At 35.9% G+C, this 57,671-nt stretch carries 35 protein-coding genes, 11 tRNA genes and 8 rRNA genes (2 of these 54 cut by a window edge); 39 read left to right on the top strand and 15 right to left on the bottom strand.

Annotated elements, in window-relative coordinates; genetic code table 11:
- The 5 genes from GQS07_RS01160 to GQS07_RS01140 all read right to left on the bottom strand — a co-directional run.
- Positions 1 to 641 carry the beginning of a GumC family protein gene (locus GQS07_RS01160; RefSeq protein WP_158209276.1) on the bottom strand. It extends 1,768 nt beyond the left edge of the window, so the window shows 641 of its 2,409 coding nt (coding positions 1-641); its start codon is at positions 639 to 641; the stop codon falls past the left edge of the window.
- Positions 642 to 645: 4 nt separating this feature from the next.
- Complete coding sequence (locus tag GQS07_RS01155; protein WP_158209275.1) at positions 646 to 1,431, bottom strand: polysaccharide biosynthesis/export family protein; 786 nt, start codon at positions 1,429 to 1,431, stop codon at positions 646 to 648.
- Positions 1,432 to 1,666: 235 nt separating this feature from the next.
- Positions 1,667 to 2,407, bottom strand: coding sequence for an LPS export ABC transporter ATP-binding protein (gene lptB, locus GQS07_RS01150; RefSeq protein WP_158209274.1), 741 nt, complete (start codon positions 2,405 to 2,407; stop codon positions 1,667 to 1,669).
- 5 nt (positions 2,408 to 2,412) lie between these two features.
- A complete protein-coding gene (gene tatC / locus GQS07_RS01145; protein ID WP_199269103.1) occupies positions 2,413 to 3,261 on the bottom strand; it encodes a twin-arginine translocase subunit TatC in 849 nt (282 codons plus the stop codon).
- 1 nt (position 3,262) lies between these two features.
- Positions 3,263 to 4,228 carry an SIS domain-containing protein gene (locus GQS07_RS01140; RefSeq protein WP_158209273.1) on the bottom strand — a complete coding sequence of 322 codons (966 nt, stop codon included), beginning with the start codon at positions 4,226 to 4,228 and terminating at the stop codon, positions 3,263 to 3,265.
- A gap of 89 nt (positions 4,229 to 4,317) precedes the next feature.
- Between GQS07_RS01140 and GQS07_RS01135 the strand changes: the two genes are divergently transcribed.
- On the top strand, positions 4,318 to 6,513 hold the full coding sequence (locus GQS07_RS01135; protein ID WP_158209272.1) for an ATP-dependent DNA helicase RecQ: 2,196 nt from the start codon (positions 4,318 to 4,320) through the stop codon (positions 6,511 to 6,513).
- A gap of 144 nt (positions 6,514 to 6,657) precedes the next feature.
- Here GQS07_RS01135 and GQS07_RS01130 read toward each other — a convergent pair whose 3' ends face one another.
- Positions 6,658 to 6,897, bottom strand: a complete 240-nt coding sequence (locus GQS07_RS01130; protein ID WP_158209271.1) for a hypothetical protein — start codon at positions 6,895 to 6,897, stop codon at positions 6,658 to 6,660.
- Between the two features lie 557 nt (positions 6,898 to 7,454).
- On the opposite strand from GQS07_RS01130, the gene idi reads away from it, so the two are divergent.
- The 11 genes from idi to GQS07_RS01075 all read left to right on the top strand — a co-directional run bounded on the left by idi (position 7,455) and on the right by GQS07_RS01075 (position 13,034).
- Positions 7,455 to 7,982 (top strand): isopentenyl-diphosphate Delta-isomerase, encoded by a 528-nt coding sequence (gene idi, locus GQS07_RS01125; RefSeq protein ID WP_090410522.1) that lies wholly within the window; start codon positions 7,455 to 7,457, stop codon positions 7,980 to 7,982.
- Between the two features lie 3 nt (positions 7,983 to 7,985).
- The gene (locus GQS07_RS01120) at positions 7,986 to 8,399 is read left to right on the top strand and encodes a 6-pyruvoyl trahydropterin synthase family protein (RefSeq protein ID WP_158209270.1); all 414 of its coding nucleotides are present in this window, start codon (positions 7,986 to 7,988) and stop codon (positions 8,397 to 8,399) included.
- A gap of 112 nt (positions 8,400 to 8,511) precedes the next feature.
- Positions 8,512 to 9,480: a type I phosphomannose isomerase catalytic subunit gene (locus tag GQS07_RS01115; protein WP_158209269.1), complete on the top strand. Its 969-nt coding sequence runs from the start codon at positions 8,512 to 8,514 to the stop codon at positions 9,478 to 9,480.
- Between the two features lie 62 nt (positions 9,481 to 9,542).
- On the top strand, positions 9,543 to 9,806 hold the full coding sequence (locus GQS07_RS01110) for a hypothetical protein (protein ID WP_158209268.1): 264 nt from the start codon (positions 9,543 to 9,545) through the stop codon (positions 9,804 to 9,806).
- Positions 9,807 to 9,887: 81 nt separating this feature from the next.
- A tRNA-Thr gene (locus tag GQS07_RS01105) sits at positions 9,888 to 9,961 on the top strand.
- Positions 9,962 to 10,002: 41 nt separating this feature from the next.
- Positions 10,003 to 10,076: transfer RNA gene (locus tag GQS07_RS01100), tRNA-Thr, on the top strand.
- A 41-nt stretch (positions 10,077 to 10,117) separates the two neighbouring features.
- A tRNA-Thr gene (locus GQS07_RS01095) sits at positions 10,118 to 10,191 on the top strand.
- A 50-nt stretch (positions 10,192 to 10,241) separates the two neighbouring features.
- Positions 10,242 to 10,315, top strand: a tRNA-Thr gene (locus GQS07_RS01090).
- Positions 10,316 to 10,359: 44 nt separating this feature from the next.
- Positions 10,360 to 10,433: transfer RNA gene (locus tag GQS07_RS01085), tRNA-Thr, on the top strand.
- A gap of 162 nt (positions 10,434 to 10,595) precedes the next feature.
- Positions 10,596 to 12,074: a cardiolipin synthase gene (gene cls / locus GQS07_RS01080; RefSeq protein ID WP_158209267.1), complete on the top strand. Its 1,479-nt coding sequence runs from the start codon at positions 10,596 to 10,598 to the stop codon at positions 12,072 to 12,074.
- 18 nt (positions 12,075 to 12,092) lie between these two features.
- A complete protein-coding gene (locus GQS07_RS01075) occupies positions 12,093 to 13,034 on the top strand; it encodes an alpha/beta hydrolase (RefSeq protein ID WP_158209266.1) in 942 nt (313 codons plus the stop codon).
- Positions 13,035 to 13,119: 85 nt separating this feature from the next.
- Here GQS07_RS01075 and GQS07_RS01070 read toward each other — a convergent pair whose 3' ends face one another.
- Positions 13,120 to 15,513, bottom strand: coding sequence for a TonB-dependent receptor domain-containing protein (locus GQS07_RS01070; RefSeq protein ID WP_158209265.1), 2,394 nt, complete (start codon positions 15,511 to 15,513; stop codon positions 13,120 to 13,122).
- A gap of 171 nt (positions 15,514 to 15,684) precedes the next feature.
- On the opposite strand from GQS07_RS01070, the gene GQS07_RS01065 reads away from it, so the two are divergent.
- From GQS07_RS01065 to GQS07_RS01045, 5 genes are all read left to right on the top strand, one after another.
- Positions 15,685 to 16,251, top strand: a complete 567-nt coding sequence (locus GQS07_RS01065) for a TIGR00730 family Rossman fold protein (RefSeq protein WP_158209264.1) — start codon at positions 15,685 to 15,687, stop codon at positions 16,249 to 16,251.
- Positions 16,252 to 16,263: 12 nt separating this feature from the next.
- Entirely contained in the window at positions 16,264 to 16,842 is a 579-nt protein-coding gene (locus GQS07_RS01060) for a Crp/Fnr family transcriptional regulator (protein ID WP_158209263.1), read from the top strand.
- A gap of 66 nt (positions 16,843 to 16,908) precedes the next feature.
- Positions 16,909 to 17,331 carry a MoaF-related domain-containing protein gene (locus tag GQS07_RS01055; protein WP_233269294.1) on the top strand — a complete coding sequence of 141 codons (423 nt, stop codon included), beginning with the start codon at positions 16,909 to 16,911 and terminating at the stop codon, positions 17,329 to 17,331.
- A 94-nt stretch (positions 17,332 to 17,425) separates the two neighbouring features.
- Positions 17,426 to 18,175, top strand: coding sequence for an NYN domain-containing protein (locus GQS07_RS01050; RefSeq protein WP_158209261.1), 750 nt, complete (start codon positions 17,426 to 17,428; stop codon positions 18,173 to 18,175).
- A gap of 369 nt (positions 18,176 to 18,544) precedes the next feature.
- Positions 18,545 to 20,581 (top strand): dipeptidyl-peptidase 3 family protein, encoded by a 2,037-nt coding sequence (locus GQS07_RS01045; RefSeq protein ID WP_158209260.1) that lies wholly within the window; start codon positions 18,545 to 18,547, stop codon positions 20,579 to 20,581.
- Positions 20,582 to 20,703: 122 nt separating this feature from the next.
- Here GQS07_RS01045 and GQS07_RS13840 read toward each other — a convergent pair whose 3' ends face one another.
- Both GQS07_RS13840 and GQS07_RS01035 read right to left on the bottom strand, forming a co-directional pair.
- The gene (locus tag GQS07_RS13840) at positions 20,704 to 20,811 is read right to left on the bottom strand and encodes a hypothetical protein (protein WP_410505315.1); all 108 of its coding nucleotides are present in this window, start codon (positions 20,809 to 20,811) and stop codon (positions 20,704 to 20,706) included.
- A gap of 510 nt (positions 20,812 to 21,321) precedes the next feature.
- On the bottom strand, positions 21,322 to 22,122 hold the full coding sequence (locus GQS07_RS01035; RefSeq protein WP_158209259.1) for an AraC family transcriptional regulator: 801 nt from the start codon (positions 22,120 to 22,122) through the stop codon (positions 21,322 to 21,324).
- Between the two features lie 87 nt (positions 22,123 to 22,209).
- Here GQS07_RS01035 and GQS07_RS01030 point away from each other — a divergent pair, with 87 nt between their 5' ends.
- Positions 22,210 to 23,418, top strand: coding sequence for a CynX/NimT family MFS transporter (locus GQS07_RS01030; protein ID WP_158209258.1), 1,209 nt, complete (start codon positions 22,210 to 22,212; stop codon positions 23,416 to 23,418).
- 3 nt (positions 23,419 to 23,421) lie between these two features.
- Here the strand turns inward: GQS07_RS01030 and GQS07_RS01025 are convergent, their stop codons facing one another.
- A complete protein-coding gene (locus GQS07_RS01025) occupies positions 23,422 to 23,637 on the bottom strand; it encodes a DUF2905 domain-containing protein (RefSeq protein WP_090410340.1) in 216 nt (71 codons plus the stop codon).
- 147 nt (positions 23,638 to 23,784) lie between these two features.
- Between GQS07_RS01025 and GQS07_RS01020 the strand changes: the two genes are divergently transcribed.
- The 3 genes from GQS07_RS01020 to GQS07_RS01010 all read left to right on the top strand — a co-directional run bounded on the left by GQS07_RS01020 (position 23,785) and on the right by GQS07_RS01010 (position 29,094).
- The gene (locus GQS07_RS01020; RefSeq protein ID WP_158209257.1) at positions 23,785 to 24,489 is read left to right on the top strand and encodes a DsbA family oxidoreductase; all 705 of its coding nucleotides are present in this window, start codon (positions 23,785 to 23,787) and stop codon (positions 24,487 to 24,489) included.
- A gap of 339 nt (positions 24,490 to 24,828) precedes the next feature.
- Positions 24,829 to 26,052 carry an exonuclease SbcCD subunit D gene (locus tag GQS07_RS01015; protein ID WP_158209256.1) on the top strand — a complete coding sequence of 408 codons (1,224 nt, stop codon included), beginning with the start codon at positions 24,829 to 24,831 and terminating at the stop codon, positions 26,050 to 26,052.
- Positions 26,053 to 29,094: an AAA family ATPase gene (locus tag GQS07_RS01010; protein WP_158209255.1), complete on the top strand. Its 3,042-nt coding sequence runs from the start codon at positions 26,053 to 26,055 to the stop codon at positions 29,092 to 29,094. It begins immediately after the preceding gene.
- 159 nt (positions 29,095 to 29,253) lie between these two features.
- Here the strand turns inward: GQS07_RS01010 and GQS07_RS01005 are convergent, their stop codons facing one another.
- The 4 genes from GQS07_RS01005 to GQS07_RS00990 form a co-directional block, all read right to left on the bottom strand.
- On the bottom strand, positions 29,254 to 34,101 hold the full coding sequence (locus tag GQS07_RS01005; protein WP_158209254.1) for a DNA repair ATPase: 4,848 nt from the start codon (positions 34,099 to 34,101) through the stop codon (positions 29,254 to 29,256).
- Positions 34,102 to 34,204: 103 nt separating this feature from the next.
- On the bottom strand, positions 34,205 to 36,283 hold the full coding sequence (locus tag GQS07_RS01000) for a flotillin family protein (protein WP_158209253.1): 2,079 nt from the start codon (positions 36,281 to 36,283) through the stop codon (positions 34,205 to 34,207).
- A gap of 27 nt (positions 36,284 to 36,310) precedes the next feature.
- Complete coding sequence (locus tag GQS07_RS00995; protein ID WP_158209252.1) at positions 36,311 to 37,030, bottom strand: OB-fold-containig protein; 720 nt, start codon at positions 37,028 to 37,030, stop codon at positions 36,311 to 36,313.
- Between the two features lie 231 nt (positions 37,031 to 37,261).
- Positions 37,262 to 38,929 carry a formate--tetrahydrofolate ligase gene (locus GQS07_RS00990; protein ID WP_158209251.1) on the bottom strand — a complete coding sequence of 556 codons (1,668 nt, stop codon included), beginning with the start codon at positions 38,927 to 38,929 and terminating at the stop codon, positions 37,262 to 37,264.
- Between the two features lie 231 nt (positions 38,930 to 39,160).
- On the opposite strand from GQS07_RS00990, the gene GQS07_RS00985 reads away from it, so the two are divergent.
- On the top strand, positions 39,161 to 39,742 hold the full coding sequence (locus tag GQS07_RS00985; protein WP_158209250.1) for a PhnA domain-containing protein: 582 nt from the start codon (positions 39,161 to 39,163) through the stop codon (positions 39,740 to 39,742).
- A 42-nt stretch (positions 39,743 to 39,784) separates the two neighbouring features.
- On the opposite strand, the gene GQS07_RS00980 is transcribed toward GQS07_RS00985, so the two are convergent.
- Positions 39,785 to 40,195, bottom strand: coding sequence for an NUDIX hydrolase (locus GQS07_RS00980; protein ID WP_158209249.1), 411 nt, complete (start codon positions 40,193 to 40,195; stop codon positions 39,785 to 39,787).
- Between the two features lie 359 nt (positions 40,196 to 40,554).
- Here GQS07_RS00980 and GQS07_RS00975 point away from each other — a divergent pair, with 359 nt between their 5' ends.
- The 17 genes from GQS07_RS00975 to GQS07_RS00895 all read left to right on the top strand — a co-directional run.
- Positions 40,555 to 41,142: a cell wall assembly protein gene (locus GQS07_RS00975; protein WP_233269293.1), complete on the top strand. Its 588-nt coding sequence runs from the start codon at positions 40,555 to 40,557 to the stop codon at positions 41,140 to 41,142.
- A gap of 147 nt (positions 41,143 to 41,289) precedes the next feature.
- On the top strand, positions 41,290 to 41,640 hold the full coding sequence (locus tag GQS07_RS00970) for a CD225/dispanin family protein (RefSeq protein WP_158209248.1): 351 nt from the start codon (positions 41,290 to 41,292) through the stop codon (positions 41,638 to 41,640).
- Between the two features lie 3 nt (positions 41,641 to 41,643).
- Positions 41,644 to 42,030, top strand: coding sequence for a DUF2752 domain-containing protein (locus tag GQS07_RS00965; RefSeq protein ID WP_158209247.1), 387 nt, complete (start codon positions 41,644 to 41,646; stop codon positions 42,028 to 42,030).
- A 1,208-nt stretch (positions 42,031 to 43,238) separates the two neighbouring features.
- Positions 43,239 to 44,756: ribosomal RNA gene (locus GQS07_RS00960) — 16S ribosomal RNA — on the top strand.
- Between the two features lie 70 nt (positions 44,757 to 44,826).
- Positions 44,827 to 44,900: transfer RNA gene (locus GQS07_RS00955), tRNA-Ile, on the top strand.
- An 88-nt stretch (positions 44,901 to 44,988) separates the two neighbouring features.
- Positions 44,989 to 45,062: transfer RNA gene (locus GQS07_RS00950), tRNA-Ala, on the top strand.
- 145 nt (positions 45,063 to 45,207) lie between these two features.
- A 23S ribosomal RNA gene (locus GQS07_RS00945) occupies positions 45,208 to 48,096 on the top strand.
- 143 nt (positions 48,097 to 48,239) lie between these two features.
- Positions 48,240 to 48,349: ribosomal RNA gene (rrf, locus tag GQS07_RS00940) — 5S ribosomal RNA — on the top strand.
- 260 nt (positions 48,350 to 48,609) lie between these two features.
- A 16S ribosomal RNA gene (locus GQS07_RS00935) occupies positions 48,610 to 50,127 on the top strand.
- A gap of 70 nt (positions 50,128 to 50,197) precedes the next feature.
- Positions 50,198 to 50,271: transfer RNA gene (locus GQS07_RS00930), tRNA-Ile, on the top strand.
- 88 nt (positions 50,272 to 50,359) lie between these two features.
- Positions 50,360 to 50,433 (top strand) — tRNA-Ala (locus GQS07_RS00925).
- Between the two features lie 115 nt (positions 50,434 to 50,548).
- Positions 50,549 to 53,437, top strand: a 23S ribosomal RNA gene (locus GQS07_RS00920).
- A 143-nt stretch (positions 53,438 to 53,580) separates the two neighbouring features.
- A 5S ribosomal RNA gene (rrf, locus tag GQS07_RS00915) occupies positions 53,581 to 53,690 on the top strand.
- A gap of 260 nt (positions 53,691 to 53,950) precedes the next feature.
- A 16S ribosomal RNA gene (locus tag GQS07_RS00910) occupies positions 53,951 to 55,468 on the top strand.
- A gap of 70 nt (positions 55,469 to 55,538) precedes the next feature.
- Positions 55,539 to 55,612, top strand: a tRNA-Ile gene (locus GQS07_RS00905).
- 88 nt (positions 55,613 to 55,700) lie between these two features.
- Positions 55,701 to 55,774, top strand: a tRNA-Ala gene (locus GQS07_RS00900).
- A gap of 115 nt (positions 55,775 to 55,889) precedes the next feature.
- Positions 55,890 to 57,671 (top strand): 23S ribosomal RNA (locus GQS07_RS00895); it runs 1,107 nt beyond the window's last position.
- Together the 16S, 23S and 5S rRNA genes with 6 tRNA genes alongside form the textbook arrangement of a ribosomal RNA operon.

The raw sequence follows: 57,671 nt of genomic DNA, 5'->3' as shown, positions 1-57,671 counted from the left end.
ATATCCTTAACATCTTCTTCAGCCTTATCTTCTTCTGTTGATAGTTTTAATGTTGGTGTTTGTTTAGGAGCATTTTTAGTAACAATCAATTTACCTAAAATAGTATGTACAACTTCTCCATATTTATAATTACCAATTTCATTTTTTTCCTTATCAAGTAATGTGAAAGAATCGTTCGTAATGTTTTTTACATAGAAAGTGTAGGTAATATTATCGAAGTCAAATACTCGTTCTACAAAATCAAAATGAATAGGACTATTGTCATACATTTCACTTGTAACAACTGTTCCTTCATTTAGATAAGCAATGTTCAAAGCTAATCGTCTAACAGTTTTCTCTGCAAGACTACGTGATTGCAATACTTGAACTTCATTTTCAACATTACTTTTTCCTCCTGAAAACATCCCTAAGTCCGCAAAAGCAGCCATTTCTGAAGCTATTCCACCACCTCTTTTATCATCTTTTACAATGATAGTAGTATTTATTTTATAGATCTTTTCGCTATAACGTAAATAAACGAAAGCAATACAAAGTGTAATAAAAATACTAACAACAAACCATTTCCAGTGAATTAAGAATTTATCTATCTCTTCCCTGATATTGATGTTAGCATTTTCTTGATTGTCAAATTTGTTTTCCATACTGTTATTTAATTGATAAAGCGATAATAGTTACTAATAAAGATAAAGCTGATAAACCTAAGCTTAAGTTAGGACCAACAACAGATGAGTTTATTCTTGTCTTATTAGGTTCTACGTAAACAATATCATTTTGATTAAGATAGTAGTAAGGAGAACTCATGAAGTCAGCTTTTGTCATATCTACACGAATAGGAATTCTTTTTCCATCTATTTCTCTAATTACAAGAACATTATTTCTTTTTCCATAAACAGTCATATCTCCAGAAAGAGCGATTGCTTCGGTAAGAGTTAATCTTTCACTTGTAATATTATGAACTCCAGGTTTATTAACTTCTCCTTGAACTGTTACTTTATAGTTCATAATTCTCAAGTTAATAATAGGATTATTTATGTACTGACTTATTTCTTTAGTTAGTAACTCAATAGCTTCAGCTTTTGTTTTACCTGCTATTTTTAATGTCCCTAAAACAGGAAATTCAATATTACCATTACTATCTATCAAATAAAGCTGTTGTTGCATTTGACCTGAGCCTGCTGGATTATTAGGGTTTGTAGTCATTGTATTAACTAAGTTAAATGGCGCAGCAGCCTGAATGTCCTCAGCAGAAACAATGATCATTAATAAATCATCAGCTCTAAATTTAGTTTCGAAATGAGTAGCGCTTGTTTCTTTCAATAAAACATCTTCAACATTTTGGTAGTAAACAAGTTTTTCTCTTGAAGCACATGATGTTAATAACAAGATAGCTCCTAATAAGAAAGATAATCTCAATGCAATTTTATTTTTCATATTTTTTTTTGCAAATATAAAGTTTCTAAATAGTCAAAAAAAAGTGTTTTAGCAGATTATCTGCCAAAACTTACTTTTTCTTAGTGAAAGTAAATTGATTGTATCGTTTTTTTTAATTTAAAACGCTACTTATAATCTTTTTATGGTCTTATGTTTGTGTAATAATTAAGTAAAATTGAATACTTATATGTAATCGTTGTCAATTTTAGATAGGTTAAAAGAATGTAAAAAAAAATTAAAAATGTAGTTTCTTTTTACGAAGTTCGAAATTTTGTCCTAAATAAACTTTTCTTACCATTTCATCTTCTGCTAATTCTTCCGGCATTCCTGCTTTAAGAATTCCTCCTTCAAACATTAAGTATGTTTTATCTGTAATAGCTAATGTTTCCTGAACATTGTGATCAGTAATTAAAATACCGATATTCTTGTTTTTAAGTTTAGCTACAATTCTTTGAATGTCTTCAACTGCAACAGGGTCAACTCCAGCAAAAGGTTCGTCAAGCAAAATAAACTTAGGGTCAGTTGCTAACGCCCTTGCTATTTCAGTTCTACGTCTTTCCCCTCCAGAAAGTAAATCTCCTCTGTTAGTTCTAATATGTTCTAAACTAAATTCTTCAATAAGAGACTCCATTTTAGCAATTTGCTCTTGTTTCGATAATTTTGTAAGTTGTAAAACACTTAAGATATTGTCTTCAATACTTAACTTTCTAAAAACAGATGCTTCTTGTGCTAAGTACCCAATACCGTGTTGTGCTCTTTTATACATTGGGAAATCTGTGATTTTGGTATCATCTAAATAGATATTTCCACTATTTGGTTTTACCAATCCTACAATCATATAGAAAGAAGTGGTTTTTCCAGCTCCATTTGGACCTAATAACCCAACGATTTCTCCTTGATTTACTTCAACAGAAATTCCTTTTACTACTTTTCTTTTCTTGTAGATTTTAATTAAATTATCAGCTCTTAATTTCATGTTGATTATTCTGTTTTAGTCAAGTTAGTGTTTTTATTGGTATCTAATTTTTTATCTCTTTGAACAAACTTAGAGATATAGATACTAACTTCATATAAGATCAATAGTGGTATAGAAACTATAATTTGACTTATTACGTCTGGAGGTGTAATGATAGCAGCTACAATTAAGATTAAAACAATAGCATACTTTCTATATTCTCTCAAAAATTGAGGAGAAACTAAATCCATCACAGACAAGAAGTAGATAATAATAGGTAATTCAAAAACTAACCCACAAGCAATAGAGGTTGTTTTTACAAGACCTATATATGAATTTATATCAATTTGATTTTTAACTATATTACTGACTTCTAAGTTAGCTAAGAAGTTGATAGATAGAGGTGTAATTACATAGTATCCGAATACAACTCCTAAAAAGAATAATAGAGAAGAAATAACAATAAAGACTTTAGCGTATTTTTTTTCTTTTTGATATAATGCAGGGCTAATGAATTTCCATATCTCCCATAGAATAAATGGAACTGCAAGTATGAATCCTGCTGAAATACAAGTCCAAATTAAAACAGAAAACTGCCCATCCATTGTTCTATTCTGTATTTCGAAAGGTAAATCTTGACTACAAAAACTTTGATCTAAATTAAATTTTTGAGCAATTTTACAAAAGAATTGGTACGTAACAAAATCCTTGCTTTTTGGAGCAAAGATTACTTTATTAAATATAAAATCGCTAAAAATAAATGCAATCACACCACCTCCAAGAATGAATCCAGTTGATCTTACAAGTAACCATCTTAGTTCTTCTAAATGATTAAGGAAAGACATTTCCTTATTAGTGTTATTCGATTTAGCCATATTATACTATTCCTTCTTTTAAGATATCGTGTAAGTGGATTACTCCTACGTATTTTTCATTTTCTGTAACAAGCAATTGAGTTATAGAGTTGTCTTCTAACATTGATAACGCTTTAGACACATGTTCATTGCTTTCAATTGATTTTGGATTAAAAGACATAATTTCTTTTGCTGTAAATCCAGATAAATTATCATTTTTCTGTAACATTCTTCGCAAGTCACCATCTGTAATAATTCCGATTAGTTTATCATTTTCAACTACAGCAGTTACTCCTAATCGTTTCTCTGATATTTCAACAATCACATCTTTTATAGATGAGTTTGGAGAAACCATTGGTCTGTTCTCGCTTTTCAGAATATTTTTCACCAAAAGTAGTAATTTTTTACCCAATGCACCACCCGGATGATACATTGCGAAATTTTCTGCATTAAAGTTTCTCAATTCAATTAAACAAGCAGCTAATGCATCTCCTAAAACTAATTGAGCAGTGGTGCTGTTCATCGGAGCTAAATTATTCATTTCAGCTTCTCTTTCTACTTTAGATAATAATATAAAATCTGCTGATTTTGCTAAGAAAGATTTTTCATTTGCCGTTATAGCAATTAATTTATTACCGTGTCTTTTTAAAAGAGGAGCTAAGACTTTTATCTCAGGGCTATTTCCACTATTAGAGATGCAGATAATACAATCTCCAGGTTGAATTAAACCTAAATCTCCGTGGACAGCTTCTGCGGCGTGCATATAAATTGCTGGAGTACCTGTTGAATTCAATGTTGCAACTATTTTTGCTCCAATAAGTGCACTTTTGCCTATTCCTGTCACAATTGTTCTCCCTTTGCAATTAAAAATTGTTTCAACTGCTTTTTCGAAATCTTCGGTTAAGTAATTGATTAAGTTTTTAACACTTTCACTTTCAGATAGTAAAGTATTTTTTGCTGTGTTTAGTATGTTTATTGCTGTGTTCAAAATTAGCGAATGTTAAATATTAGGTTTGAAATAAAGAAATTGCTTACCTTTAGGTACTGCAAATTTATGTAAAATACCATACAAAAATAATGAAATCAACTGAAATTGACTTGCACAAGGAGTTAAAGAGATTTTTTGGCTTTTCACAGTTCAAAGGTCTTCAGGAAGATGTGGTCAAAAGTATTATCTCAGGACAAAATACTTTTGTGATTATGCCTACAGGAGGAGGGAAATCTCTTTGCTATCAATTACCAGCTTTAGTATTAGAAGGTACAGCTATTGTTGTTTCTCCATTAATTGCGTTAATGAAGAATCAAGTTGATGCAATCCGTAGTTTGTCTTCCGAACATGGAGTTGCTCACGTTTTGAATTCATCTTTAACAAAGACTGAAATTAATCAGGTAAAAGAGGATATTAAAAATGGGGTTACCAAGTTGCTATATGTAGCACCAGAGTCTCTGACTAAAGAGGAGTATGTGAGCTTTTTACAAGGTGAGAAATTATCATTCGTCGCTATTGACGAAGCACATTGTATTTCTGAATGGGGTCACGATTTTAGACCTGAATATAGAAACCTTCGTAATATAATTAGACATTTAGGAGATATTCCTATCATTGGGTTAACAGCAACTGCTACCCCAAAAGTTCAAGAGGATATTTTAAAGAATTTAGAAATACCCGATGCAAACGTTTTTAAAGCCTCATTTAATAGACCTAATTTGTACTATGAAATAAGGCCGAAAACAAAAAATATTGAAACAGATATTATTCGTTTTATAAAGCAGCATAGTGGTAAATCTGGGGTTATTTACTGTTTAAGTAGAAAGAAAGTTGAGGAGATTGCTAATGTACTTCAAGTAAATGGAGTTAGTGCAGTACCTTACCACGCTGGTTTAGATGCAAAGACTCGTGCAAAACATCAAGATATGTTTTTGATGGAGGATGTAGATGTAGTTGTAGCTACTATTGCATTTGGTATGGGAATTGACAAGCCAGATGTACGGTATGTAATTCACCACGATATTCCGAAATCATTAGAAAGTTATTACCAAGAAACGGGTAGGGCAGGACGTGATGGAGGTGAAGGACATTGTTTAGCTTATTATGCTTATAAGGATATTGAGAAACTTGAAAAGTTTATGGCTGGTAAGCCTATAGCAGAGCAAGAGATCGGTTATGCTTTGTTGCAAGAGGTTGTAGCTTATGCTGAAACTTCAATGTCAAGAAGAAAATTCTTACTGCACTATTTTGGAGAAGAGTTTGACGAAGTGAATGGTGACGGTGCTGATATGGATGATAATACTCGTAATCCTAAGAAGAAAGTAGAAGCAAAAGATGAAGTAGTAAAATTGCTTCAAGTTATTAAGGATACTAAGCAAGTTTATAAAACTAAGGAAGTGATTTTTAATTTATTAGGTAAGGTTAATGCGTTGCTTAAAGTAAATAAAACTGATACACAAGAGTTTTTCGGTATTGGTAAAGAGCACGATGAGAAATATTGGATGGCTTTAGTTAGACAAGTCTTAGTTGCTGATTTTTTACGAAAAGACATCGAAGCTTATGGTGTATTAAAGCTGACAGAATTGGGATTGAATTTTATTCAAAATCCGGAATCATTTATGATGACAGAGGATCACGAATATTCAAGAGAAATTACTGATGGTGATCTAAATATATCTAAATCTAATTCGGTTGCTGACGCTGTTCTTATTGGTATTCTTAAAGATTTAAGAAAGAAAGTGGCTAAGAAAGCAGGTGTTCCTCCTTTTGTTGTTTTTCAAGATCCATCATTGGAAGAGATGGGATTAAAATATCCTATTACACTTGAAGAAATGGCTAATATCATAGGGGTTAGTGAAGGAAAAGCAAAGAAATATGGAAACGACTTTGTTGATGTTATTAAAAAATATGTAGAAGAGAATGATATTATTAGACCAGATGATTTAGTTGTTAAATCAACAGGTGCAAATTCTGCATTAAAGTTATACATTATTCAAAGTGTAGATAGAAAATTATCTCTTGATGATATTGCAAGTGCTAAAGGATTAGATATGGATGCTTTATTGAAAGAGATGGAGCAGATTGTTTATTCAGGGACTAAATTAAATATCAGTTATTGGATAGATGATGTGTTAGATGAAGATCAACAAGAAGAGATTTATGATTATTTCATGGAATCTGAAACTGACAATATAAAGGCAGCAATGGCTGAGTTTGATGGTGATTATGATACTGAAGAGTTGCGATTAATGCGTATTCAGTTTATGACGAAAGAAGCAAACTAAATCAAAATTGCACAAATAAATAAAATAGGGTGGTCTGTAAGGCCACCCTATTTTATTTATATTTTACTTGTACCCTCGTATAGATAAAGGGTTTAAATTTCCTATCCTCTATTAATTTTTTTAGACAGCTTCTTTTTTTTGTTTTTAATCTTGGTATAATTCTCCTCTGTGAGGTTTTAGTATATCACGAAGTTGTCTCATTTGCTCATCATTAACTACCATGTAAGCAATAGAATGAAATTCTGACAGCTGGCTGTAATCTATTATTGAAATAGAAAGTTTTTCAATAGCAACATATTCTTTCAAATGGATAACGTGATGTTCAGCTGTTTTTTCTCCTGCAGGACCTTTAAAATCCCAAATTAGTTTAATTTTTCGTTCCATTATTATTATCGTATTTGGCTCAAAAGTAAGTAAAAATAAATAACATTAAGTTAATTATTATTTACTGAGAGCGCTAAGTAAAAGTGATTTGTTTTAAAGAAAAGTGAGGTTTACAAGAAATTATGAGTATACTTTTTATAGGAGTTCTGTATGGATCAGTACGTTTTAAAGAAGCTTCTAAGGACAATGGTGGGACAATGGTCCGACTATGCTTCGACAAAATAGCTTCAATCCCTTTAAACTCGGAGAATTGTTGTATTTGTTTAAATCAATTATTGTATTAAAATATGCTTGAATGCCTTGTAGAATAAGCGATATAGGCTGTTTTTTATAAAAAAAACACTTCGTGTTACAAGGTGTTTTTTTTCGCATATTCTCTTTTTTTGAGTTCATATTGCTTTAAAAGTAGCTTTTTTATAGCTTTTTTTACTTAAAAAAAGAGAAGTAAGTAGTTATGTTATTGTTTTTCTATTAGAAATAGTTTTAGATGAATAATTAAAGAAATTAGTTATACCATATCTTTTTTGTATTTTTGAAATTGTTATAATTTTTACGGTATGAAAGAAGAATTTGTGATATTAGTTAATGAAAAAGACGAACAGATAGGTTCAATGGAAAAAATTGAAGCGCATCAAAAAGCTTTATTGCATCGTGCTTTTTCTGTTTTTATTTTAAATGATAAAAATGAAGTTATGTTACAGCAACGTGCTTCAGAGAAATATCACTCTCCTTTGTTATGGACAAATACCTGTTGTAGTCACCAACGTGTAGGTGAAACTAATATAGAGGCAGGTAGAAGACGTTTGATGGAAGAAATGGGATTTGAAGTACCATTGAAAGATGTTTTTAATTTTATTTATAAAGCGCCTTTTGACAATGGACTTACAGAACATGAATTCGATCACGTAATGATAGGGTATTATAATGAAGAGCCTAATATTAATTTAGAAGAAGTAGAAGCTTGGAAATGGATGTCTGTTGAAGGGATTAAATTAGATATGGAGAAACATCCAGAAATTTATACTGAATGGTTTAAAATAATCTTTTCTAAGTTTTACCATTATATAGAGGCTCAAAAAAAGTAATATATGAAATTAAGAGTTAGTCGTAAAGCCCATTTTAATTCAGCACATCGCTTGTTTAGAAAAGAATGGTCTGATGAAAAAAATCAAAGGATTTTTGGGAAATGTAATAACCCCAATTATCATGGTCATAACTATGAACTGATAGTTCATGTTACTGGCGAATTGGACTTAGAGACTGGTTTTGTAATGGATTTGAAAGAGCTTTCAGATTTGATTAAGAGAGAGATAGAAGAAGCCTTTGATCATAAAAACCTGAATTTAGATGTTCCTGAGTTTGCAAATTTAATTCCATCTGCTGAAAATATAGCTGTGGTAATATGGCAAAAATTAAGACCTTTTATTCCACAGGATAAAGAGTTAGAAGTAGAATTATATGAGACTGCAAGAAATTTTGTTTCTTATAAAGGAGAAAACTAAAATTTAAGTCTTATTACTAAAAGTTGTAACTTGCGCCTTCGTTTTTTTGGAAAAGCGGATAGGAAAAGTTTAATAGACTAAAGTCTATATATTAATTGATTTGATTTAGCGTATGAATTTTATACAGTATCCAATACTATTTAATCCAATACTAAAGGATCGAATATGGGGAGGAACGAAGCTAGAATCAGTACTTGGAAAAGATATTCATTCTAGTGAAGTAGGAGAGAGTTGGGAGATTTCTGGAGTGCCTAACGACATTAGTGTTGTAGCTAATGGAGCATATAAGAGTATGGAGTTGGATAAACTTATTAGAGCTTATCCACAAGAAGTATTGGGTAATTCAATCATAGAACGTTTTGGATTACATTTTCCATTATTATTTAAGTTTTTAGATGCTAAGGAAGATCTGTCAATTCAGTTGCATCCAAATGATTTATTAGCAAAAACACGTCACGATTCTTGTGGTAAAACAGAAATGTGGTATGTTATGCAAGCAGATCCAGGAGCAAGAGTTGTAGTTGACTTTAAAGAAGGGGTTACTCAAGAAAGTTATTTAGAACACTTAAATAAGAATACATTACCTTCTATTCTTAAAGAAATTCCTGTTAAGAAGGGAGACGTTTTCTTTATAGACGCAGGTACTATCCATGCAATTGGAAAAGGAGTCTTACTTGCTGAAATTCAGCAAACATCTGATATTACTTACCGTGTTTATGATTGGGGAAGAGTTGATGCTAAAGGCAATTCAAGAGAACTGCACGTGGATTTAGCTTTAGATGCTATAGATTATAATAAGAAAGAAGTAGAATTACAATATTCACAAGAAAAGAATACTATCAATAAAATAGTGGAGTGCCCGTTTTTCTCCGTTAACTATATTCCTTTAAAAGGAGAGTTTTTTAAACAAAAAGATTCTCAAAGGTTTTATATTTATGTAGTTACAGAAGGGGAGTGTGCAATGACTATTGGTTCTGAGAAGTATCAATTTCAAAAAGGGAATACAATTTTAGTACCAGCGATAATTGAAAATATTCAATTGTCAGGGAATGCTACACTTTTAGAAATATTTGTTTCTTAAAAAAGTAGTATAGGATATTTTAAAATTGTAGATTTGTTTCAAATTTAAAATAAGATAGAATTATGGCAAGTGTAAAAAACTTAAAAAAAGATATTCACTATGTATTAGGTGATATTATTCAAGCTATTTATATTCACGAAATGACTACTAATGGAGTTACTGAATCTACTAATGCATTATTAGAAGAAGCATTAAATTCATTCGATGAATTGATCGATGAAGTAAACGCTAAGAATGTTGAAAATAAAAAAGCACATTTTAAAGGAGTTTATACAAAACTTGAAACTGTTGCTGGTCAATTAGTTGAGAAAATAAACGCTCTTTAGTAGAAAAAAAAGATAAAAAAAAACGCTGAAGGTCTTGTAAAATACAAAAAGCGTGCTATCTTTGCACTCGCAAAATGAGTCGCCGGTGTAGCTCAGTTGGCTAGAGCAGCTGATTTGTAATCAGCAGGTCGTGGGTTCGAGTCCCTCCATCGGCTCATATTTTTTTGAAGAGTTTATATTGTAATATTGTTGAGTCGCCGGTGTAGCTCAGCTGGCTAGAGCAGCTGATTTGTAATCAGCAGGTCGTGGGTTCGAGTCCCTCCACTGGCTCAAGTTCTTTTAAAGAATTAATATTACAATATAATTGAGTTGCCGGTGTAGCTCAGCTGGCTAGAGCAGCTGATTTGTAATCAGCAGGTCGTGGGTTCGAGTCCCTCCACTGGCTCAAATTCTTCAAAAAAATTACATTAAACTAAAATACAATATAGTTGAGTCGCCGGTGTAGCTCAGCTGGCTAGAGCAGCTGATTTGTAATCAGCAGGTCGTGGGTTCGAGTCCCTCCACTGGCTCAAATTCTCTTAGAGAATCTATATTGTATAAAATACGGTTAATCGCCGGTGTAGCTCAGCTGGCTAGAGCAGCTGATTTGTAATCAGCAGGTCGTGGGTTCGAGTCCCTCCACTGGCTCAAAAGCCTCCCTTATTAGGGAGGCTTTTTTGTTTTACACTCTTTTTATCTTAGTATTCATTATTCATTGGATTTATTTTTTTAAATTTATTAATTCTCTAAAAGTCTGTCTTTATTTGACAGATGTGATAGTGTAGAGTTTCGTGAATAAATACATTTGATATGTTTTTTAGAATACAAGCAGATTGGTTTATATATTTTGAAATTATATATTTTTTAATTGCTATCGGTGTAGCTATTCGAATTGTATATGATACAGATTCTATTTCTAAAACCTTAGCTTATTTACTCCTTATTTTTTTTGTGCCTATTTTGGGAATGTTGTTTTATTTTTCTTTTGGTATTAATTACCGCAAGAGAAAAATGTATTCTAAAAAGTTAAAGGTAAATGATGACTATAGTGAACGTTTGTCAAAGCGCCTACGAGAAGTCCATTTAGATTTAGGTGAAAATGGCAATCCAATTGTAAATAAAAATCGCTCATTCATCAATATGTTATCTAATCCTGCATTAGGAGATGGACCTTTGTTGGTTGGCAATAAGGCTGAAATATTAGAGAATGGAGAGGAGTTTTTTCCGAGGTTGCTACAAGATTTAAAGCAAGCAAGAAAAAGTATTCATATCGAATATTATATTTTTGAAAATAGTGACATTGGGAGAGAAATAGAAGAGGTATTAATAGCAAAGGCAAAAGAAGGAATTGAGGTTAGATTCATATATGATGATTTTGGTTGTCGAGATATAAGAAAAAATATAGCTCGTAATTTAAGAGCAAATGGAGTAGAAGCTTATGCTTTTAATGAAATTATACTATTGGCTTTTGCAAATCGACTTAATTATAGAAATCACCGCAAAATTGTCGTTATAGACGGACTTATTGGTTATACGGGAGGAATAAATATATCTGATAGATATGACAACCGTAAAAAGGAGTTAAATGAGTTTTTCTGGCGTGACACACATCTTCGTATAGAAGGGCCTGGTGCATATGGACTACAATATGTATTTTTAGCGGATTGGAATTTTTGTAGCAAGCAGTCAATTGCTTTTGATGAAAAGTATTTTCCTAAAGTAGCAAGGGATGTTGCAGGAAATGTGCCTGTACAGGTGATTTCTTCTGGACCGGACTCAGATGTGCCTTCTATCCTTTATAGTGTCTTAAAAGCAATACAAACAGCCCAGAGTGAGGTGTTGATAACAACTCCATATTATATTCCAGACGAATCATTACAGTTGGCTATAAAAATGGCCGTATTAAGTGGTAAAAAGGTAAAGATTATCTTACCTGGTATTACAGACTCACATATTGTAAAACTAGCATCAGAATCTTATTTCCAAGAACTCTTAGAGTACGGTGTTGAGATTTATCTGTATAAAAAAGGGTTTATTCACGCTAAGACTTTTGTGACAGATTCAGGGGTAAGCTCAATTGGTACGTGTAATTTAGATCACAGAAGTTTTGATTTGAATTTTGAAGTTAATGTAATTACTTATGATGAAGCTTTTGCTAATAAGATGAGACAAATGTTCTATAATGATTGTAAGGATTCAATTAAATTAGAATTGAGCTTTTGGAATAAACGATCTAATTGGCATCGACTGAAAAATAGTTTCATTCGATTATTTTCGCCATTATTATAATCACTTTGCTTTTAGACTATGAACCTACATTTTACGTATCAAGATTATATAACACATCAACATACTTTTGCAAACGATTATGAGGGTAGGGTAGTTACTACGCTTATCGAATCGAAAAGAAACCAAAAAGAGGCATATAAATCTGTTTTATATATACACGGTTTTTGTGATTATTTCTTTCAAAAGCATATCATGGAATACTTTAATTCTGTAGGAATTAATTTCTATGCTCTTGATTTAAGAAAATGTGGTAGGTCTCTTCTTACACATCAACACCCAAATTATTGCCAAAGCTTAGACGAGTATTTTCCTGATATAGAGTTTGGTTTAGATTTTATTCTAAACGACAATAAAGAGACTCAAATTTATCTTTTAGGACATAGTACAGGGGGACTTTTAGCAACTTATTACGCTAAATTTGGAAAGAAGAGGGAGAGGATAGGAGGATTGATTTTAAACTCTCCATTTTTAGATTTCAATATTCCTTTTTACGTGAAACCGTTTGTAAGCTTTTTTGCTAAAAATAGAAAGAACAGTAATCCTTTTGGATGTATAGATGGATTACCAGAAATATATGGCGAGTCCTTACATAAAGATTATAAAGGCAATTGGGATTATGACAAACGATTAAAACCAATTAAGCCTTTTCCAGTATTTTATGCTTGGATACTTGCTGTGAAACAAGCACAAGATAGGTTGGTGAAATCTTCTGATTTAGGTGAATTGCCAATTTTACTATTGTATAGTTCAAAATCGGGTAATCCTAAAAAGTGGAATGAAACAGTATTTGAATCAGATATTGTATTAAATGTAAATGATATTAAACGGGTAGGAAATAGATTGAGTAATGTAGTTGTAGATGCTTGTGTTGATAATGGTATACACGATTTATTTTTATCCAAAGATGAAGTTATAAAAAAGGTGCAAAGTAAAGTAAGAGAGTTTCTTTTAAAATATTAAATGACAAAATAAAAAAAGCTGCTATCCTTAAAATAGCAGCTTTTTCAGTAATAATCAAAAAAAGAATTGTCTGACGGGTTGTGGATTAGAATAATCCTCCACCTCCGCCACTACTTTGTTTCGTGTTAGAATCTCTGTACTTTCTTTGTAAAGCACGGTTCTTAGCACCTCCAAACATATAGTTTACACCAATGTATAATGATCTGCTTTCCCATCTAAATTCTCCTGTTGCAGGATAAGGATAGATTGAGTTATAACCATATTTCATTGTATTGAAAATATCGTTTACACGAGCACTGATGCTCATTTTATTGTTTAATAAAGAATATCTAACTCCAGCGTCTATCTTATACATTTCTTTAGAATCTGAAGTAATACCATCTACACCACCTCTATAGAATCCGAATAAGTTGAAACGTAAGTTCTTAGTCGCTTTAAAGTTACTGTTTAAACGTGCATTGAACGCATTAGCAGTAATCGAACGCATAATCATTTCTGTTTCTATTCCTTGTGCTGTTGTTTTGATTTCTGAAACTACACCAGTTTGTTTAATACTTGAGAAATCAATAGCAGGTTGCATATCCCACCATGGCGTAACTTTTATATTAGCAGAAACCTCAAACCCATAAGCATCATTTGATTTGTAGTTGTCATACGTCATTAATAACGCATTTGGGTTATCATTCAACGGATCTTTGTAGATCACGTGGTTGATTTCTTTATTAATGTTTCTGTAATAAACTCCAGCAGTAATACTACTTTGTTTAGCAAACATTCTTGTGTAGTTTAACTCAATAGAGTTTGTAAACTGAGGTTTAAGTTCTGGATTACCGACCATTGACATTAATGGAGTAGAGAACTGTCTGATTGGATTTGTTTGAGAAACACTTGGTCTATCTACACGACGGCTATAGCTCAAGTTAAACATATCATTGTCAGTCATATTATATCCTAAGTAAACAGAAGGGTATAAAGTAACGTAATCATCTTTGAAGATTGTTTTACCTGCTGTTTTAGAATCTACTTTATAGCTTTCTAATCTTGTTCCAACTTGGTAATTAAACTTGCCATAGTTTTGTCCAAAAGTAACGTAAGCTGAATAGATATCTTGGTTGTAATCATTGTTAACAATATCTTTTCCAACAAGAGTTGTATTAAAATTATTCTCTGCTCTTGAAATTCTCGCTTCAGCACCTATTTCAAGTTTCGTATGATCGTTTAAAGGATTTACATAGTCAACGTTTACAGTTGTCATTGTACTCTTGTCAACTGAAAAGTCTTGGTAAAGATTATTAGCTATACCTGTTTTAGTGTTGTAGTCCCCATCATTTGTGCGTTTGTTATCGTTTAAGTTAACTTCAACGTCTAATGTGTGTCCTTTTTTCTCAAATAAATGTTTGTAAGCTAAGTTATATGAACTATATCTGCTTGATCCGTCATAATAAGTTTTTTGGAAGATATCTTCAAAATCACCTTTAGGATAAACAGTAGATGTATATAAGTCTAAATCATTTGACCCATTACTTTGGTTTGTATAAAAAGACAAAGTATTGTTGTCATCAATATAATAGTCAACACCTACTTTATATAAGTAAGAGTTGTTTTTAGAACGCATTCTAATTTCTGTTGGAGAAGAAATGTCGTGACGGACCATATCTCCTTCATTTTTATATTTCCCACTGCTGAAACTACCATTACCAAAGAAGTTTAACTTTCCTTGTCTATAGTTTAAGTTTAATGAGTTTGTTGTCTTAGGCGTTTTTGCAATAGTCAAACCTGTATCAACAGAACCATTGAACCCATCAGCTGTATTTTTGTGTAATACAATATTAATAATACCAGACATTCCTTCTGGATTATACTTAGCACTTGGGTTAGTAATTAACTCAATACTTTTAATTGAAGTAGAAGGAATTTGTTTTAATAATTGATCTGCTGAGATATTTGTTGGACGTCCATCAATAAGAATACGCACATTTTCATTACCTCTTAATGAGATTTTACCATCTTGGTCAACATTAACAGAAGGGATGTTATTCATAATTTCTGATGCAGTAGCCCCAACTGTTGTTAAGTCTTTTCCAACATTAATTACTTTTCTGTCGATCTTTTGTTCAATAGTAGATTGCTCAGCTACAATATTAACACCATCTAAAGTTGTCGCTTCAGGTTGTAGGTTAATATATCCAAAGTTCTGAATAGCTTCAGTTAATTCGAATTCTTTAGTAAATGTTTTGTAACCAATAAATTGTACTTCGATTGTATATTTTTTCATCGGAGCAGATAGCTCAAATTTTCCGTCTTCTGCGGTCATCTGACCTGTTACAATAGCCTCACCATCTTTCAAAGAAATTGTAGCATAAGGAACTGCTTCATTAAGCGTTTTATCGAAAACGATACCTGTTATTTTTCCTTTTTGTTGTGCAAACGTAGAGCACACCATGGTTAAAAAAAGGAAAATGCTTAGTTTAAATTTCATAATTGTTATTGAGTTAAGTTTATTTGTTTTAATTTGGGTTGCTATCATAGTAGTAACAGTATTTGACTATTTGTTACACACTTTTTTTATAAAAAAGAATAAATCAATACGAAAAATATTGTAAGTTATTGGTAATCAATTATTAAAACCTTATTTGTAATCAAAATAAATATGAGATATACAGTTTTTTGTGGTTCGAGTTCAGGATCAAAAACATTGTTTAAAACAGAAGCTTATCGACTGGGGCAAACAATGGCTAATCACAAAATAGGCTTGGTCTACGGAGGAGCAAGAGTCGGTTTAATGGGCGCAGTAGCAGATGGCGCACTTGAGCACGGGGGAGAGGTAATAGGTGTTTTACCTACTTTCTTAAAAAGTGTTGAGTTGGAACATACTCGTTTAACCGATTTAATCATTGTAGAAACGATGCACGAACGCAAAGCTAAAATGGACGAATTGTCTGATGGTATTATTGCAATGCCAGGTGGATATGGTACATTGGAAGAGTTTTTTGAGATGTTGACTTGGGCACAATTAGGTTTGCATAAAAAGCCAGTTGCCTTGTTAAATATAGATGACTTCTATACTCCGTTGTTACAAATGGCAGATTCAATGGTAGCAAATGGTTTTTTAAAACAGGAAAATAGAGATATGATTGTAGTTGCAAATAATATTGATGATCTTCTTGTGTTGATGAAAACTTATGTAGCTCCTACAACAGTTAAGTGGATTAAGTAATAAAGGAAATAAATGACAAAAGCTTGTTTGATATCTAATTTTGAGAAGAAAGGTGTTGCGCTTTCAAATGTAGAGCGAGAAATAATTATGAATACTTTTCAAACAAAATTACTTAAGAAGAAAGAGTATTTGTTAGAAGCTGGTACTATTTGTGACTTTGAAGCTTTTGTTGTACAAGGATGTTTTCGTGTTTTCTGTGTTGATGAAACAGGAGAAGAACATATCGTTCACTTCTCTATAGAAGATTGGTGGTTGGCAGATTTAGAGAGTTATAATTTTAACAAGCCTTCTAAGCTTTATATCCAGGCTTTAGAAGACAGCGAAATATTGATTATTCATAAAAAGGAGAAAGAGGAACTTTATACTAAGGTTGCGCCACTTGAACGAATTTATAGAATTATGACACAACAAGAATGTGTTGCTTTACAAAGGCGTATCGTTAATGAGTTGTCTATGACAGGGGCTCAAAAGTATGACGACTTTTGTGAACGTTATCCTTTGTTGGTACAGAGGTTGACTAATATTCAAATTGCGTCTTATTTAGGTATTACACAAGAGTTCTTGAGTAAAATCAGAAAAAAACGCATTTAGTATTTATTGAAGTAGTTCAATTTTTTTGATATTTCAAGGTTGTACTTTTGGTGAAAATATTTGAATATGAAACGAATAGCACTAATTATGATTACTGTTGGTTTATTTACAATGGTAAGCTGTAAACAGAATGAAAGTACAAGAGAAGAAGTTAAAAGCGAAGCAACAATTTCTTTGGATTTAATTGGTAAAAAGGGCGAAATTTCTTTTCCAGAAATGAGTGCCATAACTGATTATACAAGTGAGAAAACATTGCATTGGAGTACAAAGGCAAAAGATGGTACTGTTAATCAAGGAGATGAACAAGTAAGTTATAAAAGGTTGTCAGAGGAGTTACACTTTTTGAATTGGATTGAGAAAACTGGCTTTACAGTGAGTCAAATAATCAATACTAAAACGGGAGAAGTCAAAGCTTTTTGGTCTTGGACAAATGAATCAGGAAAACGTGAAAGTTCTTTTGTAGACGGTACATTTACGTATGTTAAGTAATAAAAAGGCATATTTAAAAATATATTAGCATATAAAAATCCCATTTTGAATGGGATTTTTGTATTTTAGGGACTTTGTAATTAGAAACTAACGAATGGAAAAAATAAATAATAATATAGCGATCCTGGTAGATGGCGATAATGCGCAACCAAAACTACTGGAAGAAATATTAGAAGAGGTGTCTAAGTATGGTAAAGTAACGATAAGACGAATTTATGGAGATTGGACTACTCCACAAATGGGGAGTTGGAAAGACCTACTGAATGACCTGTCATTTTCGCCTATTCAAAAATTCAACTACACAACAGGGAAGAACTCTACAGATAGTTCTCTGATTATTGATGCAATGGATATTTTACACAACAAATCGGTTGATGGGTTTTGTATTGTTTCAAGTGATAGTGATTACACAGGTTTAGCTAAGCGAATTAGAGAAGGTGGTATATTTGTTATGGGAGTAGGTGAAAAGAAAACACCGAATGCCTTTGTACAGTCTTGTGAGATATTTACTTATTGTGAAACCCTAATGCCTAAGGAAACTGAAAAGGAAAAGGGAAGTAATGGCAATGCTAAAAAAGCGAATAATAACGATGATGATGACAATAAATCGTTAACTAAGAAAGAATTTAGATTGATAGATAAAGCTTTTAATATGTCAGTTGACGAAGAAGTAGAGGCTTATATCTCAACAGTTGGAGGTAATATCCGTAAACTTAATCCAAGTTTTGATGCTCGTGATTATGGTTTTAGAAACCTGACAGAATTGTTTAAGCATTTAAAAACCTATGAGGTTATTAATAATAATGTAAAGGGATTAAATCATCCTTTAGTAAAGAAAAAGTAGCCTTCGGGTTACTTTTTTTGTTTTCTATACTTTGTCCTGATGTTCTAATGTAATCTACAAGCATTATGAAAGATGAAGTAAGCTCATCTCTTATTACTATCTCTTTTTTTTGTAGCACATTTATCTACAGCTACTTTTATAACTACTATTGCTATGTTTTGATTCCTAAAAATTAAGCTTTTTTAAAAATAAAACACAAGACTATAAGCAAGTGAAATTTAGTAATCTGAAAGAAGAAAGGTGTTTTTTCGATGATTATTTAAACAAATAAGCTCAAAATTTTGTAGTTCATAATTTCTAACGGAAAAAGGTATAGGGGTTCCGTATAGAATTTTATATATTTGTTGCAACACGAATAAACGAAACATTATGAGATTAAACACTATTGCTTGTATTGCACTTGCTTCAGCAATGTTCCTTTCTTGTGGGAAAGATAAAGAGAATAAAACAAATAACGAGAACGCAACAGAAGTGGAGAACTTTGAATACAGTGTAGACAAGTTTGGAGATATCGAGGTTTTAAGATATCAAATTCCAGGATGGGATGACTTGACTTTAAAAGAAAAAACATTAGTATATTATTTGAGCCAAGCTGGTTATGTAGGTCGCGATATTATGTGGGACCAAAACTATAAGCATAACTTAAAGATCCGTAAGGCTCTTGAAAATATCTATGTAAACTACCAAGGAGATAAAACAACTGAAGATTGGAAAAATTTTGTGGTTTATGTAAAAAGAGTATGGTTCTCTAACGGTATTCACCACCATTACTCAAATGATAAAATTAAACCTGCATTTGCAAAAGCATACTTTGATACTTTATTGAAAGAAACAAATACAACATTAGATAATAATGTTGCAGAGATTCTTTTTAATGATGTTGATAATAAGAAAGTAAACTTAGACGCATCTAAGGATTTAGTAGTTGGTTCTGCTATAAACTTCTATGGAGAAGGTGTTACAGCTAAAGAAGCAGAGGATTTCTATGCTAATATGACAAGCCCTGATGCTAATCGTCCTTTGTCTATCGGTTTAAACTCTAAATTGGTAAAAGAGAACGGTAAGTTAGTTGAGAAAGTTTGGAAAAGTGGAGGCTTGTATGGTCCAGCTATTGACCAAATTATCTATTGGTTAGAAAAAGCACAGACTGTTGCTGAAAACCAAAAGCAAGCTGACGCTATTGGCTTGTTGATTAAATTCTACGAAACAGGAGATTTAAAATCTTGGGATGATTATAATGTTGCGTGGGTACAAGCAACTGAAGGAAATATTGATTATAATAACGGATTTATTGAAGTGTACAATGACCCATTAGGACATAAAGGTTCTTATGAGAGTGTTGTTCAAATCAAAGACTTTGATATGTCTAAGAAAATGGAAGTTTTATCTCACGAGGCACAGTGGTTCGAGGATAACTCTCCGTTAATTGACGCACATAAAAAGAAAAGTGTAGTAGGGGTAACTTACAAAACTGTTATCGTTGCTTCTGAATCTGGTGATGCATCTCCAAGTACACCTATCGGAGTAAACTTACCAAACGCAGATTGGATTAGAGCAGAACACGGTTCTAAATCAATTTCATTAGGTAATATTATTGACTCTTACAATCACGCAAGTGGTTCTGATCGTTTGAAAGAGTTTGTTCACGATGAAGAGGAATTCCAATTGGAGGAAAAATATGGTGAATTAGCTGATAAATTACATACAGCTTTACACGAAGTTATCGGACACGCGTCTGGGCAAATTAACCCTGGTGTTGGACAACCACAAGTAACTTTAAAAAGCTATGCTTCTACATTAGAAGAAGGACGTGCTGACTTAGTTGGATTATTCTACTTATACAACCCTAAATTACAAGAATTAGGATTAGTAGATGATTGGAAAGCAGTAGGAAAAGCAGCTTATGATGGATACATCAGAAATGGATTAATGTTACAATTAGTGCGTTTAGAGCCAGGTGCTGATATTGAGGAAGCTCATATGAGAAACCGCCAATGGGTTAGTGCTTGGGTATTCGAAAAAGGTAAAAAAGACAACGTAATTGAGAAAGTTGTTCGCGATGGTAAAACATATTTCAATATTACTGATTATGAAAAACTACACGAATTATTTGGTCAGTTATTAAGAGAAACTCAACGTATCAAATCTGAAGGAGACTTTAAGGCTGCAAAAGCTTTAGTTGAAAACTACGGAGTGAAAGTTGATCAAGCTATTCACAAAGAAGTATTAGCAAGAAACGCTAAATTTAATTCTGCTCCATACAGAGGATTCGTAAATCCTTATATTGTTCCTGTGAAAAATGATAAAGGAGAGATTACTGATTTCGAAATTAAACAACCAGAGTCTTTTGAAGCTCAAATGTTGTACTACGCTAAAGAGTATAGTTTCTTACCAGTAGAAAACTAATCAATTTAGTATAAAAGATAAAGCCAACCGAGAGGTTGGCTTTTTTTATGCAGTAAAGTTAAATAGCTATTTATTAATTTGGGATCAACAATAAAAGGTAGAGTGTAAGCAAGAATTATGATTTATCTAAAGTACTTTACTTTCGCATTCAGGGATTCGGCAGAAGTGTTCGTACCTCTATCATTAAAGTAATTAATAATATATAAGCAATGTGTTTTTAAAGTCTTTATAATGGTATTAGAGAAGTATTATGAACATTATTACTCTCTATGAGTTAGTTTAATAATAGCTACTTGTTTTGGTATTTTTAAATTATATATTCTACGTAAATTATCAGCAACTAAATCATTTGCCTTTTTAAAATTTGGATATAAGTTAAATTGGATGTTTTTTTGATATTGAGTTTAATTGTATTGACTTTTGTATAGTAGATGAATAGACCTTGGTTAGTAATTGTTTTTTGGTATTTCCATTAACTAAAAAGAGAGGTTTTAAAGTATTGTTATTAAGTGCTTCTTTTATACTTGTTTCGGACAAGTACCACACAAATACCAGACACCTTCGGTAAAAAGGCTTTTTTTACGAGCCTCTGTGGTACTTGACTGGTAAATGTCTCGAACATGGTGTGTCTAAAACTACGCTTTGATATGTTCATTATCACAAACATAATATAGTACATTATATTTTAAATCTTCGTTTATTTTGTGTTTTGTTGATTTAAAGAAAAGGGATGTTTACGCTTAGTATCCTAACTTTTGTGCCTGACCCTTAATTTGATTTAAGAAATCACTCGGCCTTCTACCTATTAATTTTGTAAATACATTGCTGTAAGATTGCGCACTGCTATAGCCTACTTTAAAAGCGATTTCATTGATGGTTAATACGCCTTCACTAAGTAACTCAATGGACTTAATAATCTTGACCATTTGTATATACTTTGCAATGCTAATACCTGTTTCTTTTTTAAACTGTCGTTCTAACGTACGAATGCTCAAGTGAAACATTGTCGCTACTTCTTCAATGTTTATTTTATGTTGATAGTTTTGATGTATATAAGCAGCAATATCTATTAAGTTCTTACTCTTGGGTACAGGAGTTTGCAAGGGTACAGCATTGTCAATAAACGAAGGTAACTCGTGTAATATCGCCTTTAGAAAGAGGGACTCACTCTTGTTTTCTTCTTTTAGCATTGACCATTTTTCTGTGTAAAGTATCATTTCCTTAAGTACAGGCGGAATAGCAAATAAATACAATTCATCATAGAAAGGCGGGAGATTATCAATGTCAAAATACAACGTGCGCAGAGATACGTGTTCTGATGAGGTAGTTGTTTTGTGAATAGCGTTTGAAGGTATCCAAGCCACGTGATTTTGTGGTAGTAAGAAGTGGTTCTCTTCAATATGTAGATATTGATATCCTTCTTCTACAAATACTAATTGTGCTTTTTTGTGAGAGTGAAATTCATCTGTGTGTTTCCACTGTTTTGCGTGCCACACAAAAACGTCTTTTCCAACTTCATCTACTAATTTATGCCCATCCATACTTGTCGTTTTAGTTATGATATATGGCGAATATAATTAAAAATAACCACTTAATTTTGTGTCATATTTAAAAACTCACAGAATAAAATGAATACAAAAGTAGAAACAAGTCAGGGTGATGTCTCAAAAATGAAGAAGATACTGATGTTTTTAGGTGTAATATTTATAGCATCTAATCTACGTGCCCCACTAACCTCTGTTGGTCCAGTAGTAGCAGAGATAAGTAAAGCTTTATCCTTGTCAAATACTGCGGCAGGATTAATTACTACAATTCCCCTAATGGCATTTGCCTTGTTATCAGGCGTTGTTCCAAAAGTATCTCGTAAATACGGAATGGAATTAGTATTACTTGGTTCCATTATATTGTTGACAATCGGTTTAATCATTAGACCTTTAGGAAGTATTGTCTCTCTATTTCTTGGAGCAGCATTAGTAGGTACAGCAATTACAGTTGGAAACGTATTAATGCCTGCATTTATTAAAAATAACTTTAGCAATAAAGTAGGAACAATGATGGGGGTGTACTCTGTAGCTATGAATTTAACAGCGGCATTAGCGGCGGGGTTCAGCATTAGCTTAGGGCGTATCACAAACTTTGGATGGAAAGGATCAATTGGTATTTGGTTGGTTTTATCTTTAGTGACTATTGTAGTGTGGATACCACAATTAAAGAAGAAGCAAGAAGAAACAGTTAAGGGAGATTTTCCTATTGAAGAGAATACGGTAAACTTGTATAAATCTGGATTAGCTTGGGCTGTAACGGTATTTATGGGAGTACAATCGTTATTGTTCTATTGTTTGGCTGCTTGGTTGCCTAAAGTAGCTCAAACGTGGGGAATGTCAATAGAAGACTCTGGGTGGATATTGTCTTACGTTCAGTTTGCTCAATTGCCAATGACATTTGCTGGTGCTATTATAGCAAGTAAAATGAATAATCAAAAATTGCTTTCACTGATAGTAGGGTTGTTGTTTATTGTTGGAATAGGGGGAATCCTTATATTCAAAACAGACTACATCGTATTGTGGTGTGTACTTATTGGAGCTGGAAGTGGATTAGCATTTAGTTTATCAATGCTTTTCTTTGTCTTGCGTACTCGTAGTACAGTACAATCGGCTGAATTATCTGGAATGGCACAGGCTTTTGGTTATTTAATAGCAGCTTGTGGTCCTCCGTTATTTGGTGCTTTTTACGACTTCTCAGGAAGTTGGACATCGTCTTTTATTTTCCTTTTAGTTATGTCAGTTACCCTTTTGATCTCTGGTATTATTGCAGGAAAAGATACTTGGGTTAAGTAATCGCTAAGAAAAGAAACGATTGTAAAGCCAAATTAGTCCACTAATTACAATAGACAAAATTATCATACTGCTGATAGGCATAAAGAAAGAGAAGCCAGGGCGTTCAACGTGAATATCTCCTGGTAGTCTGCCAAACCAATTAAAGTTGAATGGTGTAAATTGTACAATTAGTCCGATAATAACTATGACAATTCCGATAAATATAATTGACTTTCCCATAAGGGTAAAAATACAAAAAATAGACTTATCGTTTTGAAAGAACATTTATTTAAGGTTTGTTAAAGCAGGAATGGATGTGTAATTTAAAGTGTATCTTTGAGAAGCTGCACTTTTGCAGAACATAGTATCACATTAAATTGAAACAATATGAAAGTAGAAATATGGTCAGACGTTATGTGCCCCTTCTGTTTTGTTGGAAAAAAACACTTTGAAAGTGCATTAGAACAATTGCCTTTTAAAGATAAGATTCAAGTGGAATGGAAGAGTTACCAATTAGATCCAACATTGCCAGAAGAAGGTGCTAATATGTCTACTAAAGAGTATTTGGTAAACAGAAAAGGTATGCCAATGGAGCAAATTGAAGGAATGTTAGCTCATTTACAACAAGCGGGTTCTGCTGTTGGAATTGATTTCAGACAAGATATTGCTATTCCTGTAAATACTTTTAGAGCGCACCGTTTAAGTCACTTTGCTCAAAAAGCAGGTAAAGGGAACGAGATGGAAGAAGCGTTGTTCTTAGCTCATTTTACAGAAGGTAAAAATGTTGGTGATATTGAAGTATTAGCGACGTTAGCGGAAACAGTTGGATTGAATAAAGCTGAGGTTAAAGCATTTTTGGAAACAGAAGAGCAAACAGCTGAGGTACAAAAAGATATTCAAGAAGCACAAGCTATCGGTGTGTCTGGTGTTCCATTTTTTGTGTTAGACAGAAAATACGGAGTATCTGGAGCGCAACCAGTAGAGGCGTTTGTTGAAGCATTAACGCAAGCTTACCAAGAAAGTAAACCACAATTTGAAATGAAAGGAAATCAAGACGCAGGTGCTTGTGGACCGGAAGGATGTGAGATTTAAGTCGCACAATCAATATATACATCAAGGGCAATGAGATAAGCTAATTATCGCATTGCCCTTTTTTTGTGGACTAAAATAAGAAGGTATAAGCAAGGTAGATGATGCTAATATTACAATGTGCATAAAATTGTTTTTTTCTGTTTTTAGCATACTGTTTTACAATTTATGTATCTCGTTTACGAATGGGGTAGTCGTTGTAGATTCTACGTTTTTATCACCCATAGTCAATTTGTCATTTGTTGCTTTTAAGGTGTTTATTAACGCTATATTTAGTAAAATTCATTAGGAGTCGAATTATTTGTCCTTATCTTTGAATATTCAGAAAATACAGACCATACGATGGCATTGAAGATACTACATACAGCCGATTGGCACCTTGGAAAACGATTAGATAATTATAGTAGACTTGACGAACAAAAGGAGGTTTTAGAAGAAATTTGTAAAATCGCCGATAAAGAGAAAGTGGATTTAGTTCTACTGGCTGGTGATTTGTTTGACACGTTTAACCCACCGATTGAAGCAGTTGATTTGTTTTATAAAACATTGAAGCGATTGGCTAAGAATGGAGAGCGTCCTGTAATTGCTATTGCAGGAAACCACGATAGTCCTGAACGTATTGATGCGCCAGATCCATTGGCAAGGGAGTGTGGAATTATCTTTGTTGGGTTTCCTAATGCTGAGGTTAAACCATTTGCGATAGAAGATCATTTTAAGGTTTCTAAGTCGGCACCTGGATTTATTGAAATAAGACTGAAAGACTTCAAACAACCTATTCGTATTATACATACGCCTTATGCTAATGAAGTAAGGCTGAGAAAGGCTTTGAATGTAGAGGATAAAACGGAGGCATTGAATAGTGTTTTACAAGAGACGTGGCAAGCATTGGCTGATAAGTATTGTAAGACGAAAGGGGTGAATTTATTGATTTCTCATTTGTATATGATGAATAGAAATGGGGAGATGTTAGAGGAACCAGATGGAGAAAAACCATTGAAAATAGGTAATGCAGATTTGATTTATAGTGATATCATTCCAGAGCAAATACAATATACTGCTTTAGGTCACCTTCATAGAGCACATCAAATAGGACCGGATGATCGCCCTGTGGTGTATTCTGGTAGTCCATTGGGCTATAGTTTTAGCGAAGCAGGACAGCGTAAATGCGTTATGATAATTGAGGCAGAGGCAAATAAGCCGGTTACTTACAGACAAATGCCTTTGCAAAAGGGAAGACCTCTTTCGCGAGTGAAGTTTGCAAATATTGAAGAGGCTATCTTTTGGCTATTGTCTAATCCTGAGCCATTGGTTGAGTTAACCTTGGTGAGTGATACTTTCCTAAATGCTGATGATATTAAGAGGTTAAACCAAGCACACGATGGTATTATATCTATCATCCCAATTGTGAATATGGATAAGGAAGCTGGAGATAAGGAAGTGAATCAAGTGAATTTGGAACAAGATATTAAAGGGTTGTTTTCTGATTATTTTAAACAGCGATATAGTGGGCAATTGCCTAATGAAGAGATAATTGATTTGTTTAATGAAATTTTAAATGAAGAATAGATGATACCAATTAAATTAACACTTGAAGGTTTATATTCTTACCAAGAAAAACAAGTAATCGATTTTACACAGTTAATTGAGGCTGGATTGTTTGGAATTTTCGGAAAGGTAGGTTCTGGAAAATCATCTATTTTAGAGGCAATCTCTTTTGGATTATATGGAGAAAGCGAACGATTAAATTCAAGAGATAATCGCGCGTATAATATGATGAACTTAAAGTCTGATCACGCTGTGATAGATTTTGAGTTTTATAATTTTGCAGATGAAAAGTATAGAATTAGACGAGAGTTTAAGCGTAATTCTAAGCGATTTGAAGATGTGAAACGTGGTGATGCTGTATTGTATCAGTGGGAGGGAGATGAATGGATGCCACTATCTCATTTGAATATGGATGAAATAGTAGGATTGAGTTACGATAACTTTAAGCGTACTGTTATTATTCCGCAAGGACAGTTCAGAGAGTTTATTGACTTGAAAGGGGCTGATCGTACGCGTATGATGCAACAGATTTTTGGGTTAGATCGTTTTGATTTGACTTCAAAAGTTAAGGGTATTTACGGAAAAACAAAGGAAAGTTTTGATCAGCTTAAAGGTAGATTGCAAGGTTTTGCTACGGTTACGCAAGAAACAATTGAGGAACAACAAAAGATATTAGTTGATGAACAAGATAAGTTAGAAAAGGCAGCTAATTCTTTTAAAATAGAGAATGAAAGTTACCAACAGTTAAAAGCTGTAAAAGAAGACTTTGAAAGTTTAGTAGTAAAGAAAGAGGAATTGGCAACTTTAAACGAACAATTGCCCGGTTTTCAACAAAAGAAGAAAGAGCTTGAGCGTTTTGAATTAGTTGAAAAAACCTTTGCTACGGTGTTAGCTGATGCTGAGAATACAGGTATTAAGCTAACTTTTAAGGAAGAAAAGAATGAAAAGCTGACTACTTCTGTTGTTCAAACGCAAGATATGTTTACAAAGGTTTCTAAGGAATTAGAAATGGTGCAAATGGATTTTGCTACGTTAGAGCAACAAAAAGCGGAATGTTATGAACTTGGACTAATCAAGGGAATAAAAGAAGCTTCTCTAAAGAATACAGAAAATCAAGAACACTTTGAAAAGGGAATCAAGTTTGTCAATGAGGTTAATCAGCATTTTAGCGAAGCTCAGGTTAACTTACAGCAAAAAGAGAATGAGTTAAATCAAATGAAAGCTAATCGAATTGATAGTAATTTGATTATGGATATTGAAGGGTGGTTTAAGGATTTTGAATTATTAAAAAAGAGTTCGGAGGAAGCAAATCAGAGTATAGGTAAATCTACAGCTGACTTACAGCAGGTACAACAGGATATTCAAAAACTAAAATTAAAGAATATTGATAATTGGCAAGCTGAGATTAGTGGTTATAGAAATACGTTTAATAAAAAGCAGGAGCAAGCAGAGCAAGAGTTAGCGCATTTAAGAGTGTCGCAGCAGTTAACGCAGTATGCAAGTGATTTGCACAATGGACAAGCTTGTCCGTTATGTGGATCATTAGAGCATCCGCACGTTTTGCAAGGCAATGATGTGTCGTTAGCTATTGCAAATGCTGAACGTACTTTAAGCGATATTAAAGATAAACAAACAAGGTTGAATGCATACGAAAGTAAAGCAGTGGCATTGTTTGATAAGTATAATTTCTTTTTAACTCAGTTAGAGGAGTTAAAAGCAAAAGAGCAAGCGAACCAACAGGCAGTACAAGTACACCACAGTAAGTTTACTTGGAATATAATTGAAGTTGGTCATAAGGAACAGTTTGTTCAATTAAAAGAGAGCGCTAATGCAATTCAACAACAAGTTGAGGTGTGCGAGAATCAGTATGCTTTTCTTCAGAAAGAGGTTGAAAAGTTAAGACATAAAGCAGACCAAGCTAAAACAAGGTTAGCTGAATTGGAGGTTGAAAAAGCTAAATATGAAAGTGAGATTCACTCAAAGAGCTCTCAAATTGTTCGTTTAAACTTACAAGCTTATTTAGGGTTAGAAGAAAGTTTAATTGCTCAAGAACAACAACAACGTCAATTGAGAATTGACAATACGGAAAAGAAACATAGTTCATTGACAAAAGAGTTTCAAGAGTTATCTCCAAAATTAGCAGCTCTTCAATCAGAACAAAAGGGATTAGTAGAGGAAATTGCTGAGCTAAAAGTAAGCAAAGAAAAGCTTGAGAAAGAATTAGAGGTATTAGTTCATGCAAATGGATTAAATACATTAGATGAGGTAAAAGCTATTTTAGAAACTCAGTTGGATGTTAAGAGTGGTCGTGAGGCTATTCAAGCTTTTGAGGTAAAACTGGAAGTAGTTAAAAACAATGTTGTTGCTTTAGAACAGAAGTTGGAGAAAGTTTCTTTTGATAAAGAGAAATTTGAGAAACAACAAGAGGTTATTGAAAAGCTTGAATTGGAGGTTAAGGTATTGACTGAATCAACGGCTAAGCTAAAGGGTGAGGTTGAACGATTGACTAAGGAGTTAGCCGAGAAGAAAGATTTATTAATAGAACACGATAAAGTAGAAAAACGCTTAAAGAATATCAGTGTACTTGACAATATGTTTAAAGGTGCTGGTTTTGTAAATTACGTTTCAGGTATTTATTTGAAAAACTTATGTGATATGGCTAATCACCGTTTTCATCGTCTGACAAATAATCAGCTGAGTTTGCAATTAAATGAGAGCAATGATTTTGAGATTGTTGATTATTTGAACAACGGGAAAGCAAGGAGTGTGAAAACATTATCAGGAGGACAAAGTTTTCAGGTGTCGCTTTCTTTGGCTTTAGCCTTGGCAGAAAGTGTACAAAGTTTATCGAAATCTAATAAAAACTTCTTCTTTATTGATGAAGGGTTTGGTACACAAGATATAGACTCGGTAAACATCGTGTTTGAAACATTGAGTAATTTACATAAGGAGAACCGTATAGTTGGAATTATTTCTCACGTTGAAGAATTGCAAGAGAGAATACCGATGTCACTTACTGTAGTGAAAGATGAAGAAAAGGGAAGTGTGATAGAAGTAAATTAGAAAGAATAAAATTTTAAAAAGTCTGTATCTATTAGATGCAGACTTTTTTTTTAAGATAGTGCCATACATTAAATGCTAATAAAAAAGCGGTCTATTTTATGAATAGACCGCTTTGCATTTATACTCTTTTAAAAGAATTAAACCCTGTTGTATGTGTTGCTAATTGCGTTTTAAAGCTTGTGCAATACCCTCTAAATTGTGATTAAAATCCATAAGCTGATTTAATATTTGTCCAACTTGATTGTCTTTGCCTGCGACACCTAATTTATTCTGTTTTGTAAAAATTTCCTTGATTGTTTCCCAACGTTCTTTTTCTTCTAAATTTAGTTTGCCTGTGATTTCCTTTAATTTTAAAAGGTTGGCTTCTGTATCTGAAGTTAAGGTTTGTGATTCATTCTCATAATGCGTTAAGATTAACTCATCTATTTCGACTTCATTCATTAAGGGAACAATTTTACTTATCATCTTATTCATATCTCTGTAAGAACCTTGTAATTTAAAGGCTGGCTCTACGCGATAAGCATTGTCCATACTCGCACTCAAGATATAATTCTGATTTACTTTAAGAACGATATCTCTTACCATCATCGCTTTTTTAATCACAGCTATAAATTCCTCTAATTCTTGAGCACTAAAATTACCTTCTAAATCTAATGCTTCTTCAGAGCGAGTTTCAATGTGTTGAATTAGTTTATAGAAATCATCTAATGATTTGCTGCTTAGACGCTGTAAATAACTGTTTTCAGCAATAGCATTCTCAAGTAAGCTTAGTTTAAATAAACTCTCAGTATTTCCAATTACATCTCCTAAGTTATAGGTGTCTGCACGATTGGCTAACATATCAGGAATTTGAAATTTCTCTCCCGTTTCTGTATATGGGTTGCCTGCCATAATGATACAAAAACGCTTTCCTCTTAAATCATATGTTTTACTTTCTCCTTCAAAAATACCATCCATCTTACGCTGTCCATCGGCTAATGAAATGAACTTTTGTAAGAATTCAGAACTACAATGTTGTATGTCATCTAAGTAAAGCATAACGTTGTCAACCATTTCAAATGACAAGTTTATCTTCTTTAATTCTTCTCTTGCTCCAGATGTTTTAGCTTCTGTTGGATCTATTGAGGTAATGGAATGTCCAATTGTAGGACCATTTATTTTTACAAAATGTAATCCTAATGCATTGGCTAAATATTCCATTAGTGTTGTTTTTCCATATCCAGGGGGGGATACTAATAATAGCATTCCCATTCTCGCTGTACGCTTGTTATCTCCGTAAACACCAATTTGTTTCGCTAAGTTGTTTCCTATTAAAGGAAAGTAAACTTCGTTAATTAATTTATTCCTAACAAAAGAGGTTAATACACGTGGTTTTAACTCATTTATTTTTAACGACTTTTTGTACTCACTTAAGATATTGTCTTTTGTACTATTAAAGTCGTTATAAGCAGGAACGGATACTTCTTCAAAAGTGAATAGTTTATCCATAAACTGATGATAATCTAAAGTGTAATTATCTTGTACAATTAGTGGATGGTTTCCTTTTAAATTAGAAATAACCACTTCGTCTTTGGCTTCTAATAGTGTGTAATTATAGGTGCTTTCAAATAACAATAGACACGTTGCTTCTTGTATGTATTTGATAGAATCAGCTGTTTGTGATTGCGTGTCAATAAAGGAATGTAACCAGTTTTGTATTAATAGAAAACGATCTGTCATTGATAGTTTAGCGTCTTTACTATCATCTTCGAAAATCAACAAAGCATTTTGTTGTTGTAAGTACGTTGTAAACTGTTTTTTTAATAGGGTTGCTTGATTACTTTTTGTAAAATACAGTCCTGTTGAAAGCTCTTTAAAAATATAAGTTGCAATTTGTAACTCATTTTTATTTAAGCGCATTGATGACTTCCATTGTTTGTACAGGTCTTGTATTTGTTCTAAAACATACGTATAGTTTTCACTTTTAGGGAATACTTTAATCACTGCAGTGGCACTATCGATGTTTTTAAGAATGCTTGTTTTTGTATTCTCTGGTAAGCTGTACCAAAAAAGCTGTGCATTTACACGAATTGCTGGGGCATAGGTTAGTATGCCTAATTCCTTATTTAAAGAAAGTAGGTTGTTACAAATTTCTAAGGCGTCAAAATCGTGTACGCCTTTTAGATAACCTTCGGCGTAATTTTGTTCTGTTCTGTGTTTTATTGTCTCTGAAAGAACTAATGTGTTATCTTTTTGGTATTGTTTGTAAACTTGGTATGCTAAGTATTCAGCGCGGTAAACTGCACTGTTTTCAGATACTAAGTCTTGATTCCAAATTTCTTTATAGGTGTATATTTTATCATTTTGAATAGGATAGTAAAAACTTGTACCTGTTAGATGATAAAATAAAATATCATTTCTTCTGACAATGGTAAGGTCTAAAGGTTGCTTGTTGACTAAAAATTTATTGGTTCCCAGTGCAATAATATTCTCCCCATCGGCAAACAAATCTTGTTTATCTCTTAAAGTACGCAGTGCGTCTTCTTGACTTGTTTTGATGCTATTCTCAAGGTTTTCAGCTTTTGATACGTCGCCTAATTCTTTTAAATCGTGAACTAATTGGCGAACTTTATCAATCATTAAGTCCGTAGAGAAAAAAGCGTGTATATCTTCTTTGGTTTTAAAAGAGGCAGATTTGTTTTCAATATTCTTTAAAATACGAAGACCAATCTGTTCAAGTGAACTTGTACGTCTATTGATTTGTTCAACAAGTTGTGTTTTACGCGTATCAAAAGCTTTGATAACTTCTTCTCGCTTGTCCGCAATTTTTAGAATGAATTCTTCAAAGTCAGCAAACTTACTTTCTAATTCTTCAACTTGTACACTGACTTTAGAATAGTATTCATCACATTTTTCAGGTGTATTTGACAACTCTAAAAAGTTGATAATACTTTGGTCTAATAAAGTTAGTTGTGCGTGAAACTCAGCAATAGATTCATTTGTACGCAAAGAGTCTATCTTGCGTTTAAGCTGTGAACGTACTTCGTTTAAAGAAGCGAAAATAACAGATATCTTCTCAATAATCTTTGTTGCTTGGGTTGTATCCTCAATCTTTAAGCTATTTAAGATGTCTATTAGTAACTCTAATTCTGCTGATATTTTCTTACAATTATCATCAATAGTATTGGCATCAATTACTTTGACTACTTCGTTTACCTTTGCTTTTTGGGCAATAACTTTATCTTCATACGGTACTAAAGCGTGCTCTTGTAGTAAAAAGGCTATTGTTTTTTCTGATAGTGAACTATTGGTTTTAGAAAGAGCCTCTAAATAAGCCTCTAATGTTGGAATATGGGTGTACTTTGTTTGTTTAGCATTGATAACTTCACCTACCAGTTTTCTGTTGTCAGCAAGTAATTGTACTAAACTTTCTAAGGTATTACCTTTAGCATTCTTAACATTAAAGAGTTGTTTATCTACTTTAGTTTTTAATTCTTCTAATTGACTTGAAGCTCTTTTTCGCTGTTCTTGTACTTTCTCAAACTCGTCAATTGCTGTATTAGCAATATTTCTAATTTGTGAAAGAGGAGTAGATAGTTGTTGTGTTTCTGAGTCATTAATCCAAAAATAAGCATCTATAATATCATTAGCTTTTTTAGCTATGTCATTATATAGGCCTTCATACGAATCTTCTTTGTCAATCAGGTGTATGATTTCTTGGCACTCAGCCATTGCTTTTACAATGTCTTTATTTCCAATTTTATAAAGGTGATTGTCTTTTTGTTCTTTATTTTCCAGTAGGGTAGTGGCATAAGGCGTCTCCCATACTTGAACTACGTGGTGTTTTACGGCTTCGTTTTCTGAACGGAAATAGGTAAGTTTACCATCGTTGAAAAGTGTAAAACCATTACATATTATAGGTGTCTCTATATGTTGTTTAATGATATTGTAAGACATAAGAACATATATATTGTTCTCCGCTTGGTAGAATATATATAAAAAGTCTTCTCCATTATGTGAAGGTATTGTTCTTACGAATTCAAGATTAGGGACATTGTTTTCAAAAATCTTGTAGTCACCATTTTGAAGATAATAACCATTTGAAAAGATTACACCTTGGTTATCGGGTAATAATATTCCTGTTTCATTTAAAGCAGGAACATTGATTACTTGTTTTGTTCTATTGTTAAATATAAACGCTCTGAAATCTTCTTGGTAAGGTTTTATACGTATAAGTATAAAGTTGTTTAAGTCTGCAAAATAGTAGTCAGCATCATCAAGTTGCTGGTCTATATTTTTCACAGGCTCGCTATAGATTCCTTTTCCATCTTGTGTATTGTCTTCTATTTTGAAAGTAATATCTCCACCTACAGCTTCAATAAATACTTTATCTAAAATAGAGACGTGAGGATGTATTCCTAAACGTCTATTGTCTATGGTAGTTTTTTGCCAATTAAATTCATATTGACTGGCTTTTTTTACTTCGTGAACACTTCTATCGTCTTGATAATAGAGTTTATTGTCTTTAATTAACCACTTAAAAGCTTTTAGGTCGTCAACTTTTGAACTCGTTTGAAATACCATATATAGGTAGTTCTCCGTTTTTTTGAAACGACTAAAGATAGAATCCCTGTAATATTTGTATAAGTTATTGTAGTCGTTGATAAAGTTATCATCGGCTATAAAATCAAGACTTTCAGGTTGAAATTGATTGTTTTCAAAACGATAAATACTGAAAACATCACTCAGTTGTATTTCCTTCTTTAGTCCAAAATGTACGTTATAACCGAAAATACAAATGTTGTCAAAGGCTATAATTCCTCTGGCAATACAATTGTTTTCTGTTGTAATACGTTGGTTGGCGATAAGTTTTAAGTCAACAGAACTAAAGATTTCTTTACGACTATCATTTAAAGTATTAAGTTTTTGGATTAACTCACTTTTCTGGTCTTGAAGTCTTCGCTGTATAATTTCGTATGTATTAGAATCAAGCGATTCGACGATATGTTGGTTTTCTAATTCAGCCATAGTGTAAAAGGACTATGTATATAGTATATACGTAGGTAAATGAAAGGGGTAGAGGATAATATAGTATATCACTCCTTGTAAGCAAGGAGTGATATACAGTAAATTAAGAAAGTTTATTGTTTCCTATACCTAATGTTTGTACTGCACCAGCAATACTGTTTAATAAACCACTATTTTCATCTGTTGCATTTTGTTGCATCTTTAGAACTAAAGTAGCAATGCTTAGGTTTTTTAAATCCTCAGAAGTAATATTAAACTGTTTAGCGTAGTATTTGATGTTTTCATATAGTTCTCCTTGATTTACAGAAGTACCATCTCCTAAAAGAGCACGCTTAATGTCTTGCGCATTTGAACTCTTACCAATTAGGTTATCAAATCCTTTAGCACGACTTACTTGGTTTACTATGTTTTCGAAGAACATTGTTTCTCCTCCTACAATATCAATGTTTGCAGATTGAAGGGCAGAGGATAAAACTTCTGCTTGTGACATAGCAATGTCTTTTTGAATATGTAAATGTGCAAGTTCTACTTCTTTTTCTTTCTGTAGTTTTAACTTGAATTCTTCGTGTTCTTTACCTACGCCATCCATTTGCTTCATAGCGTCTGCTTTCTCTTTCAGACCTTCTGCATCTGCATAAGCTTTTTCTTTAATAACTTCTGCTTCGGCTAAACCTTCTTTGCGCTTAGCTTCTGCTTTAGCTTCAATTCCAGCTGCTTCTGCCGTTGCCATACGTTGTACTTTAGCTGCTTCTACAATACTTTGTTGTTCTACAGCCTCTGCTTTTGCTTTGATTACTTCTGCTTCAGCAAGTCCAAGTGTAGCATCTTCTCTTGCTTGGGCTTCTGCTAATATTTTACGTGCTTCTGCTTGTTTGATAGAAGCTTCTTTTTGTGCTTCTGCTTCAATCAACATTTGTTGAGATATTTGCTCTTGCGCAAATTTCTTAGCTTCTGCTTCCTTGATTGTTTTGATTAAGTTTTCTTCTGCAATTTTACTCGCTTGTGTAATTCCAACCTGTTTTTGTCTTTCTACTTCGCGTAATGCTTCAACATCTTTGATATTTTGTTGCTCTTCAACAACTCCTTTTTCTAAAGAAACACGTTCGCGAATAACATCTTGAATAGATTTTCTTTCTTCTTCAACAGCTTTCTCTTTGTTGATTTGTGCTAAAGAAACAATTCTCTCTCTTTCAGTTTGCTCTAATGCTCTGTCTTTTTCTACACGCTCTGTTTCAATTGCATCAGTTCTTTCTTTGTTTTTAGCTGCAATAATTACTTGACGTAATTTGTTTTCTTCAAGTACAGCTAAACTTTCTTCTGTAGCAATGCGTACACTTTCAGATTTTAAGCGTTCTTCTTCACGTACTTTTTGTATTTCTGCTTCTTCACGGGCACGTACGTTATCAACTTCTCTATGTTGTTTTTCTTCTTTTTCTGCTAATTGTCTTTCTAATTCAAGAATAGCTTCTCTTGCTTCAACATCTTGTTTTTTAATAACTTTCTGTTCATCTCTACGGATAAGGTTAGCGTTGATGTTTTGTTGTGCTGTTAATTCAGTGATTTTTTTAATACCTTCTGAGTCTAAGATATTTTGTGGATCTAAGAAGGAGATATTTGTTTGTTCTAAATAATCAATCGCACAGTCATCTAAGATATAGCCATTAAGATCAGTACCAATAATATTGATAATTTCATCTCTGAACTCTCGTCTCGCTTCATATAATTCGATGAATTCAAATTTCTTACCTACTGTTTTTAATGCTTCTGAGAATTTTGCTTCAAAGATGTTTCTTAATGTTTCAACATCACTTGCTCTTTCACAACCTAATGTTTGTGCTACATTAACTACGTCATCAATTGATTTGTTTACTCGGATAAAGAATGCAACTTTAATATCAGCGCGAATATTATCTTTACATATTAATCCTTCTTGTTGCATACGGTCTATCTGTAGTTTTTTTACAGAAATATCCATAATTTCCATTTTATGGAATACTGGTACTACATAAATACCTTTATTAAATGCAATCTTTGTTCCACCAACTCCTGTTCTTACAATCGCTTTTCCTTGAGGAATTTTCTTGTAAAAAGAAGCAAGTATTGCAAAAAATAGTAAGATAAGTAGGAATAGCGCTCCAATTATTAAGGCTATTAAAGTTCCTAATCCGAATTCAAAATCCATAGTTCAATTTTTATTTAATGGTTATAGTTATGTGTTTATTTTCTTTGCGATATAAACATTCTTGTCTGTTGATTTATTAATGATTAAAACCTTGTCTCCAAAAGAGAGAGGTTGGCCATCTTTACTTGTAACGAGTAGTTTAACGGGGGCGTTTTCTATTAGAATTTCAACATTCCCCTTTTTTACTGCGGATATGCTGGAAATCATTTTACCTTCCTTTCCTATAAAATCAATAGCTTCTTCACCGTGATACCCCGTGTTGTAAAGAAATCGTGCAATAGGGGTAGTAGCATAGTGTGTAACGAATATTGCGATAAAAGAAAGTGGTATTAGTATTACAACGGATTTCATTCCTAAGTTAGAAACAGTTGGTATTGTTGTAGCAAGAAGAGTCCCTGCCCACGTAAAGAATTTAAGTAATGTAAGTACTATCATAAATGGTACTTTACCGACATTTATATAATGAAGAAACTTTATGAATACACTTGGATCGCTATGAACGGTTGTATCAATATTGTTGTCGGTTATCGTATCAACGTTATTATTGGTAAGATCAAAATCTGTGTCTACATCTGCATCAACACCAATGTCAGCATTAATATCTACATCTAAATCAAGGTCAATATCGGTATTGTCTATTCCACCACCTAAAAAAGAGATAATCCAATAAATAATCGAGATTATCATTAACACTGTCATAATAGCGTTAGGTAAAGGATTGAATAAATGATAGATTAATTCGTTCATTTGAAATAATTAAATAATATTTAAACACTTTTAAGATAAATTATCATCAAAAGTATCATTTCAAATATAATAAAATAATTTTTATAAATAATAATGTGAATGATTAAAAAAAATTTTGTTAATAAAAATATTTTGTTGTTATTTGTAATAATCTGTTAAAGCTTAATGCAATTAAAAAAAAGGTATTGATCATAGTGTCAATACCTTTTTTTATTTTAAAGTGATAGCCAATTAGCTTAATCCTTCTATAAGACCATTAACTAAGTCAATTTTAGTTGCTTGTGGAACTTTAGGTAGTCCTGGCATACGCATGATATCTCCAGCAATAGCAACAATAAATTCAGCTCCTCTATTTATAACTATATCGTTTATAAGAATCTCAAAATCTTTTGCTACTCCAAAAGCTTTAGCATCGGCAGAGAAAGAAAATTGTGTTTTAGCAATACATACTGGATATTTATCCATTTCTGTTGATTTTAAAAGTGCTAATTTTCTTTTAGCAACTGCTGAAAATTCTACGTGAGTTGCTCCATATATCTTTTTAGCTACTTGTTCTACTTTGTAGGCAATAGTGTCTTCGTCTTTATATGGGAGTGTTAGCTCTTTACTCGGTGCAGTTTCGATTGCATTTACAACAGTTTGTGCTAATTCTTTTGCTCCTTCTCCTCCTTCAACAAATGCATTGTTTAAGGCAAAACCAATAGCATTGTCTTTACAATATTGTTGTACAATAGCAATTTCTTCTGCATCGTCTGAAGCGTATTTATTAAAGGCTACAACTATATTTTGTCCGAATGAACGGATGTTCTCAATGTGTTTAGCTAAGTTTTCTAATCCTTTAGTAATTCCAACTGTATTTTTAGTTTTAATCTCTTCAATAGGAATTCCTCCGTGCATTTTTAAGCCTTGTGCTGTAGCTACTATAATTGTTAGCTTTGGTTGTAGCCCTGATTTTCTACATTTAATATCAAAAAATTTCTCTGCTCCTAAGTCTGCACCAAAGCCAGCTTCTGTTATTACGTAGTCTCCAAAACTCATAGCCATTTTAGTTGCAATTACAGAGTTACATCCGTGCGCAATATTAGCAAATGGTCCTCCGTGAATAAAAGCTGCAGTGTTTTCTGTTGTTTGAACTAAGTTAGGGTTTAAAGCGTCTTTTAATAGGACTGTTATTGCTCCAGCTACACCAAGGTCTTTGACAGTAAACATACTGCCATCATAGCGATATCCTAATAAGATGTTTTCAATTCTTCTGCGTAAATCATCTATATCACTTGCTAAACATAGTATAGCCATAATTTCTGACGCAGGGGTAATGTCAAAACCTGTTTCTTGAGGAACTCCATTCGCGCTGCCTCTAAGTCCTGATACTAAATAGCGTAAGCTACGATCGTTTACATCTAATACTCGTTTCCAAAGTATTTCTTTTATACCATTTTCAGAGGCTCTGTTTTGATAAATATAATTGTCGAATAATGCACTGATGGTATTGTGTGCTGATGTGATAGCGTGAAAATCTCCTGTAAAGTGAAGATTGATGTTTTCCATTGGCAATACTTGAGCATAACCACCTCCAGCTGCTCCACCTTTCATTCCAAAGCATGGGCCTAATGATGGTTCGCGTAATGCTACTATGGCATTCTTACCAATTTTATTTAATCCTAATGCTAAACCAATTGAAACAGTCGTTTTACCTATTCCTGCTTTGGTAGGGGTAATTGAAGTAACAAGGATTAAATTAGATTGTTTAATTTTCTCGGCATTAATTTCTTCAAGTGAAACTTTTGCCATGTGCTTTCCGTATGGAATTAATGCTTCTTGATCTACACCAATTTTATTGGCAATGTCTTGTACTTTTTCAAGCTTACACTCGCGTGCAATTTCAATATCTGTTTTCATTTTAATAATTGTGTGTTGTTAAGTAGTAAAGATAAAGCATTTGTTTGTATAGTGTCGTTGCCAATGTTTTTTCTGATGTAATTATAAGGTTTGAAGTATTGTAATATATAAAGATGTGATATTAGTAGCTTCTAAATGAAAATACTTTATATAATGAGTCGTTTTATTATTTTTTGTATATAAATATTTAAGTTTATATTTACACCTTTAATATTTATTAGATTATAAAGTATGAAGACTGAAGCGCAACTGAAAGAAAGAAGTGGTAACAAGTGTGAATTATGTGAGGCTACTGGGCATTTAAATGTTTATGAAGTACCACCTGCTGCTGCAAATGATGCAGATAGAGAGATTTATATTTGTGATACTTGTTTGGCTCAAATTGATAAAAAGCAAGAATTAGATTCTAATCATTGGCAGTGTTTAACAACTTCAATGTGGAGTGAATTTCCTGCAGTACAAGTTGTTGCTTGGCGTATGCTTAACCGTTTTAGAAATGAAAGCTGGGCTGCGGATAGTTTAGATATGATGTATTTAGATGATGAGTTACTTGAATTTGCTAAATTAAGTGGAGATCACATAGGTGATGGTTCTGTAGAATTGCATAAAGACTGTAACGGAAATATTTTAGTAGGAGGGGATACCGTAACATTAATTAAAGACCTTGATGTAAAAGGATCTACTATTAATGCTAAAATTGGTACGGCTGTAAGAAATATTAGATTAGTTCACGATAATGTAGAACAAATTGAAGGAAAGGTAGATGGACAAACAATTGTAATCCTAACTAAGTTTGTTAAGAAACAAGCATAGTTGAACGAGTATAAAAATAGGCTTTACGTTAATTCGTAAGGCCTATTTCATTTTTAACCAAATTGGAAGACTAAATTCTTTTAAAAGGTGAGCAAGCTTAATGCTTTTATAATTTTCTTTTGTTACCCATTTTATCTCTTCAATTTCTGCACTTGCTTGAATCGATGAGTTATTTATTCTGACATGAAAAATTGTAGCGTTAACAATTGTATTAGCTTCATTGACAGCTATTGTTTGATGCGTACCTAATAATGTAATTTGATCGTTTGTAATGTTTAATTGTAATTCTTCTTGAATTTCCCTTTTTAAGGTTTCAATTGGTGTCTCTCCTAATTCGATTTTTCCTCCTGCCATCATATAGAAGGTTGATCCTTTTTTTCTAACTGTTAGCATTTCATTTTTGTCATTTGTTAAAAGGGCTGAAGCTAAATATATAGTATGTGATGTGGACATATTATGAAGTGTTGTATTTCTTTATTTAAGTAGGCAAATATAATTATTTGAATGTAAATAGTTAAAAACACTTAGATTTATAAGTAAGGATGTGAATAGTGAGTGTCTTTTATTTTTAATATAATTGTTATTTAAATAAGAATTTTTGAAAGTTTTGTTTTAAAATATTACTTTTATGCTCTGAAAAAGAAATACTATTTGTTATATAAAAAACAATAATAATGTTTAAAATATTATTTTTTGTAAAAAAAAATATTTTATCTTTATTGAATATAAGTAATAAGGTTATTTAAGGTAGACTTTATTACTTTAATTTATTTTTTAATTAAAAAAACTGTAAGCCTGGTAAAAAGGCAAAAATGAACAACACAATGGTAAAACAAGAATTTACTGCGTTATTTAAGGGGTATAAAATACCTAATGAATTAAAAAGCTTAATGGAATTTCAGTTATTAGACACTATTCCATCATATTATTCGAATGCACTTTATTTAATTGATGAAGATCCAGGCATTATAGAATCTTTTTCAGAGGATGTGGAATTTGTAAATTCTTTTATTCCTTTTGCAGAAGCTAATAGTACAGGAAGTATTTTTGCTTTTTGGGTAAAAAATGAAAACTTAGAAGAGTGTCCAATTGTTATTTTTGGAGATGAAGGAGGCGTTTTTATTGCGGCTAAGAATTTGAAAGAGCTTTTGCAAGTTGCAGCTTATGATGTAGAGCCAGTAATTTATGACGAGGAGTTTTATTTTTCTGATAAAGAGGAATTGATAGAGGAAGGAGAATATAGCAATGCAGAGTTTAATAAAGAGTATTTAGATTGGTTGAGAAACGACGCTAAGTTAAAACCTATTTTAACTATTGAAGATGTGGATGCAATCGTTAATGATGCTCAGAGTTTATTACAAGGAGATTTAGATGATTTCCTTAAGAAATACGCCAATTAATTATTTTAATGATAAACATACAAAAGAGAACTATTATAGTTCTCTTTTTTTGTGTTTAATTATCTGACGTTAAGGTACTTGCTTTAATAATTATTTGTTGTTTTATTTTTTGTAAAAATACTCTATATTGCGTTAAAATATTAAAGTATGGATTTAAATAGTTTTGAAACAACAGAAGTTATTTTAGAAAAGCCAAATAATTATATGGCTTTGTCAATAGTTTCTACCATTTTGAGTGTGTGTTCAATTTGGTGTTTAGGATTGATTTTAGGTATTATTGCAATTGTAATGTCAAGTCAATCTACAAGTAAATTTAATAATGGTGATTATAATGGTGCTGTTAAATCCGCGAAGACAGCTAAAATATTGTCAATTATTGCTTTAGTTTTAACCGCTGCAGGTATTACTGCTTATTATTTCTTTTTTCAAGAAGTTGGTGGTATAGAAGGTTTTCAAGAATTGATGCAACAAGCGATAGAGGAAGCCGAAAATCAATAAGATATGAGAAAATGGTGTGTTAGAATTTTGTTTTTCTTAATACCGATCTTATTAGTTTTTTACTATTATAATTTTTTTGGAAGTGAAGGAAGTACTGGTGTTGTTTGTATATTTAATAAACAAACAGGTTGGTTGTGTCCAGGATGTGGCGGACAACGTGCTCTACATTCTTTATTACACGGAAACTTTAGTGAAGCATTTCTGTTAAATCCTCTTATTTATATTTTACTTCCTTTGTTGGCATTTCTTTATTTTGCTTTGATAGAGGTATATTTATTAGGTAATAAAAAGTTTTTAGAGAAATATGCTATTCCTAATTGGTTTGCATATGTATTAATTATTCTTTTGGTGTTTTTTTTCGTTTTACGAAATGCAGATAAGATATTTTAAAAAAGAGTTCTCTTTGTTCTAAGAGAACTCTTTTTTTATAATTAGTAATAAGGGAACAAGTATTTTTAATGCAATAGGTGTTTATCTAATGAAGATTGATGCTGCAGGGGAGAAGGTGAGGTTTAAATTAGCTAAGAAATAAATGAAATAATATAGAATAAAAAGCCACTTAACGCTTGCGTTAAGTGGCTTTTTTGTTTGGCGTTAGTACAGGACCTCTTGCTTGGTTTTGTGATGGTAAGTAGTACAAATAGCTAATAGTATGGTGATTATTAGTAGTGAAAAAGGTTTTTACGAAGTTCTAATAAGAGCTCTTTTACAAGATTTATACTCTGAATAGCTTGTAAATACTGGGTTTCAGGCTGTTTTATAATAGTTTAGCGTGGTGCTTAGTCGTAGATAGCTCGTAGATAAGCCGTAGATGGTTCGCGAAAAAGGCCTTTAGGCGAGGTATCTACGACTCATCTCTGGTGTATCTCCGAACAATCTTCATTTAAGATAATGTAATTATTTTGAAAATCAGTATGTTATATTAAATATAGAAAAAAGTGGGACAGCGTTTATAGTGCATATGATGTCATTTGATAGCAAATGATATCAAAATAACCGCTTTATAATACCTGTAGAAGTAATATAGGTAACTTTGTACTATATATAAGGAGAGTAATAAGAATGCATATATATAATGAGGAATAACTTTAATAAAGAAGTCCAGACCTATTTGAACCAATAAAAACAAAAAGTAAAAAAACTTTCAGAGGTAAGAAGCAACATAACAACAGGTTATAAAAAACCTTTCAAAAAAGGAGTTGTAAAGTTTGGAAATAGCGAAAAAGATGCTACTTTTGCATCCGCATTACAGCAGACGATCATACACAGATAGTGAAGGAGTAAAGATAAAAAAGTAACGTTATTTCGCTTTGAAAAAAATAAGAAATTAAATTTGGATAAGTAAAAAATAAGGTTGTATCTTTGCAGTCCGTTTCAGTAAATACGGTGGTTTAGCGACAAAAACAAATTGAAATTTATTTTAAAAAAGTTTTGCTAAATCAAAAAAGTTATTTACTTTTGCACTCGCTTTGAAACACAAGTGAGGTTATAATTAAGAAGACACGTTCATAGACATATTGGATTGACAGCAAAAATTAAGAGAGTAAGGCAAATGTTTACATTTGAATTAACTTGCTAATTAACGAAATTAAAAATATACGATGAAGAGTTTGATCCTGGCTCAGGATGAACGCTAGCGGCAGGCCTAACACATGCAAGTCGAGGGGTATATTGAGCTTGCTTAATAGAGACCGGCGCACGGGTGAGTAACGCGTATGTAACCTACCTTCTACAGGGGAATAGCCCGAAGAAATTCGGATTAATGCTCCATGGTTTAATTGGATGGCATCATTTGATTAATAAAGATTTATCGGTAGAAGATGGGCATGCGTATCATTAGCTAGTTGGTGTGGTAACGGCATACCAAGGCAACGATGATTAGGGGTCCTGAGAGGGAGATCCCCCACACTGGTACTGAGACACGGACCAGACTCCTACGGGAGGCAGCAGTGAGGAATATTGGTCAATGGAGGCAACTCTGAACCAGCCATGCCGCGTGCAGGATGACGGTCCTATGGATTGTAAACTGCTTTTGTACAGGAAGAAACCTCGCTACGTGTAGTGATTTGACGGTACTGTAAGAATAAGGATCGGCTAACTCCGTGCCAGCAGCCGCGGTAATACGGAGGATCCGAGCGTTATCCGGAATTATTGGGTTTAAAGGGTTCGTAGGCGGTTGGATAAGTCAGTGGTGAAATTTCTTAGCTTAACTAAGACCCGGCCATTGATACTGTTTGACTTGAATAGTATGGAAGTAACTAGAATATGTAGTGTAGCGGTGAAATGCTTAGATATTACATGGAATACCAATTGCGAAGGCAGGTTACTACGTACTTATTGACGCTGATGAACGAAAGCGTGGGGAGCGAACAGGATTAGATACCCTGGTAGTCCACGCCGTAAACGATGGATACTAGCTGTTCGGTTTTCGGACTGAGTGGCTAAGCGAAAGTGATAAGTATCCCACCTGGGGAGTACGTTCGCAAGAATGAAACTCAAAGGAATTGACGGGGGCCCGCACAAGCGGTGGAGCATGTGGTTTAATTCGATGATACGCGAGGAACCTTACCAGGGCTTAAATGTAGATTGACAGGTTTGGAAACAGACTTTTCTTCGGACAATTTACAAGGTGCTGCATGGTTGTCGTCAGCTCGTGCCGTGAGGTGTCAGGTTAAGTCCTATAACGAGCGCAACCCCTATTGTTAGTTACCAGCGAGTAATGTCGGGAACTCTAGCAAGACTGCCGGTGCAAACCGTGAGGAAGGTGGGGATGACGTCAAATCATCACGGCCCTTACGTCCTGGGCTACACACGTGCTACAATGGTCAGTACAGAAAGCAGCTACCTGGCGACAGGATGCGAATCTCAAAAGCTGATCACAGTTCGGATTGGAGTCTGCAACTCGACTCCATGAAGCTGGAATCGCTAGTAATCGGATATCAGCCATGATCCGGTGAATACGTTCCCGGGCCTTGTACACACCGCCCGTCAAGCCATGGAAGCTGGGGGTACCTGAAGTCGGTGACCGCAAGGAGCTGCCTAGGGTAAAACTGGTAACTAGGGCTAAGTCGTAACAAGGTAGCCGTACCGGAAGGTGCGGCTGGAACACCTCCTTTCTAGAGAAAAAATTAGTAATTAATACTTTACTCTCGCTGTTAGTTCAAAATACAACACTTAAGTATACAGAGTCTCGTAGCTCAGCTGGTTAGAGTACTACACTGATAATGTAGGGGTCGGCAGTTCGAGTCTGCCCGGGACTACTAATACATTAAGGGTTTAAAAGGAAATTATAGAGGTTGCGTTATCCACAACCCAATGGAAGCAGATAACACAAATATCTATATCTATGGGGGATTAGCTCAGCTGGCTAGAGCGCCTGCCTTGCACGCAGGAGGTCATCGGTTCGACTCCGATATTCTCCACAACGGCATAAGTCAAAGCTGATATACTTATCAGTTATGATTGCCACAACGATCATTGACATATTGAGATACTTAACTAATACAGTTAGAAAAGAATCAAAAATAATAAAATTTATAGAAAGTACGATTCGAAAGAATTGTAAGCACATAAGCAAAATAAGGGCGTATGGGGAATGCCTAGGCTCTCAGAGGCGAAGAAGGACGTGATAAGCTGCGAAAAGCTACGGGGATCGGCACACACGACTTGATCCGTAGATATCCGAATGGGGCAACCCAGTATGTTGAAGACATATTATCCTAATAGGAGGCGAACCTGCTGAACTGAAACATCTAAGTAGGCAGAGGAGAAGAAAACAAAAGTGATTCCGCAAGTAGTGGCGAGCGAACGCGGAATAGCCCAAACCAATGTTGTTACGGCAATATTGGGGTTGTAGGACCACGATATTTCTTGCGGATTTAATTAGAATTACCTGGAAAGGTAAACCAAAGAGGGTGATAGTCCCGTACAAGTAAGAGAAGATAAGAATAGTGGTATCCTGAGTAGGTCGGGGCACGTGAAACCTTGATTGAATCCGGCGGGACCATCCGCCAAGGCTAAATACTCCTGAGAGACCGATAGTGAACCAGTACCGTGAGGGAAAGGTGAAAAGAACCGTGAATAACGGAGTGAAATAGATCCTGAAACCATACGCCTACAAGCGGTCGGAGCCCATTCGTTGGGTGACGGCGTGCCTTTTGCATAATGAGCCTACGAGTTACCGTTGCTGGCAAGGATAAGGACTTCAGGTCTGGATCCGTAGCGAAAGCGAGTCTTAATAGGGCGCTTTAGTCAGTAGTGGTAGACGCGAAACCGTGTGATCTACCCATGGGCAGGTTGAAGTTTAGGTAACACTAAATGGAGGACCGAACCGTTTAACGCTGAAAAGTTTTCGGATGACCTGTGGGTAGGGGTGAAAGGCCAATCAAACTCGGAAATAGCTCGTACTCCCCGAAATGCATTTAGGTGCAGCGATAATCGATAGTTACTTAGAGGTAGAGCTACTGATTGGATGCGGGGGCTTCACCGCCTACCAATTCCTGACAAACTCCGAATGCTAAGTAATGATAATTATCAGTGAGGGCATGGGTGCTAAGGTCCATGTCCGAGAGGGAAAGAACCCAGACCATCAGCTAAGGTCCCCAAATGTATGCTAAGTTGAAAAAACGCGGTTTGATTGCCCAGACAGCTAGGATGTTGGCTTGGAAGCAGCCATTCATTTAAAGAGTGCGTAACAGCTCACTAGTCGAGCGATCGAGCATGGATAATAATCGGGCATAAGTATACTACCGAAGCTATGGATTTACGCTTAATGCGTGAGTGGTAGGGGAGCATTCTAACGGGGTTGAAGGTGATTTGTGAGAATTGCTGGACCTTTTAGAAAAGAAAATGTAGGCATAAGTAACGATAATGCGGGCGAGAAACCCGCACGCCGTAAGACTAAGGTTTCCTCAGCTATGCTAATCAGCTGAGGGTTAGTCGGGACCTAAGGCACACCCGAAGGGGGACGTCGATGGCCAACGGGTTAATATTCCCGTACTACTTATAACAGTGATGGAGTGACACAGTGATGAAAGCACCGCGAACTGACGGAATAGTTCGTTGAAGCACGTACCTATAGGTCTGATAGTAAAATGCGTCGGACTTGGAGAAATGCGATAGTACTCGGAGTCTACGGACGAAGAGATAGTGTGCCTAAGGGCTGTCAAGAAAAGCTTCTAAACTTAGGTTATAAGTACCCGTACCGTAAACCGACACAGGTAGTCGAGGAGAGTATCCTAAGGCGCTCGAGAGATTCATGGCTAAGGAACTAGGCAAAATAGACCTGTAACTTCGGGAGAAAGGTCGCCAGCGCAAGCTGGCCGCAGTGAAAAGGTCCAGGCGACTGTTTATCAAAAACACAGGGCTCTGCAAAATCGTAAGATGAAGTATAGGGCCTGACACCTGCCCGGTGCTGGAAGGTTAAGAGGAGATGTTATCGGTGAGTAATTGTTGAGAAGCATTGAATTGAAGCCCCAGTAAACGGCGGCCGTAACTATAACGGTCCTAAGGTAGCGAAATTCCTTGTCGGGTAAGTTCCGACCTGCACGAATGGTGTAACGATCTGGACACTGTCTCAGCCATGAGCTCGGTGAAATTGTAGTATCGGTGAAGATGCCGATTACCCGCAGTGGGACGAAAAGACCCTGTGCACCTTTACTATAGCTTAGTATTGTTCTTGGATAAGTGATGTGTAGGATAGGTGGGAGACTTTGAAGTGGCGTCGCTAGGCGTTGTGGAGTCATTGTTGAAATACCACCCTTTGCTTATTTGAGATCTAACTTCCGTAAGGAAGGACATTGCTTGGTGGGTAGTTTGACTGGGGTGGTCGCCTCCAAAAGAGTAACGGAGGCTTCTAAAGGTTCCCTCAGCACGCTTGGTAACCGTGCGTAGAGTGCAATGGTATAAGGGAGCTTGACTGAGAGACAAACAAGTCGATCAGGTACGAAAGTAGAGCATAGTGATCCGGTGGTTCCGCATGGAAGGGCCATCGCTCAAAGGATAAAAGGTACGCCGGGGATAACAGGCTGATCTCCCCCAAGAGCTCATATCGACGGGGGGGTTTGGCACCTCGATGTCGGCTCGTCACATCCTGGGGCTGGAGAAGGTCCCAAGGGTTGGGCTGTTCGCCCATTAAAGTGGCACGCGAGCTGGGTTCAGAACGTCGTGAGACAGTTCGGTCTCTATCTACTGTGGGCGTTAGAAATTTGAGTGGATCTGATTCTAGTACGAGAGGACCGATTTGGACCAACCTCTAGTGCATCTGTTGTCTCGCCAGGGGCATCGCAGAGTAGCTACGTTGGGAAGGGATAAGCGCTGAAAGCATATAAGTGCGAAACCCACCACAAGATGAGATTTCTTTAAAGGGTCGTGGAAGATGACCACGTTGATAGGCTATAGATGTAAAGACAGTAATGTCAAAGTCGAGTAGTACTAATAACCCGTAAGCTTATGTGTATCTCTCCCTGATTAAATTCAGGGAGAGGGCAACTTTCTAAGCAATAAATTGGATAATAGATTCAAATCAAAAAGTACTGTATAGTATAAAGTTAAGTAACTTAATATAAAAATATTAGTTATCCGTAGGGTAACAACCGATTTAAGGTGGTTATTGCAGCGGGGCTCACCTCTTCCCATTTCGAACAGAGAAGTTAAGCCCGCTAGCGCAGATGGTACTGCTAACCAGTGGGAGAGTATGACACCGCCTTTCTTTTGAAATCCTTGCTGATTTCCAGCAAGGATTTTTTTATCTACTTACATATCGTAAAAATTATAACTTTATAAAAAAAGAGTAAATTTAATTTGCTTTATAAAAATAAAGGTTATACTTTTGCACTCGCTTTGAAACACAAGTGGGATTATAAATAAGAAGACACGTTCATAGACATATTGGATTGACAGCAAAAATTAAGAGAGTAAGGCAAATGTTTACATTTGAATTAACTTGCTAATTAACGAAATTAAAAATATACGATGAAGAGTTTGATCCTGGCTCAGGATGAACGCTAGCGGCAGGCCTAACACATGCAAGTCGAGGGGTATATTGAGCTTGCTTAATAGAGACCGGCGCACGGGTGAGTAACGCGTATGCAACCTACCTTCTACAGGGGAATAGCCCGAAGAAATTCGGATTAATGCTCCATGGTTTAATTGGATGGCATCATTTGATTAATAAAGATTTATCGGTAGAAGATGGGCATGCGTATCATTAGCTAGTTGGTGTGGTAACGGCATACCAAGGCAACGATGATTAGGGGTCCTGAGAGGGAGATCCCCCACACTGGTACTGAGACACGGACCAGACTCCTACGGGAGGCAGCAGTGAGGAATATTGGTCAATGGAGGCAACTCTGAACCAGCCATGCCGCGTGCAGGATGACGGTCCTATGGATTGTAAACTGCTTTTGTACAGGAAGAAACCTCGCTACGTGTAGTGATTTGACGGTACTGTAAGAATAAGGATCGGCTAACTCCGTGCCAGCAGCCGCGGTAATACGGAGGATCCGAGCGTTATCCGGAATTATTGGGTTTAAAGGGTTCGTAGGCGGTTGGATAAGTCAGTGGTGAAATTTCTTAGCTTAACTAAGACCCGGCCATTGATACTGTTTGACTTGAATAGTATGGAAGTAACTAGAATATGTAGTGTAGCGGTGAAATGCTTAGATATTACATGGAATACCAATTGCGAAGGCAGGTTACTACGTACTTATTGACGCTGATGAACGAAAGCGTGGGGAGCGAACAGGATTAGATACCCTGGTAGTCCACGCCGTAAACGATGGATACTAGCTGTTCGGTTTTCGGACTGAGTGGCTAAGCGAAAGTGATAAGTATCCCACCTGGGGAGTACGTTCGCAAGAATGAAACTCAAAGGAATTGACGGGGGCCCGCACAAGCGGTGGAGCATGTGGTTTAATTCGATGATACGCGAGGAACCTTACCAGGGCTTAAATGTAGATTGACAGGTTTGGAAACAGACTTTTCTTCGGACAATTTACAAGGTGCTGCATGGTTGTCGTCAGCTCGTGCCGTGAGGTGTCAGGTTAAGTCCTATAACGAGCGCAACCCCTATTGTTAGTTACCAGCGAGTAATGTCGGGAACTCTAGCAAGACTGCCGGTGCAAACCGTGAGGAAGGTGGGGATGACGTCAAATCATCACGGCCCTTACGTCCTGGGCTACACACGTGCTACAATGGTCAGTACAGAAAGCAGCTACCTGGCGACAGGATGCGAATCTCAAAAGCTGATCACAGTTCGGATTGGAGTCTGCAACTCGACTCCATGAAGCTGGAATCGCTAGTAATCGGATATCAGCCATGATCCGGTGAATACGTTCCCGGGCCTTGTACACACCGCCCGTCAAGCCATGGAAGCTGGGGGTACCTGAAGTCGGTGACCGCAAGGAGCTGCCTAGGGTAAAACTGGTAACTAGGGCTAAGTCGTAACAAGGTAGCCGTACCGGAAGGTGCGGCTGGAACACCTCCTTTCTAGAGAAAAAATTAGTAATTAATACTTTACTCTCGCTGTTAGTTCAAAAAACAACACTTAAGTATACAGAGTCTCGTAGCTCAGCTGGTTAGAGTACTACACTGATAATGTAGGGGTCGGCAGTTCGAGTCTGCCCGGGACTACTAATACATTAAGGGTTTAAAAGGAAATTATAGAGGTTGCGTTATCCACAACCCAATGGAAGCAGATAACACAAATATCTATATCTATGGGGGATTAGCTCAGCTGGCTAGAGCGCCTGCCTTGCACGCAGGAGGTCATCGGTTCGACTCCGATATTCTCCACAAGAACGCAAGTTCAAAACGATCATTGACATATTGAGATACTTAACTAATACAGTTAGAAAAGAATCAAAAATAATAAAATTTATAGAAAGTACGATTCGAAAGAATTGTAAGCACATAAGCAAAATAAGGGCGTATGGGGAATGCCTAGGCTCTCAGAGGCGAAGAAGGACGTGATAAGCTGCGAAAAGCTACGGGGATCGGCACACACGACTTGATCCGTAGATATCCGAATGGGGCAACCCAGTATGTTGAAGACATATTATCCTAATAGGAGGCGAACCTGCTGAACTGAAACATCTAAGTAGGCAGAGGAGAAGAAAACAAAAGTGATTCCGCAAGTAGTGGCGAGCGAACGCGGAATAGCCCAAACCAATGTTGTTACGGCAATATTGGGGTTGTAGGACCACGATATTTCTTGCGGATTTAATTAGAATTACCTGGAAAGGTAAACCAAAGAGGGTGATAGTCCCGTACAAGTAAGAGAAGATAAGAATAGTGGTATCCTGAGTAGGTCGGGGCACGTGAAACCTTGATTGAATCCGGCGGGACCATCCGCCAAGGCTAAATACTCCTGAGAGACCGATAGTGAACCAGTACCGTGAGGGAAAGGTGAAAAGAACCGTGAATAACGGAGTGAAATAGATCCTGAAACCATACGCCTACAAGCGGTCGGAGCCCATTCGTTGGGTGACGGCGTGCCTTTTGCATAATGAGCCTACGAGTTACCGTTGCTGGCAAGGATAAGGACTTCAGGTCTGGATCCGTAGCGAAAGCGAGTCTTAATAGGGCGCTTTAGTCAGTAGTGGTAGACGCGAAACCGTGTGATCTACCCATGGGCAGGTTGAAGTTTAGGTAACACTAAATGGAGGACCGAACCGTTTAACGCTGAAAAGTTTTCGGATGACCTGTGGGTAGGGGTGAAAGGCCAATCAAACTCGGAAATAGCTCGTACTCCCCGAAATGCATTTAGGTGCAGCGATAATCGATAGTTACTTAGAGGTAGAGCTACTGATTGGATGCGGGGGCTTCACCGCCTACCAATTCCTGACAAACTCCGAATGCTAAGTAATGATAATTATCAGTGAGGGCATGGGTGCTAAGGTCCATGTCCGAGAGGGAAAGAACCCAGACCATCAGCTAAGGTCCCCAAATGTATGCTAAGTTGAAAAAACGCGGTTTGATTGCCCAGACAGCTAGGATGTTGGCTTGGAAGCAGCCATTCATTTAAAGAGTGCGTAACAGCTCACTAGTCGAGCGATCGAGCATGGATAATAATCGGGCATAAGTATACTACCGAAGCTATGGATTTACGCTTAATGCGTGAGTGGTAGGGGAGCATTCTAACGGGGTTGAAGGTGATTTGTGAGAATTGCTGGACCTTTTAGAAAAGAAAATGTAGGCATAAGTAACGATAATGCGGGCGAGAAACCCGCACGCCGTAAGACTAAGGTTTCCTCAGCTATGCTAATCAGCTGAGGGTTAGTCGGGACCTAAGGCACACCCGAAGGGGGACGTCGATGGCCAACGGGTTAATATTCCCGTACTACTTATAACAGTGATGGAGTGACACAGTGATGAAAGCACCGCGAACTGACGGAATAGTTCGTTGAAGCACGTACCTATAGGTCTGATAGTAAAATGCGTCGGACTTGGAGAAATGCGATAGTACTCGGAGTCTACGGACGAAGAGATAGTGTGCCTAAGGGCTGTCAAGAAAAGCTTCTAAACTTAGGTTATAAGTACCCGTACCGTAAACCGACACAGGTAGTCGAGGAGAGTATCCTAAGGCGCTCGAGAGATTCATGGCTAAGGAACTAGGCAAAATAGACCTGTAACTTCGGGAGAAAGGTCGCCAGCGCAAGCTGGCCGCAGTGAAAAGGTCCAGGCGACTGTTTATCAAAAACACAGGGCTCTGCAAAATCGTAAGATGAAGTATAGGGCCTGACACCTGCCCGGTGCTGGAAGGTTAAGAGGAGATGTTATCGGTGAGTAATTGTTGAGAAGCATTGAATTGAAGCCCCAGTAAACGGCGGCCGTAACTATAACGGTCCTAAGGTAGCGAAATTCCTTGTCGGGTAAGTTCCGACCTGCACGAATGGTGTAACGATCTGGACACTGTCTCAGCCATGAGCTCGGTGAAATTGTAGTATCGGTGAAGATGCCGATTACCCGCAGTGGGACGAAAAGACCCTGTGCACCTTTACTATAGCTTAGTATTGTTCTTGGATAAGTGATGTGTAGGATAGGTGGGAGACTTTGAAGTGGCGTCGCTAGGCGTTGTGGAGTCATTGTTGAAATACCACCCTTTGCTTATTTGAGATCTAACTTCCGTAAGGAAGGACATTGCTTGGTGGGTAGTTTGACTGGGGTGGTCGCCTCCAAAAGAGTAACGGAGGCTTCTAAAGGTTCCCTCAGCACGCTTGGTAACCGTGCGTAGAGTGCAATGGTATAAGGGAGCTTGACTGAGAGACAAACAAGTCGATCAGGTACGAAAGTAGAGCATAGTGATCCGGTGGTTCCGCATGGAAGGGCCATCGCTCAAAGGATAAAAGGTACGCCGGGGATAACAGGCTGATCTCCCCCAAGAGCTCATATCGACGGGGGGGTTTGGCACCTCGATGTCGGCTCGTCACATCCTGGGGCTGGAGAAGGTCCCAAGGGTTGGGCTGTTCGCCCATTAAAGTGGCACGCGAGCTGGGTTCAGAACGTCGTGAGACAGTTCGGTCTCTATCTACTGTGGGCGTTAGAAATTTGAGTGGATCTGATTCTAGTACGAGAGGACCGATTTGGACCAACCTCTAGTGCATCTGTTGTCTCGCCAGGGGCATCGCAGAGTAGCTACGTTGGGAAGGGATAAGCGCTGAAAGCATATAAGTGCGAAACCCACCACAAGATGAGATTTCTTTAAAGGGTCGTGGAAGATGACCACGTTGATAGGCTATAGATGTAAAGACAGTAATGTCAAAGTCGAGTAGTACTAATAACCCGTAAGCTTATGTGTATCTCTCCCTGATTAAATTCAGGGAGAGGGCAACTTTCTAAGCAATAAATTGGATAATAGATTCAAATCAAAAAGTACTGTATAGTATAAAGTTAAGTAACTTAATATAAAAATATTAGTTATCCGTAGGGTAACAACCGATTTAAGGTGGTTATTGCAGCGGGGCTCACCTCTTCCCATTTCGAACAGAGAAGTTAAGCCCGCTAGCGCAGATGGTACTGCTAACCAGTGGGAGAGTATGACACCGCCTTTCTTTTGAAATCCTTGCTGATTTCCAGCAAGGATTTTTTTATCTACTTACATATCGTAAAAATTATAACTTTATAAAAAAAGAGTAAATTTAATTTGCTTTATAAAAATAAAGGTTATACTTTTGCACTCGCTTTGAAACACAAGTGGGATTATAAATAAGAAGACACGTTCATAGACATATTGGATTGACAGCAAAAATTAAGAGAGTAAGGCAAATGTTTACATTTGAATTAACTTGCTAATTAACGAAATTAAAAATATACGATGAAGAGTTTGATCCTGGCTCAGGATGAACGCTAGCGGCAGGCCTAACACATGCAAGTCGAGGGGTATATTGAGCTTGCTTAATAGAGACCGGCGCACGGGTGAGTAACGCGTATGCAACCTACCTTCTACAGGGGAATAGCCCGAAGAAATTCGGATTAATGCTCCATGGTTTAATTGGATGGCATCATTTGATTAATAAAGATTTATCGGTAGAAGATGGGCATGCGTATCATTAGCTAGTTGGTGTGGTAACGGCATACCAAGGCAACGATGATTAGGGGTCCTGAGAGGGAGATCCCCCACACTGGTACTGAGACACGGACCAGACTCCTACGGGAGGCAGCAGTGAGGAATATTGGTCAATGGAGGCAACTCTGAACCAGCCATGCCGCGTGCAGGATGACGGTCCTATGGATTGTAAACTGCTTTTGTACAGGAAGAAACCTCGCTACGTGTAGTGATTTGACGGTACTGTAAGAATAAGGATCGGCTAACTCCGTGCCAGCAGCCGCGGTAATACGGAGGATCCGAGCGTTATCCGGAATTATTGGGTTTAAAGGGTTCGTAGGCGGTTGGATAAGTCAGTGGTGAAATTTCTTAGCTTAACTAAGACCCGGCCATTGATACTGTTTGACTTGAATAGTATGGAAGTAACTAGAATATGTAGTGTAGCGGTGAAATGCTTAGATATTACATGGAATACCAATTGCGAAGGCAGGTTACTACGTACTTATTGACGCTGATGAACGAAAGCGTGGGGAGCGAACAGGATTAGATACCCTGGTAGTCCACGCCGTAAACGATGGATACTAGCTGTTCGGTTTTCGGACTGAGTGGCTAAGCGAAAGTGATAAGTATCCCACCTGGGGAGTACGTTCGCAAGAATGAAACTCAAAGGAATTGACGGGGGCCCGCACAAGCGGTGGAGCATGTGGTTTAATTCGATGATACGCGAGGAACCTTACCAGGGCTTAAATGTAGATTGACAGGTTTGGAAACAGACTTTTCTTCGGACAATTTACAAGGTGCTGCATGGTTGTCGTCAGCTCGTGCCGTGAGGTGTCAGGTTAAGTCCTATAACGAGCGCAACCCCTATTGTTAGTTACCAGCGAGTAATGTCGGGAACTCTAGCAAGACTGCCGGTGCAAACCGTGAGGAAGGTGGGGATGACGTCAAATCATCACGGCCCTTACGTCCTGGGCTACACACGTGCTACAATGGTCAGTACAGAAAGCAGCTACCTGGCGACAGGATGCGAATCTCAAAAGCTGATCACAGTTCGGATTGGAGTCTGCAACTCGACTCCATGAAGCTGGAATCGCTAGTAATCGGATATCAGCCATGATCCGGTGAATACGTTCCCGGGCCTTGTACACACCGCCCGTCAAGCCATGGAAGCTGGGGGTACCTGAAGTCGGTGACCGCAAGGAGCTGCCTAGGGTAAAACTGGTAACTAGGGCTAAGTCGTAACAAGGTAGCCGTACCGGAAGGTGCGGCTGGAACACCTCCTTTCTAGAGAAAAAATTAGTAATTAATACTTTACTCTCGCTGTTAGTTCAAAATACAACACTTAAGTATACAGAGTCTCGTAGCTCAGCTGGTTAGAGTACTACACTGATAATGTAGGGGTCGGCAGTTCGAGTCTGCCCGGGACTACTAATACATTAAGGGTTTAAAAGGAAATTATAGAGGTTGCGTTATCCACAACCCAATGGAAGCAGATAACACAAATATCTATATCTATGGGGGATTAGCTCAGCTGGCTAGAGCGCCTGCCTTGCACGCAGGAGGTCATCGGTTCGACTCCGATATTCTCCACAAGAACGCAAGTTCAAAACGATCATTGACATATTGAGATACTTAACTAATACAGTTAGAAAAGAATCAAAAATAATAAAATTTATAGAAAGTACGATTCGAAAGAATTGTAAGCACATAAGCAAAATAAGGGCGTATGGGGAATGCCTAGGCTCTCAGAGGCGAAGAAGGACGTGATAAGCTGCGAAAAGCTACGGGGATCGGCACACACGACTTGATCCGTAGATATCCGAATGGGGCAACCCAGTATGTTGAAGACATATTATCCTAATAGGAGGCGAACCTGCTGAACTGAAACATCTAAGTAGGCAGAGGAGAAGAAAACAAAAGTGATTCCGCAAGTAGTGGCGAGCGAACGCGGAATAGCCCAAACCAATGTTGTTACGGCAATATTGGGGTTGTAGGACCACGATATTTCTTGCGGATTTAATTAGAATTACCTGGAAAGGTAAACCAAAGAGGGTGATAGTCCCGTACAAGTAAGAGAAGATAAGAATAGTGGTATCCTGAGTAGGTCGGGGCACGTGAAACCTTGATTGAATCCGGCGGGACCATCCGCCAAGGCTAAATACTCCTGAGAGACCGATAGTGAACCAGTACCGTGAGGGAAAGGTGAAAAGAACCGTGAATAACGGAGTGAAATAGATCCTGAAACCATACGCCTACAAGCGGTCGGAGCCCATTCGTTGGGTGACGGCGTGCCTTTTGCATAATGAGCCTACGAGTTACCGTTGCTGGCAAGGATAAGGACTTCAGGTCTGGATCCGTAGCGAAAGCGAGTCTTAATAGGGCGCTTTAGTCAGTAGTGGTAGACGCGAAACCGTGTGATCTACCCATGGGCAGGTTGAAGTTTAGGTAACACTAAATGGAGGACCGAACCGTTTAACGCTGAAAAGTTTTCGGATGACCTGTGGGTAGGGGTGAAAGGCCAATCAAACTCGGAAATAGCTCGTACTCCCCGAAATGCATTTAGGTGCAGCGATAATCGATAGTTACTTAGAGGTAGAGCTACTGATTGGATGCGGGGGCTTCACCGCCTACCAATTCCTGACAAACTCCGAATGCTAAGTAATGATAATTATCAGTGAGGGCATGGGTGCTAAGGTCCATGTCCGAGAGGGAAAGAACCCAGACCATCAGCTAAGGTCCCCAAATGTATGCTAAGTTGAAAAAACGCGGTTTGATTGCCCAGACAGCTAGGATGTTGGCTTGGAAGCAGCCATTCATTTAAAGAGTGCGTAACAGCTCACTAGTCGAGCGATCGAGCATGGATAATAATCGGGCATAAGTATACTACCGAAGCTATGGATTTACGCTTAATGCGTGAGTGGTAGGGGAGCATTCTAACGGGGTTGAAGGTGATTTGTGAGAATTGCTGGACCTTTTAGAAAAGAAAATGTAGGCATAAGTAACGATAATGCGGGCGAGAAACCCGCACGCCGTAAGACTAAGGTTTCCTCAGCTATGCTAATCAGCTGAGGGTTAGTCGGGACCTAAGGCACACCCGAAGGGGGACGTCGATGGCCAACGGGTTAATATTCCCGTACTACTTATAACAGTGATGGAGTGACACAGTGATGAAAGCACCGCGAACTGACGGAATAGTTCGTTGAAGCACGTACCTATAGGTCTGATAGTAAAATGCGTCGGACTTGGAGAAATGCGATAGTACTCGGAGTCTACGGACGAAGAGATAGTGTGCCTAAGGGCTGTCAAGAAAAGCTTCTAAACTTAGGTTATAAGTACCCGTACCGTAAACCGACACAGGTAGTCGAGGAGAGTATCCTAAGGCGCTCGAGAGATTCATGGCTAAGGAACTAGGCAAAATAGACCTGTAACTTCGGGAGAAAGGTCGCCAGCGCAAGCTGGCCGCAGTGAAAAGGTCCAGGCGACTGTT

Source organism: Myroides phaeus, from assembly GCF_009799805.1.
In the GTDB taxonomy this organism is placed as follows: Bacteria; Bacteroidota; Bacteroidia; order Flavobacteriales; family Flavobacteriaceae; genus Flavobacterium; species Flavobacterium phaeum_A.
This window is presented reverse-complemented; position numbering and strand designations above follow the sequence as displayed.

What these genes read in the sequence shown, in the direction of transcription:
- GQS07_RS00965 (WP_158209247.1), top strand. Translation starts at nt 41,644, where the DNA reads ATGAGAAAATGGTGTGTTAGAATTTTGTTTTTCTTAATACCGATCTTA.
- GQS07_RS01110 (WP_158209268.1), top strand. Translation starts at nt 9,543, where the DNA reads ATGGCAAGTGTAAAAAACTTAAAAAAAGATATTCACTATGTATTAGGT.
- GQS07_RS01055 (WP_233269294.1), top strand. Translation starts at nt 16,909, where the DNA reads ATGAAACGAATAGCACTAATTATGATTACTGTTGGTTTATTTACAATG.
- GQS07_RS01130 (WP_158209271.1), bottom strand. Translation starts at nt 6,897, where the DNA reads ATGGAACGAAAAATTAAACTAATTTGGGATTTTAAAGGTCCTGCAGGA.
- GQS07_RS00990 (WP_158209251.1), bottom strand. Translation starts at nt 38,929, where the DNA reads ATGAAAACAGATATTGAAATTGCACGCGAGTGTAAGCTTGAAAAAGTA.
- cls (WP_158209267.1), top strand. Translation starts at nt 10,596, where the DNA reads ATGTTTTTTAGAATACAAGCAGATTGGTTTATATATTTTGAAATTATA.
- GQS07_RS00985 (WP_158209250.1), top strand. Translation starts at nt 39,161, where the DNA reads ATGAAGACTGAAGCGCAACTGAAAGAAAGAAGTGGTAACAAGTGTGAA.
- lptB (WP_158209274.1), bottom strand. Translation starts at nt 2,407, where the DNA reads ATGAAATTAAGAGCTGATAATTTAATTAAAATCTACAAGAAAAGAAAA.
- GQS07_RS01015 (WP_158209256.1), top strand. Translation starts at nt 24,829, where the DNA reads ATGGCATTGAAGATACTACATACAGCCGATTGGCACCTTGGAAAACGA.
- GQS07_RS01010 (WP_158209255.1), top strand. Translation starts at nt 26,053, where the DNA reads ATGATACCAATTAAATTAACACTTGAAGGTTTATATTCTTACCAAGAA.
- GQS07_RS01005 (WP_158209254.1), bottom strand. Translation starts at nt 34,101, where the DNA reads ATGGCTGAATTAGAAAACCAACATATCGTCGAATCGCTTGATTCTAAT.
- GQS07_RS01030 (WP_158209258.1), top strand. Translation starts at nt 22,210, where the DNA reads ATGAATACAAAAGTAGAAACAAGTCAGGGTGATGTCTCAAAAATGAAG.
- GQS07_RS01045 (WP_158209260.1), top strand. Translation starts at nt 18,545, where the DNA reads ATGAGATTAAACACTATTGCTTGTATTGCACTTGCTTCAGCAATGTTC.
- GQS07_RS01065 (WP_158209264.1), top strand. Translation starts at nt 15,685, where the DNA reads ATGAGATATACAGTTTTTTGTGGTTCGAGTTCAGGATCAAAAACATTG.
- GQS07_RS01075 (WP_158209266.1), top strand. Translation starts at nt 12,093, where the DNA reads ATGAACCTACATTTTACGTATCAAGATTATATAACACATCAACATACT.
- GQS07_RS00980 (WP_158209249.1), bottom strand. Translation starts at nt 40,195, where the DNA reads ATGTCCACATCACATACTATATATTTAGCTTCAGCCCTTTTAACAAAT.
- GQS07_RS01025 (WP_090410340.1), bottom strand. Translation starts at nt 23,637, where the DNA reads ATGGGAAAGTCAATTATATTTATCGGAATTGTCATAGTTATTATCGGA.
- tatC (WP_199269103.1), bottom strand. Translation starts at nt 3,261, where the DNA reads ATGGCTAAATCGAATAACACTAATAAGGAAATGTCTTTCCTTAATCAT.
- GQS07_RS01000 (WP_158209253.1), bottom strand. Translation starts at nt 36,283, where the DNA reads ATGGATTTTGAATTCGGATTAGGAACTTTAATAGCCTTAATAATTGGA.
- GQS07_RS01060 (WP_158209263.1), top strand. Translation starts at nt 16,264, where the DNA reads ATGACAAAAGCTTGTTTGATATCTAATTTTGAGAAGAAAGGTGTTGCG.
- GQS07_RS01020 (WP_158209257.1), top strand. Translation starts at nt 23,785, where the DNA reads ATGAAAGTAGAAATATGGTCAGACGTTATGTGCCCCTTCTGTTTTGTT.
- GQS07_RS00970 (WP_158209248.1), top strand. Translation starts at nt 41,290, where the DNA reads ATGGATTTAAATAGTTTTGAAACAACAGAAGTTATTTTAGAAAAGCCA.
- GQS07_RS01035 (WP_158209259.1), bottom strand. Translation starts at nt 22,122, where the DNA reads ATGGATGGGCATAAATTAGTAGATGAAGTTGGAAAAGACGTTTTTGTG.
- GQS07_RS00975 (WP_233269293.1), top strand. Translation starts at nt 40,555, where the DNA reads ATGAACAACACAATGGTAAAACAAGAATTTACTGCGTTATTTAAGGGG.
- GQS07_RS01120 (WP_158209270.1), top strand. Translation starts at nt 7,986, where the DNA reads ATGAAATTAAGAGTTAGTCGTAAAGCCCATTTTAATTCAGCACATCGC.
- GQS07_RS01070 (WP_158209265.1), bottom strand. Translation starts at nt 15,513, where the DNA reads ATGAAATTTAAACTAAGCATTTTCCTTTTTTTAACCATGGTGTGCTCT.
- GQS07_RS01135 (WP_158209272.1), top strand. Translation starts at nt 4,318, where the DNA reads ATGAAATCAACTGAAATTGACTTGCACAAGGAGTTAAAGAGATTTTTT.
- GQS07_RS00995 (WP_158209252.1), bottom strand. Translation starts at nt 37,030, where the DNA reads ATGAACGAATTAATCTATCATTTATTCAATCCTTTACCTAACGCTATT.
- GQS07_RS01050 (WP_158209261.1), top strand. Translation starts at nt 17,426, where the DNA reads ATGGAAAAAATAAATAATAATATAGCGATCCTGGTAGATGGCGATAAT.
- GQS07_RS01155 (WP_158209275.1), bottom strand. Translation starts at nt 1,431, where the DNA reads ATGAAAAATAAAATTGCATTGAGATTATCTTTCTTATTAGGAGCTATC.
- GQS07_RS01115 (WP_158209269.1), top strand. Translation starts at nt 8,512, where the DNA reads ATGAATTTTATACAGTATCCAATACTATTTAATCCAATACTAAAGGAT.
- idi (WP_090410522.1), top strand. Translation starts at nt 7,455, where the DNA reads ATGAAAGAAGAATTTGTGATATTAGTTAATGAAAAAGACGAACAGATA.